The organism is Streptomonospora wellingtoniae, assembly GCF_031845375.1.
In the GTDB taxonomy this organism is placed as follows: Bacteria; Actinomycetota; Actinomycetes; order Streptosporangiales; family Streptosporangiaceae; genus Streptomonospora; species Streptomonospora wellingtoniae.
This window is the reverse complement of record NZ_JAVREK010000008.1, coordinates 57672-115342: the sequence shown is the minus strand read 5'-3', so window position 1 is coordinate 115342 and position 57671 is coordinate 57672. Positions and strand designations below refer to the sequence as shown.

The 57671-nt window shown below is 72.3% G+C and carries 43 protein-coding genes and 3 tRNA genes (2 of these 46 cut by a window edge); 9 read left to right on the top strand and 37 right to left on the bottom strand.

Going from position 1 to position 57671, the window contains the following annotated elements; translation table 11 throughout:
* The 3 genes from RM446_RS09960 to RM446_RS09950 all read left to right on the top strand — a co-directional run.
* Positions 1–822, top strand: partial view of a hypothetical protein gene (locus RM446_RS09960; RefSeq protein ID WP_311544916.1) — the 3' end only. It extends 900 nt beyond the left edge of the window; the window shows 822 of its 1722 coding nt (coding positions 901–1722); the start codon falls outside the window, past its left edge; its stop codon occupies positions 820–822.
* 42 nt (positions 823–864) lie between these two features.
* Complete coding sequence (locus RM446_RS09955; RefSeq protein WP_311544915.1) at positions 865–1659, top strand: EI24 domain-containing protein; 795 nt, start codon at positions 865–867, stop codon at positions 1657–1659.
* Between the two features lie 352 nt (positions 1660–2011).
* On the top strand, positions 2012–3319 hold the full coding sequence (locus RM446_RS09950; protein ID WP_311544914.1) for a lytic polysaccharide monooxygenase: 1308 nt from the start codon (positions 2012–2014) through the stop codon (positions 3317–3319).
* Between the two features lie 231 nt (positions 3320–3550).
* On the opposite strand, the gene RM446_RS09945 is transcribed toward RM446_RS09950, so the two are convergent.
* The 4 genes from RM446_RS09945 to RM446_RS09930 form a co-directional block, all read right to left on the bottom strand.
* Positions 3551–4663, bottom strand: a complete 1113-nt coding sequence (locus tag RM446_RS09945; RefSeq protein ID WP_311544913.1) for a D-alanine--D-alanine ligase family protein — start codon at positions 4661–4663, stop codon at positions 3551–3553.
* Between the two features lie 125 nt (positions 4664–4788).
* Positions 4789–5997: a trans-sulfuration enzyme family protein gene (locus tag RM446_RS09940; protein ID WP_311544912.1), complete on the bottom strand. Its 1209-nt coding sequence runs from the start codon at positions 5995–5997 to the stop codon at positions 4789–4791.
* A gap of 80 nt (positions 5998–6077) precedes the next feature.
* A complete protein-coding gene (locus tag RM446_RS09935) occupies positions 6078–7088 on the bottom strand; it encodes an NAD(P)H-dependent glycerol-3-phosphate dehydrogenase (protein ID WP_311544911.1) in 1011 nt (336 codons plus the stop codon).
* A 31-nt stretch (positions 7089–7119) separates the two neighbouring features.
* On the bottom strand, positions 7120–8025 hold the full coding sequence (locus RM446_RS09930; RefSeq protein ID WP_311544910.1) for a lysophospholipid acyltransferase family protein: 906 nt from the start codon (positions 8023–8025) through the stop codon (positions 7120–7122).
* Between the two features lie 300 nt (positions 8026–8325).
* Here RM446_RS09930 and cofC point away from each other — a divergent pair, with 300 nt between their 5' ends.
* Positions 8326–8973 (top strand): 2-phospho-L-lactate guanylyltransferase, encoded by a 648-nt coding sequence (gene cofC, locus RM446_RS09925; RefSeq protein WP_311544909.1) that lies wholly within the window; start codon positions 8326–8328, stop codon positions 8971–8973.
* Positions 8974–9100: 127 nt separating this feature from the next.
* On the opposite strand, the gene RM446_RS09920 is transcribed toward cofC, so the two are convergent.
* The 4 genes from RM446_RS09920 to leuC all read right to left on the bottom strand — a co-directional run bounded on the left by RM446_RS09920 (position 9101) and on the right by leuC (position 11703).
* Positions 9101–9379: an HU family DNA-binding protein gene (locus RM446_RS09920; protein WP_311544908.1), complete on the bottom strand. Its 279-nt coding sequence runs from the start codon at positions 9377–9379 to the stop codon at positions 9101–9103.
* Positions 9380–9514: 135 nt separating this feature from the next.
* Positions 9515–9697, bottom strand: coding sequence for an SCO5555 family protein (locus RM446_RS24905; RefSeq protein ID WP_449657177.1), 183 nt, complete (start codon positions 9695–9697; stop codon positions 9515–9517).
* The gene (leuD, locus tag RM446_RS09915; protein WP_311544907.1) at positions 9676–10266 is read right to left on the bottom strand and encodes a 3-isopropylmalate dehydratase small subunit; all 591 of its coding nucleotides are present in this window, start codon (positions 10264–10266) and stop codon (positions 9676–9678) included. The genes RM446_RS24905 and leuD overlap by 22 nt, the downstream gene beginning before the upstream one ends.
* A gap of 39 nt (positions 10267–10305) precedes the next feature.
* Positions 10306–11703 (bottom strand): 3-isopropylmalate dehydratase large subunit, encoded by a 1398-nt coding sequence (gene leuC / locus RM446_RS09910; protein ID WP_311544906.1) that lies wholly within the window; start codon positions 11701–11703, stop codon positions 10306–10308.
* A 216-nt stretch (positions 11704–11919) separates the two neighbouring features.
* Here leuC and RM446_RS09905 point away from each other — a divergent pair, with 216 nt between their 5' ends.
* A complete protein-coding gene (locus RM446_RS09905; RefSeq protein ID WP_311544979.1) occupies positions 11920–12609 on the top strand; it encodes an IclR family transcriptional regulator in 690 nt (229 codons plus the stop codon).
* 59 nt (positions 12610–12668) lie between these two features.
* On the opposite strand, the gene RM446_RS09900 is transcribed toward RM446_RS09905, so the two are convergent.
* The 3 genes from RM446_RS09900 to RM446_RS09890 all read right to left on the bottom strand — a co-directional run bounded on the left by RM446_RS09900 (position 12669) and on the right by RM446_RS09890 (position 15698).
* A complete protein-coding gene (locus tag RM446_RS09900; RefSeq protein WP_311544905.1) occupies positions 12669–13871 on the bottom strand; it encodes a PQQ-dependent sugar dehydrogenase in 1203 nt (400 codons plus the stop codon).
* Between the two features lie 183 nt (positions 13872–14054).
* Entirely contained in the window at positions 14055–14633 is a 579-nt protein-coding gene (locus RM446_RS09895; RefSeq protein ID WP_311544904.1) for a DUF4188 domain-containing protein, read from the bottom strand.
* 3 nt (positions 14634–14636) lie between these two features.
* Positions 14637–15698 (bottom strand): TlpA disulfide reductase family protein, encoded by a 1062-nt coding sequence (locus RM446_RS09890; RefSeq protein ID WP_311544903.1) that lies wholly within the window; start codon positions 15696–15698, stop codon positions 14637–14639.
* 111 nt (positions 15699–15809) lie between these two features.
* On the opposite strand from RM446_RS09890, the gene RM446_RS09885 reads away from it, so the two are divergent.
* Positions 15810–16436: a MerR family transcriptional regulator gene (locus tag RM446_RS09885; protein ID WP_311544902.1), complete on the top strand. Its 627-nt coding sequence runs from the start codon at positions 15810–15812 to the stop codon at positions 16434–16436.
* Between the two features lie 110 nt (positions 16437–16546).
* On the opposite strand, the gene RM446_RS09880 is transcribed toward RM446_RS09885, so the two are convergent.
* The 6 genes from RM446_RS09880 to RM446_RS09855 all read right to left on the bottom strand — a co-directional run bounded on the left by RM446_RS09880 (position 16547) and on the right by RM446_RS09855 (position 20516).
* A tRNA-Glu gene (locus tag RM446_RS09880) sits at positions 16547–16619 on the bottom strand.
* A 92-nt stretch (positions 16620–16711) separates the two neighbouring features.
* Positions 16712–16784 (bottom strand) — tRNA-Glu (locus tag RM446_RS09875).
* 65 nt (positions 16785–16849) lie between these two features.
* Positions 16850–16924, bottom strand: a tRNA-Gln gene (locus RM446_RS09870).
* 235 nt (positions 16925–17159) lie between these two features.
* Positions 17160–18659 carry a glutamate--tRNA ligase gene (gene gltX / locus RM446_RS09865; RefSeq protein WP_311544901.1) on the bottom strand — a complete coding sequence of 500 codons (1500 nt, stop codon included), beginning with the start codon at positions 18657–18659 and terminating at the stop codon, positions 17160–17162.
* A 144-nt stretch (positions 18660–18803) separates the two neighbouring features.
* Positions 18804–19178 (bottom strand): hypothetical protein, encoded by a 375-nt coding sequence (locus RM446_RS09860; protein ID WP_311544900.1) that lies wholly within the window; start codon positions 19176–19178, stop codon positions 18804–18806.
* Positions 19179–19715: 537 nt separating this feature from the next.
* Entirely contained in the window at positions 19716–20516 is an 801-nt protein-coding gene (locus tag RM446_RS09855) for a fumarylacetoacetate hydrolase family protein (RefSeq protein WP_311544899.1), read from the bottom strand.
* Between the two features lie 264 nt (positions 20517–20780).
* Between RM446_RS09855 and RM446_RS09850 the strand changes: the two genes are divergently transcribed.
* A complete protein-coding gene (locus tag RM446_RS09850; RefSeq protein ID WP_311544898.1) occupies positions 20781–21695 on the top strand; it encodes a DUF3152 domain-containing protein in 915 nt (304 codons plus the stop codon).
* Between the two features lie 79 nt (positions 21696–21774).
* Here the strand turns inward: RM446_RS09850 and cimA are convergent, their stop codons facing one another.
* The 9 genes from cimA to gatB all read right to left on the bottom strand — a co-directional run bounded on the left by cimA (position 21775) and on the right by gatB (position 37927).
* Entirely contained in the window at positions 21775–23385 is a 1611-nt protein-coding gene (gene cimA / locus RM446_RS09845) for a citramalate synthase (protein ID WP_311544897.1), read from the bottom strand.
* Between the two features lie 290 nt (positions 23386–23675).
* A complete protein-coding gene (locus RM446_RS09840) occupies positions 23676–24794 on the bottom strand; it encodes a branched-chain amino acid aminotransferase (protein WP_311544896.1) in 1119 nt (372 codons plus the stop codon).
* Positions 24795–25071: 277 nt separating this feature from the next.
* On the bottom strand, positions 25072–26139 hold the full coding sequence (locus RM446_RS09835) for a 3-isopropylmalate dehydrogenase (RefSeq protein ID WP_311544895.1): 1068 nt from the start codon (positions 26137–26139) through the stop codon (positions 25072–25074).
* Between the two features lie 693 nt (positions 26140–26832).
* Positions 26833–28422 carry a phosphoglycerate dehydrogenase gene (gene serA / locus RM446_RS09830; protein ID WP_311544894.1) on the bottom strand — a complete coding sequence of 530 codons (1590 nt, stop codon included), beginning with the start codon at positions 28420–28422 and terminating at the stop codon, positions 26833–26835.
* A gap of 359 nt (positions 28423–28781) precedes the next feature.
* The gene (ilvC, locus tag RM446_RS09825; protein ID WP_311544893.1) at positions 28782–29777 is read right to left on the bottom strand and encodes a ketol-acid reductoisomerase; all 996 of its coding nucleotides are present in this window, start codon (positions 29775–29777) and stop codon (positions 28782–28784) included.
* 131 nt (positions 29778–29908) lie between these two features.
* Positions 29909–30433 carry an acetolactate synthase small subunit gene (gene ilvN / locus RM446_RS09820; RefSeq protein WP_311544892.1) on the bottom strand — a complete coding sequence of 175 codons (525 nt, stop codon included), beginning with the start codon at positions 30431–30433 and terminating at the stop codon, positions 29909–29911.
* A 41-nt stretch (positions 30434–30474) separates the two neighbouring features.
* Positions 30475–32325, bottom strand: a complete 1851-nt coding sequence (locus tag RM446_RS09815; RefSeq protein WP_311544978.1) for an acetolactate synthase large subunit — start codon at positions 32323–32325, stop codon at positions 30475–30477.
* Positions 32326–32718: 393 nt separating this feature from the next.
* Complete coding sequence (locus RM446_RS09810) at positions 32719–35421, bottom strand: putative bifunctional diguanylate cyclase/phosphodiesterase (protein ID WP_311544891.1); 2703 nt, start codon at positions 35419–35421, stop codon at positions 32719–32721.
* Between the two features lie 955 nt (positions 35422–36376).
* Positions 36377–37927 carry an Asp-tRNA(Asn)/Glu-tRNA(Gln) amidotransferase subunit GatB gene (gene gatB, locus RM446_RS09805; protein ID WP_311544890.1) on the bottom strand — a complete coding sequence of 517 codons (1551 nt, stop codon included), beginning with the start codon at positions 37925–37927 and terminating at the stop codon, positions 36377–36379.
* Positions 37928–38351: 424 nt separating this feature from the next.
* On the opposite strand from gatB, the gene RM446_RS09800 reads away from it, so the two are divergent.
* Both RM446_RS09800 and RM446_RS09795 read left to right on the top strand, forming a co-directional pair.
* A complete protein-coding gene (locus RM446_RS09800) occupies positions 38352–39560 on the top strand; it encodes a thioester domain-containing protein (RefSeq protein WP_311544889.1) in 1209 nt (402 codons plus the stop codon).
* A 485-nt stretch (positions 39561–40045) separates the two neighbouring features.
* Entirely contained in the window at positions 40046–41266 is a 1221-nt protein-coding gene (locus tag RM446_RS09795) for a thioester domain-containing protein (RefSeq protein ID WP_311544888.1), read from the top strand.
* A gap of 271 nt (positions 41267–41537) precedes the next feature.
* Here RM446_RS09795 and gatA read toward each other — a convergent pair whose 3' ends face one another.
* From gatA to mnmA, 11 genes are all read right to left on the bottom strand, one after another.
* Positions 41538–43040 carry an Asp-tRNA(Asn)/Glu-tRNA(Gln) amidotransferase subunit GatA gene (gatA, locus tag RM446_RS09790; RefSeq protein WP_311544887.1) on the bottom strand — a complete coding sequence of 501 codons (1503 nt, stop codon included), beginning with the start codon at positions 43038–43040 and terminating at the stop codon, positions 41538–41540.
* On the bottom strand, positions 43037–43336 hold the full coding sequence (gene gatC / locus RM446_RS09785; protein WP_311544886.1) for an Asp-tRNA(Asn)/Glu-tRNA(Gln) amidotransferase subunit GatC: 300 nt from the start codon (positions 43334–43336) through the stop codon (positions 43037–43039). The genes gatA and gatC overlap by 4 nt, the downstream gene beginning before the upstream one ends.
* 99 nt (positions 43337–43435) lie before the next feature.
* Positions 43436–45517, bottom strand: coding sequence for a putative bifunctional diguanylate cyclase/phosphodiesterase (locus RM446_RS09780; protein ID WP_311544885.1), 2082 nt, complete (start codon positions 45515–45517; stop codon positions 43436–43438).
* Positions 45518–45875: 358 nt separating this feature from the next.
* On the bottom strand, positions 45876–48056 hold the full coding sequence (ligA, locus tag RM446_RS09775; protein ID WP_311544884.1) for an NAD-dependent DNA ligase LigA: 2181 nt from the start codon (positions 48054–48056) through the stop codon (positions 45876–45878).
* 21 nt (positions 48057–48077) lie between these two features.
* Complete coding sequence (locus tag RM446_RS09770; RefSeq protein WP_311544883.1) at positions 48078–49100, bottom strand: methionine synthase; 1023 nt, start codon at positions 49098–49100, stop codon at positions 48078–48080.
* A 91-nt stretch (positions 49101–49191) separates the two neighbouring features.
* Positions 49192–51423, bottom strand: coding sequence for an MMPL family transporter (locus RM446_RS09765; RefSeq protein ID WP_311544882.1), 2232 nt, complete (start codon positions 51421–51423; stop codon positions 49192–49194).
* 29 nt (positions 51424–51452) lie between these two features.
* Positions 51453–52628, bottom strand: coding sequence for an alpha/beta hydrolase (locus tag RM446_RS09760; protein ID WP_311544881.1), 1176 nt, complete (start codon positions 52626–52628; stop codon positions 51453–51455).
* Positions 52629–52669: 41 nt separating this feature from the next.
* Positions 52670–53836, bottom strand: coding sequence for an alpha/beta hydrolase (locus RM446_RS09755; RefSeq protein WP_311544880.1), 1167 nt, complete (start codon positions 53834–53836; stop codon positions 52670–52672).
* A 65-nt stretch (positions 53837–53901) separates the two neighbouring features.
* Positions 53902–56217: an MMPL family transporter gene (locus RM446_RS09750; protein ID WP_311544879.1), complete on the bottom strand. Its 2316-nt coding sequence runs from the start codon at positions 56215–56217 to the stop codon at positions 53902–53904.
* Between the two features lie 256 nt (positions 56218–56473).
* On the bottom strand, positions 56474–57019 hold the full coding sequence (locus tag RM446_RS09745) for a DedA family protein (protein WP_311544878.1): 546 nt from the start codon (positions 57017–57019) through the stop codon (positions 56474–56476).
* A 171-nt stretch (positions 57020–57190) separates the two neighbouring features.
* Positions 57191–57671, bottom strand: the 3' portion of a protein-coding gene (mnmA, locus tag RM446_RS09740) for a tRNA 2-thiouridine(34) synthase MnmA (protein WP_311544877.1). It continues 605 nt past the right edge of the window; only the last 481 of its 1086 coding nucleotides appear in the window; the start codon falls outside the window, past its right edge — the gene reads right to left on this strand; it ends in the stop codon at positions 57191–57193.

The window sequence follows — 57671 nt, the reverse complement described above, 5'->3', positions numbered from 1 at the left end:
CGCGACAGCACGCCGGAGGCGGCCGGCCCCGCCGGCGCGGCCGCGGCCGCCGAACCGCTCCTGGCCGAGCTGGAGCACCTGGGCGCCGTCGCACACGGGGTTTCCGACGCCGGCGGGGTCGGAGGGACGACCGCCGCCCGCCACACGAGCACCGTGCCGACCCCGCTGGGCCGGTGGCTGTGGTTCGCCCTGCTCGCGTGGCACGGGGTGCGGCCGCTCACATGCGGCGAGCTGATGGCCGAGGATGCCGAGGTGCTGATCGACCGGGCCTCCTCCGGCGATCCCTTCACCGAGCGGGAGCTGCGGGAGTGGATCACCGCGCGCGGCCCGGCGAGGGCGCTGCCCGAACTGGTCGAGGTCTACCGGCGCAGCGACGACTGCGTGCACCGCTCCCTGGCGAACCGCATGACGTCGGCGTACGCGCTGCAGGCGCGCAGCTGCTACGAGCGCCTCCGCTCGGACCCCGACTTCGGCGGCCGAGCGCGCTGCTGGCTGTTCGACGCCGGGTTCGCCAAGCTCGAGTCCCTGGAGCCGCACGACCACCTCGGTCCGCTGCTCGACGGACTCGCGGCGAGCCTGCGCACCGGAACCTACGGACACGAGGACGGCGCGGGCGGCAACGGAGCCTTCCCGGGCGTCGGCGGCCCCGAACTGCCGACCGTCTTCGACACCGCGGCCGCATCCGGCCATCCCGAGGCGCGCTTCGTGCTGCGCTGGTTCGCCCGCCATCACCCCGATCCACGCGTCCGAGCGGCGGCGGGGACGTCCCTCGCCCGCACCGACCGGGCTCCCGCCAGGGGGCCGGGGGGACCGCACGGCTAGCGGAGGTGCGGGGAAGGGAAGGACGCACTATCGTCGTCCGGCGTGAGCACTCCCCTGCGCGATCTCTTCTCCGGTGTCGGCGTCCTGTTGAAGGGCGCGGGCATGGTCATCCGCAATCCCCGGCTGTTCGTGCTGGGCATGATCCCGCCGTTGGTCACGTCGCTGCTGTTCGTGGCCGCCTTTGCGGCGCTGCTGCTCAACATCGACGACCTGACGGCCTGGCTGACCCCCTTCGCCGACGGCTGGTCGTCGGGGATGCAGACGACGCTGCGCGTCGCCGCGGGCGTGATGCTGGTGGCCGGCGCCGTACTGATCATGGTCGTCGCCTTCACCGGTCTGACACTCGCACTGGGCTTCCCGCTCTACGACACGATCGCCGAGATGGTCGACGACGAGTTGGGCGACGCCCCACCGGACTCCGACGAGCCGGTGGTGCGGTCGGTGGTCCGGGCCCTCCGGCAGTCGCTGGGCCTGATCACCGTCTCGGCGCTGGTCGCGATCCCCCTGTTCGCGGGCGGGTTCATCCCGGTGGTCGGCCAGACGGTGATCCCGGTCGTATCCGCCATCTTCGGCGGGTGGATGCTCACCATCGAACTGCTCGGCGCGGCCTTCGACCGGCGCGGCCGGCGCCGCATCAAGGACCGCCGCGATGCGATGAAGCAGCGGCGGATGCTCGTGCTCGGCTTCGGCATCCCCAGCTACCTGCTGCTGGCCGTCCCGTTCGTGGCCGTCCTGGTCTTTCCCGCCGCCACAGCGGGCGGCACCATCCTCGCGCGCCGCCTGCTGCCCGCCGCTCCACTGCAGACCGTTGACGCCACACCACCGCCGATCTTGTAGCTATCGTCAAGGAAAACGATTTCCATTTGCGAATGGCTACAAGATCGGCGAGGTTCTGTTGGCGGAAGCGGACTTCCGCCACCTGCGACGCAGCCGCCTCCGATGTGGCTTCGGGGTTACGTCTTTATTACCCATGGTTGCGGAATTCTGTGATGCGGGACACGCTAGGAACGCCTCTGGGGTAGTTCGGCACCATGTGGGAGCGCTCCCAAAGCGGGAGCGCTCCCTGCTGCCGTGCTCCGCCGAGGTGCCTTCCCACTACGAACCCGTCCCCGCTCCATCCTCGAATCCCCCATCCATCTCCCGCTGACAGCGCCCAGGTCGCGGGAGTGCGACCCAGAGGAGTGCAACGGTGAACCTTGCACGCAGAATCACCCTCCTCGGAGGCGCAGCGGTGCTCGCCTCCGGATTCGCCGTGGCCCTGCCCGCCGAGCCGGCGGCCGCCCACGGCGGCTTCACCTTCCCCGCCACGCGCACCTACGCCTGCTACCAGGACGGCCTCGAAGGGGGCAGCGGCGGCGGCCTGAACCCGCAGAACCCGATGTGCCAAGAGGCCCTCGAATACAGCTCCTACCCCTTCTGGAACTGGTTCGGGAACCTGATCAGCGACGCCGGTGACCGGCATCGCGAGATCATCCCCAACGGCAAGCTCTGCGGTCCCACCGAGCAATTCGACGCCTTCAACCGGCCGGGCGACTGGCCCGCCACCGAGGTCCAGTCCGGCGACACGGTCACCTTCGAGCACAACGCGTGGGCGCGCCACCCCGGCACCTTCACGCAGTACATCACCAAGGACGGCTGGGACCCGAGCCAGCCGCTGGGCTGGGACGACCTGGAACCCGCACCCTTCGACGAGGTCACCGACCCGCCGCTGCGCGACGGCGGTGTCGAGGGCTCGGAGTACTACTGGCAGGCCACACTGCCCGAGAAGAGCGGCCGCCACGTCATCTACTCGATCTGGGAGCGCTCGGACAGCCCCGAGGCCTTCTACAACTGCTCCGACGTCGTCTTCGGCGGCGACACCGGCGGCGGCGAGGACGACACCCAGGCGCCCACCGCGCCCGGCGCGCCGAGCGCCGGAGCCGTCACGGGCGGCTCCGCCGAGCTGAGCTGGAGCGCCGCATCCGACAACGTGGGCGTGACCGGCTACGAGGTCCACGACGCCGCGACCGGCGAGGTGGTGGCCACCGCCTCCGGAGGCACCTCGGCGACGGTGACCGGCCTGCAGGCCGAGACCTCCTACAGCTTCTACGTGGTCGCTCTGGACGCCGCGGGCAACGCGTCCTCGCCCTCGCCCGAGGCGTCGGTGACCACCGGCAGCGGCGGCGGAGGCGGCCCGGCCGAGTGCACCGTGGACTACAGCATCGCCAACGCGTGGTCCGGCGGCTACACCGCCGACGTCTCGGTGACCAACGAGGGCGACACGGCGCTGGACGACTGGTCGGTCGCCTGGGACTTCGCCGACGGCTCGACCGTGACCAACGGCTGGTCGGCGGAGTTCGCGCAGGAGGGCACACGGGTCACCGCCTCCAACACCGACTGGAACGGCGACGTCGCGGCCGGGTCCTCGGTGTCCTTCGGATTCAACTCCGAGACCAGCGGAACGGCCGCGGAGCCGACCGAATTCGAGGTCAACGGCGAGACCTGCACGGCGTCCTGAAGGGCCGCCGGCGGATAGACCAACCCCGATAACCCCGCGGCCGGGGGCGGCAGGGCCCGGCCGCGGGGTTCCCGAGGGCGGGAGGCGGAATGCGTCGGGGCACCGCCTCCCGCCCTCCACACGCGTGCGGCCCCGAACTCCGTTGATCTTGTAGCTATCGTGAAGTAAAACGATTTCCAGTGACGATGGCTACAAGATCAACGGCGGTGTGCCGAAGCGCCGATCGACGCTCTAACGCAGACCGGGCGCGCGGCGCAGGGCCGTCTGGATCATCCGGTCGACGAGGGACGTGTAGTCCAGGCCGGACTCCGCCCACATCTGCGGGAAGGCCGAGGACGGCGTGAACCCGGGCATCGTGTTGATCTCGTTGACGTAGACGCGCCCGTCGTCGCCGTAGAAGAAGTCCACCCGCGCCAGCCCTTCGCAGCCCAGCGCCTCGAAGGTGCGGGCGGCCTCGCGGCGGATCTCGGCGACGACCTCGGCGGGCAGCTCCGCCGGGATGGTCAGGCCGCTCGTGGACAGGTACTTGGCCTCGAAGTCGTAGAAGTCGAAGCCGTCGGCCACGTGGATCTCGGCGGGCTGGGAGACGTCCGGCGCACCGCCGTCGAGCGACTCCAGCACACCGCACTCGACCTCGCGGCCGGACACGGCCGCCTCGACGATGACCTTGGGGTCGTGCCGGCGCGCCGCTTCGACGGCCGCGGTGACCGCGTCGGCGTCGGAGGCGTCGGGCACCTTGCTGATGCCGACGCTGCTGCCGCCGCGCGCAGGCTTGACGAACACCGTCCCGCCCAGCTCGGCGATGTCGTCCAGGACACGCTTGCGCTCGCCCCGCCAGATCCGGTCGGGCACCGCGACGTAGTCGCCGGTCGGGATGCCGTGCCCGGTGAACAGGGCCTTCATGAAGACCTTGTCCATCGACGCGGCGCTGGCGAACACGCCCGCGCCCGCATAGCGGGCGTCCATCATCTCGAACAGGCCCTGGATGGTGCCGTCCTCGCCCAGCGGGCCGTGCAGCAGCGGCAGCACCGCGTCGAACCCGCCCAGCCGGCGCGAGGTGTCGCCGTCGAGGACGATCAGGTCGGATGCGCCCCTGAAGGGCACTGCCAGCTCGGGCCCGGACGTGTCGACCTCGGGCAGCCGGCCGTCGACGATCGCCAGCTGCGCGGGGTCGGCCGAATACAGCACCCAGGAGCCGTCGCGGCCGATGCCGATGGGCACCACTTCGTAGCGGTCGGTGTCGATCGCCGAGATCACGCCGCCCGCGGTGACGCAGGAGATCTCGTGCTCGGGACTGCGTCCGCCGAAGACCACGGCGACCCGGATTCTACGCTGCTCGGCCATGCTGCCTGACTCTATCCTCCGCTCGGCGGGCTCCGGAACCGATCCGCCCCGTTGCGCCCGTTCGTTCTTCTGCCGTGCCCCCGCGGGCCGTTCCGCCGAACCGGCGCCGGTCGCGGGCGCGCCGGTCACCGCCCGCCGCAGGCCGCGTCCAGGGCGGCCAGGGCGTCGGCCACGAGGTCCTCCGCGTCCTCCAGCCCGATGGAGAACCGTACCGCCGCGGGCCCGATCCCGGCCTCGCGCAGCGCCGCGTCGCCCATCTGGCGGTGCGTGGTCGAGCCGACGTGGCCCGCCAAGGTGTGGGTTCCGCCCAGCGATGCCGCGACGGTGGCCGTACGCAGCGCGTCGGCGAAGGCCATGCCCGCTTCGCGGCCGCCGTGCGGTGTCACCGTGACCACGGCGCCCCGGCGGTCGGAGTCGAACAGCCGGTCGGCGAGCCCGTGTCCGGGATGGCCGGGCAAGCCGGGGTAGTCGACCCGCTCGACGGCGGGATGCTCGGCCACCGCGGCGGCGAAGGCGTCGGCGCTGCCGCACTGGCGGGCGACGCGCAGCGGCAGCGTCTCCAGGCCGCGGTGCAGCAGGAACGCCTCGTCGGGGGCCAGGCAGGGGCCGAGGTCGATGCGGGCCGCGCGCACCTTCGCCATGGGTTCGGCGCCGCCGACCGCCACGCCCCCGGTGGCGTCGCTGTGCCCGCCGATGTACTTGGTCGCCGAGTGGAGGACCACGCCGGCGCCGTACTCCAGCGGGCGGCACACGGCGGGCGTGGCGAAGGTGGAGTCGACGACCAGGACGGCCCCGGCCTCCTCGGCGATCCCGGCCAGCGCGGGCAAATCGGAGACGGTCATGGTCGGGTTGGACAGGGTCTCGGTGAAGACGACCGCGGTCTCGGGCCGTACCGCGGCGCGCACGGCTGAGGTATCGGTGATGTCGACGAAGTCGGTGTGGACGCCGAACCTGCGCAGCAGTCCGTCGAGCAGCGAGTAGGTGTTGCCGTAGATGGACCGGGAGGCCACGACGTGCGCGCCGGCGCCGGTGAGTGCGAGCAGTGTGCTGCTCACCGCACCCATCCCCGAGGAGAAGGCCTCGCCGCGCACCTCCCCTTCGCAGCCGGCGCCCTCCATCGCGGCCACGGCCGCGGCGAAGGCGGTCGCGGTCGGGGTGTCGATGCGCGCGTAGGAGTAGCCGGGCGCCTCACCGGCCAAGACCTCGGCGTACTCCCGGGAGGAGGCGAACGCGTAGGTGGTGCTGCGGTGGACCGGGGCGCGCAGCGGGCGCTGAGGCGGGGAGGGCGCTGGTGGCAGTCCGAGGGCGCGGGTGTTCTCCCCCTGCTGGTGCATGGTGCGGCGGCTCTTTCGTTGCTCGGTGGTCGTGGCGGTCCGGGCGGTGCCGAGCGGCCACTGCTTGCTGTGCCGGCGGGTCAGAACCCGTAGCGCTCCGGCTTGGACCTGCGCGACATGAACGCCGCGAGCGCCTCGGCGGGCGAGAGGTCGTGGTGCATCATCGCCACGACCGCCTCGGTGATGGGCATCTCGGCGCCTGTGCGGCGGGCCAGCTCCAGCACCGACTCCGAGGACTTCACGCCCTCGGCGGTCTGCGAGGTCTCGGCGACGACCTCCTCCAGCGTCATGCCGGAGCCGAGCTTCTCGCCGAAGGTCCGGTTGCGCGACAGCGGCGACCCGCAGGTGGCGACGAGATCGCCGAGCCCGGCCAGCCCGGCCAGCGTGTGCTCGTCGGCGCCCAGCGAGACCGCCAGGCGCACGGTCTCGGCCAGGCCGCGGGTGATCAGCGAGGCCTGGGCGTTGTCGCCGAAGCCCATCCCCACAGCGACGCCGACGGCCAGGGCGATGACGTTCTTGACGGCCCCGCCCAGCTCCACTCCGACCACGTCGGTGGCGGTGTAGGGCCGGAAGTACGCCGACTTGCAGATGTCCTGCAGCCGCACGGCGGTGGGCTCGTGGCGGCAGGCCATCACGGCGGTGGCGGGCTGGCGCTCGGCGATCTCCCGGGCCAGGTTGGGGCCCGATACGACCGCGACCCGGTCCGCGGGCACGCCCGACACCTCGGTGGCGACCTCGCTCATCCGGCGGCAGGTGCCCAGTTCGACGCCCTTCATCAGGCTGACGAGGACGGCCTCGCCGCTGATGTGCTCGCGCCATGCGGCGAGGTTGTCGCGCAGGGTCTGCGAGGGCACGGCGAGTACGACGAAGTCCGCCTCGGCAAGGGCCTTGGCCGCGTCGGCGGTGGCGGTCAAGGCGGGGTTCAGTGCCATGCCCGGGAAGTAGGCGGGGTTCTCGTGGCGCTGGTTGATCGCGTCGACGACCGCGGAGCGCCGCCCGTACACGACCACCTCGGCGGCGCCCGCGTCGGCGATCACGTTGGCGAACGCGGTCCCCCAGGAACCGCTGCCCATCACCGCGACCTTCGTCATGTGCTCCTCCCCCGTCGTCGTGCCCCGCCGCTCACCCGCGGGGCTTCCCCTCGCCGTCGGAGCCCTGCTCGCCGGCGCCGTCGGCGGCGGTCTGGGCCCGGTCTGCGTCGGCGTCGGCGTCGGCGGCCGGCGGAGCGTCGGCGGCGCCCGCCGCGCCGACCTCGGGGACGCCGGCGGAGGCTCCGGCGGCGTCCGGCGCTTCGGAGTCGCCGGAGGAGGCCTGGCGGACCTTCTTCATGTCGTAGGGCTCGGCGGGCGGAACCTCGCCGCGCACCTCCGCCTGCAGCTCGGTGATGCGCCGCATGATCTCGGCCGTGGCGTCGCGGAGCACAGTGGCCGTCATCGGCTTACCGCGGTAGGCCGAGAGGTCCACCGGCGGCCCGGCGACCATCTGCACACGCTTGCGCGGGAAGGGGCGCAGCTTGGCGGTGCCGTAGCGCAGCAGGTGCTGCTCACCCCAGTGCGCCAGCGGGACGACGGGCACACCGGTGCTCAGCGCGAGCCGGGCGACGCCGGTGCGCGCGGCCATCGGCCACAGGTCGGGGTCGCGGGTGCAGGTGCCCTCGGGATAGAAGATCACCGACGAGCCGTCGCGGGTGAGGGCGGTCTCGGCCTCCTGCAGCGCCTTGACGGCGTCGGTGCTGCCGCGCTTGACCGCGATCTGGCCGGTGCTGCGCGCCACCGCGCCGACCACGGGGATGCGGAAGACGCCCTCCTTGGCGGTGAAGGTGGGCCAGCGGCGCCCGCCGACGTAGAGGTAGTGCGAGATGGTCAGTGGATCGGCCATCGACAGGTGGTTGGCCGCGATGATCACGCCGCCCTCGCGCGGGACGTTCTCCTGCCCCTGCCACTCCGCCCTGGTGACGGCTCCCAGGATCGGGCGGACGATGGCGGCCACGACCGCCTTGACCCACCGCGATTCGCGTTGCTGTGCCACGGATCCTCCGATTCGACCTGCCTCGCCGCTTGCGCGCCGGCCCTTCCGCGTCGGCGACCCCGGCGGTGGCCGGCGGGCCGCCTGCGGCCGATCCAGTCTAGGCCGCCGGGAAGATCCCCCATGTCGCACCCGTTGCAACCGGCGAGCGGACAGGGCGCGGAACGGCCGCGCCCCGGCTCGGCGGGGCGGTGACCACGGCGCCGCGGCACCCGGGGCGCGGCCGAACGGGCGCCGTAGCCTTCTTCCGCGGCCCGGATAACCAGGGGCGCGGTGCGCCGATCAGCGAGTCGAGGAGGGACGATGCCGCCGCACGATCAGGACCGGCCCTGGTCGCTGGTGGTCCCGGTGAAGCGGCTGGAGCGCGCCAAGTCCCGGCTGTCGGGAGCAGAGGGACTGCCGCGCGCCGAGTTCGCGCTGGCGGTGGCCTGCGACACGGTGATGGCGGCCGTCGCCGCGGAGCGGGTGGGCGCGGTGTTCGCGGTCACCGAGGACGGGCGGGCCGCCGCGGCGCTGGAGGCGCTGGGGGCCCGCGTCGTGGGCGGCGAGCCGGGAACCGGCCTCAACCCCGCACTGGAGCACGGCGCCGCCGAAGCCGCGCGCGCACACCCGATGTGGGGCCGCTGCGCGCTGTCGGCAGACCTCCCGGCGCTGCGTCCGGGCGAACTGGACGACGTGCTCGCGCGGGCGCGGGACCACGGGCGCTCGTTCCTGGCCGACACGCCGGGGGTCGGCACCACGCTGTACGCCGCACGCGGGGGCGCCCGCTTCGCCCCGGCGTTCGAGGGCGGCTCGCGGCGCCGGCACCTGGCCGGCGGGGCCGCGGAACTGGACGGCTCGCACGCCCCGAGCGTGCGGCGCGACGTGGATACGGCGGCCGACCTGCGCGAGGCGGCCCGGCTGGGTCTGGGGCCGCATACGGCCAAGCTGCTGGCGCGCTTCGAGTGGTGAGGCGCGCTGCCGACCGTGTCGGCGGTGCGTGCGCGGGAGCGCGCCGCACGGGTAGGCGCGCATGAAGTACGCCCGGGCCCTCTCGGGGGACCCGGGCGCGCACTTCAGCCCTCGGCTTCGCCGGGGGTCACTTCTCGCCGTTCACCAGGGCCTTGAAGTCGGAGCCCGGGCGGAACTTCGGCACGTAGCTCGCCGGGACGTTGATAGTCGCCCCGGTAGCAGGGTTTCGGGCCTCACGAGCGGCCCGTTCGCCCCTCTCGAAGACGCCGAAGCCGGTCACGGCGACCTTTTCGCCAGAAGCGACGGCCGACTGGATGGTCTCCAGTACCGCGTTGACGGCTTCGGTGGCGGTCTTCTTGTCGCCCATACGGTCAGAGATCGCGTCGATCAGGTCACGCTTGTTCATTGGTTCCTCCGGTTCCCCCTTGCTCGCACGAAATTAGGGGACAGCATGCCCTGGACACAAACACAAACGCCCGTGAATTCAGCGTGTCGGAGGGTCTTCGACCTGCGGAGGGAGCTCACAGAGCGCCGAGTCGGTCTACTCGGAGGCCCGAGCGGGATCCCTTTTGACCCCTTCCGTGATGCCCAAAAGCCTACGTACGGCGGGAATCCGGGCATCCGGCGGCAGTGCGTCGGCGCGGCGATGCGCCTCCCGCAGCCGCCGCGCCAAATCAAGGTAAAATTCCAGGGATTCGCCGACTACCGGGTGACCGGAAGCCATGCGTGGCGCTGCTTCTCGAACGCGTCCACATCATCGGTGTGACGGAGAGTGAGTGCGATGTCGTCCAGGCCCTCCATCAGCCGCCAGCGGGTGTAGTCGTCGAGCTCGAACGGCTGGACGATGTCGGCCGCCCGCACCTCGCGCGCTTGGAGGTCGACCGTCACCTGCGTGGCGGGGTCGGCCTCCACGGCCGCCCACAGCCGCTCGATGGCGTCGTAGGGCAGCACGACCGCCAGCAGCCCGCCCTTGAGCGCGTTGCCGCGGAAGATGTCGCCGAAGCGCGGCGCCAGCACCGCCTTGAACCCGTAGTCCTGCAGCGCCCAGACCGCGTGCTCGCGTGAGGAGCCGGTGCCGAAGTCGGTGCCGGAGACGAGGACGCTGCCGTCCGCGTACTCGGGCTTGTTCAGCACGAACTCGGGGTCGTTGGCGCGCCATGCGGCGAACAGGCCGTCCTCGAATCCGGTGCGGGCGACCCGCTTGAGGTAGACGGCGGGGATGATCTGATCGGTGTCCACGTTGCTGTAGCGCAGCGGCACGGCGCTGCCGGTGTGAACGGTGAACTTCTCCATGTCGGTGTCAGCTCTTTCGTGCCTGTCGTGGGCGGTCGGCTACAGGTCGGCGGGTGAGGAGAGGGTGCCCCGCACCGCGGTCGCGGCGGCGACCAGCGGCGAGACAAGGTGGGTGCGGCCGCCCTTGCCCTGGCGCCCTTCGAAGTTGCGGTTGGACGTGGAGGCGCTGCGCTCGCCCGGCTTGAGCTGGTCGGGATTCATGCCCAGGCACATCGAGCAGCCGGCCTCGCGCCACTCGGCGCCCGCGGCGGTGAAGACCTCGCCGAGGCCCTCGGCGTTGGCCTGCTCCTTGACCCGCATGGATCCCGGTACGACCAGCATCCGCACGCCGTCGGCCACCCTGCGGCCCTTGATGATCTCCGCGGCGGCGCGCAGGTCCTCGATGCGCCCGTTGGTGCAGGAGCCCAGGAAGACGGTGTCGACCCGGACGTCGCGCAGCGGTGTGCCCGCGGCGAGGTCCATGTAGTCCAGGGCCTTCTCGGCGGCGGCGCGCTCGGCGGGGTCCTCGTAGCCCTCGGGGTCGGGCACCGCTCCGTCCAGCGGCGCGCCCTGGCCAGGGTTGGTCCCCCAGGTGACGAAGGGGCTGAGCTTCGCGGCGTCGAGGACGACCTCGCGGTCGAAGGAAGCTCCGTCGTCGGTGCGCAGGCTCCGCCAGTGCTCCACGGCGGCGTCCCAGTCGGCGCCCTGCGGTGCGTGCGGGCGGCCCTGGACGTAGTCGAAGGTCGTCTCGTCGGGGGCGATCATCCCCGCGCGGGCGCCCGCCTCGATGGACATGTTGCAGATCGTCATCCGGGCCTCCATGGACAGCTCCCGGATGGCCTGGCCGCGGTACTCGATGACGTAGCCCTGGCCGCCGCCGGTGCCGATCTCGGCGATGACGGTGAGGATGATGTCCTTGGCGGTGACGCCGGGGGGCAGCGAGCCCTCGACGGTGACGGCCATGGTCTTGAACGGCGCCATCGGCAGGGTCTGGGTGGCCAGCACGTGCTCGACCTGGCTGGTACCGATACCGAAGGCCAGCGCGCCGAAGGCGCCGTGGGTGCTGGTGTGGCTGTCGCCGCAGACCACGGTCATGCCCGGCTGGGTCAGGCCCAACTGCGGACCGACGACGTGCACGATCCCCTGGTCGAGGTCGCCCATCGGGAACAGGCGGACCCCGAAGTCCGACGCGTTCTTGCGCAGCGTGTCGATCTGGGTGCGCGACACCTTGTCGGCGATGGGACCGAGGATGTTCTCGGTCGGCACGTTGTGGTCCTCGGTCGCGATGGTCAGGTCCGGGCGGCGCACGGGACGGCCGGCCAGCCGGAGCCCTTCGAACGCCTGCGGGCTGGTGACCTCGTGCACGAGGTGCAGGTCGATGTAGAGCAGGTCGGGTTCTCCGTCGGCACGCCTGACGACGTGCTCCTCCCAGACCTTCTCGGCCATCGTGCGAGCCATGTGCGACGCCTCCTCGCGTCTCGTCACTTTCCGGACTTTCCAGGAGAGGTTTCTCTCGCCGCCGCGGCGGCCTCAGCGGAGCCGGCGGCCGCGTGCACCGCGCCGAGCGGCGGAACGCAGCACGTCGAGTGATTTGCATTCCAAATGGCGAGACGTCAATATCAAGCCATGGACAACTCTAGCTCATCCAGCGGCGTCGGTGTGCTCGACAAGACGATGTCGGTGCTCGACGCGCTGGAATCGGGGCCGGCGTCCCTGGCCCAGCTCGTGCGGATCACCGGCCTCGCCCGACCCACCGCCCACCGGCTGGCCGTCGCGCTGGAGCGCCACCGCATGGTCACCCGCGACAGCCAGGGCAGGTTCGTGCTGGGGCCGCGGCTGGGCGAGCTGTCCATCGCCACCGGCGAGGACCGGCTGCTGGCCGTCGCCTCGCCCGTGCTGGTGCAGCTGCGCGACCTCACCGGCGAGAGCGCCCAGCTCTACCGGCGCCAGGGGGACGTGCGCGTGTGCGTGGCCGCCGCCGAGCGCACCAGCGGCCTGCGCGACACCGTGCCGGTGGGCAGCGAACTGCCGATGGGAGCGGGGTCGGCCGCCCAGGTCCTGCTGGCCTGGGAGGACGGCGAGCGCATCCGCCGCGTCCTCGTCAACGCCAAGTTCACCGGCAACAGCCTGGCCCAAGTGCGCCGTCGGCGCTGGGCCCAGAGCGTAGGCGAGCGCGAGCAGGGCGTGGCCTCGGTGTCGGCGCCCGTCTCCGGGCCCGGTGGGCGCGTCATCGCCGCCGTGTCGGTCTCGGGGCCGCTGGAGCGCCTCACTCGCGCACCCGGGCGCCTGCACGCCCAGGCGGTCACCTCGGCCGCGGAGAAGATCAACGAGGCGCTGCACGGCCAGGACGCGCCGGGTCACTGAAGCGGGCGTCTCGCACGCGCAGCGCAATGCGGGCCGGGGCGGCCCTGATGCGCGGGCGCTCAGCCCCCAAGCGGGATCCGCAGGATGCGGTCGTCCTGCTCGGCGGGGGCACCGCGGGAGTCGCGGTTGCTGGTGGCGACCAGCAGGTCGCCGCCGCCGGGGACCGCGGTGACCGTGCGCAGCCTGCCGTATTCGCCCGCGAACAGGGCCTCCGGCTCGCCGACCGGGTCGTCGTCCCGCCCGGTCAGCGGCACCCGCCAGATCCGCTCGCCGCGCAGCGCGGCGACCCACAGGGAGTTGCCGGCGATCGCCGCGCCGCTGGGGGAGGCTTCGCCGGTGGTCCAGGTGACGACGGGGTCGGTGTAGTCGCCGGAGGCGTCCTCGCCGCCGGTGCCCTCGACCTCCGGCCACCCGTAGTTGCCGCCCGCCTCGATGACGTTGACCTCGTCGAAGCGGTCCTGGCCGAACTCCGTCGCGAAGAGGGTGCCGTCGGCGTCCCAGGCCAGGCCCTGGACGTTGCGGTGGCCGTAGCTGAAGACGAGGTTGCCGAAGGGGTTGCCGTCGGCGGGCTCGCCCTCGGCCGTCATGCGCAGGATCTTGCCGCCGAGGCTGTCGGTGTCCTGCGAGCGCGAGCCGTCGCCCGCGTCGCCGGTGGCGGCGTAGAGCAGGCCGTCGGGCCCGAACGCGATCCTGCCGCCGTTGTGGAATGCGGCGCTGGGGATGCCCTCGACCAGCACCTGGGAGTCGCCGAGGGAGGGCGGTCCGCCGCCGGAGCGGTCCAGGTCGAAGCGCGCGATGCGGTTGCCGGAGGCGGTGGTGAAGTAGGCGAAGAGCTCGTTCGGGCGCGGCTCGTCCGGCCGTACGGCGATGCCCAGCAGCCCTCCCTCGCCCTGCGCCCGCGCCGGCTCGACGGTGCCGACCTCGCTGATGCGCCCTTCGGGGCCCATCCGCACGATGCGGCCGGAGTCGCGCTCGGAGACCAGCGCTCCGCCGCCGGGCAGCGCCGCGACTCCCCAGGGGACCTCCAGGCCGGTCGCCACGACCTCGGGATCACCGGGCGGCACCAGCCGCGTGGCCGTTGCGGAGTCCGCCGCCCCGGGTGTCGGCGACCGCCCGGAGCCGCCGGCGTCGCCGCCCGGTCCGTCGTCGTCCGCGCCGCCGTCGGCACAGGCGCCGACGGCGAGCACGGCGGCGGCGACGCCGGCCCCGACGCGGCAGAGCCGCAGACGCACTCGGCTCGGGTCCTGGCGCGCATGCTCCATGCTCCCGTTACTGCCCGCTGCGCGCCGGGGCCGAACGTGGCGCGGCGGACGCGGAGGCGGGAGCACCCCGGAGCCGGTGGCCCCCGGACGCGGCGGGAGGTGCCCGCCCGCCCGCGCCGTCCCCTGAGGACCGTGCGGCGCCTCCGCCCGCACCGGGGCGGGCGGCCTCGGCGGCCGCCCCGGTCATCCGGCGCGGGACTCGGACCCGGCGGTGCCGGAGGGGTCGTCCGCCCGGACACGGGCGCGTGCGCGCCGCAGCGAGAGGCGGTCGAGGGCCCGCCGGGTATCGCGGTCGACGGGCCGGGTACCCAGTGCCCCGCCCAGTCCCGTGGTGGGGACGTTGACGTAGATCGCCTCGTAGCCGCGCGGGGGCTCCTCGCAGTCGCCCTCGGCGTCCGTGCCGCCGCTCTGCGGCAATCCGACCTCGTAAGTCTCGTGCCACAGACCCGCGGCGTCGCCGCCCTGGCGGTAGTAGCGGCGCCAGGCGGCACTGTGGGTTGCGTCGTGGGCGTAGCGCAGCAGCGCCTCGGTGGACTCCCAGTACTGGATGACGGTGACCCCGCGCACGCTCGGCAGCGTGCGCGAGTACAGCAGGCCGCGGCCGGGGTCGTCCGCGAGTTCGGCGTCCATCCGGCGGAACGCGCGGGCCACCCAGACCCAGCGGCGCGGCCGGAGCAGCGCGTTGACGCGGGCTCCCAGCAGGAAGACGGTCAGGCTGTCGCGGGGCTCGGCAGTGATGCGGACCGGCTTCTTCTCGGACATTCCTCACACCTTCGCTTCGGCAGCCGTGTCGGGCTCAAGGGGGCGGTAGATCGGGATTCCCGCGGCGTCGAGCTCCTCGCGCAGCGCGAAGTAGGCGTCCCCGAAGGGGTCCTCTCCGCGCAGGCCCATCAGGCCGCGGCGGACCGTGACGTCGTGCGGCGCGAGGTCTGCGGCGCGGCTGTAGTGGCGGTCGGCGGCGGCGGTCTCTCCGCGCCGGTGCAGTTCGACGGCGATGCGCGCGTGGGCGCGGGCGCGCCTGCCCTCGGCGGTGGGCTCCCGGAACCCGGGGGCGCGGCCGCCGCCGGCAAGGCCCGCGTCCCCCTCGTGCACCCAGCGGCGCAGTGCGCGCAGGGACGCCTCGGAGCTGAGGCCGTTCATCGACCGGAACAGGTCGGTGGCGACCTGGGTGTCCTGCGGTCGCGCGATGTCGCCGCGCTCGTCGATCCACACCGCGGTGGGGACGTTGACGACGTCGTACAGGGCGGCCACCTCGCCCTCGGTGTCGATCAGGGCGGAGTGGGAGGGCGCGGCCTCGGCGATCCAGGGAAGGGCGTCCTCGGCGCTGCGGTCCATCGCGACGCTGACGACGGTCAGGCCGTGCGGGGACAGCTCGCGGTGCCGCTCCTCCCAGGCGGGCAGGTCGTAGCGGCAGCCGCACCAGGACGCCCACATCACCAGGGCCACCTTGCGGCCCCGGAGGTCGCTGAGGCGGTGGAGCGCCCCGTCGGCGCCGCGCAGCTCGAAGTCGGGAGCCGCGCCGCCGCGCGGACCGGTGCCGGGGACCGCGGCCAGCAGCGCATGCTCGTGGTCGGCGACCGCGAGGCCGCCCTGAAGCTCGGCGAACGCGCCGACGTCGATCCGCCCGGCGTGCTCGATACCGGCGACGGCCGAGGCGGGGATGCAGGCGTCGCCGCGGCACCAGCCGTAGGAGCGGCGCTCCCAGCCGAGCACGGGCGCATCCAGGGGCGCGAGCAGGCGGCGCTCGCCGGCTGCGGGCGGGCCCGCCGACTCGGGATCGGCGTCCAGCACGCCCGCGCCCTGCTCGGTAAGGACCGTGTATCGCATACCGCCTCCTGTCCGTTCGCAGCATATTGGATAGTGTGACTCTCTAATATTGGAGAGTAGTACTATCCAATCGAGCAGGCAAGCGGGAGCGGGGACCAGGAGGGGGAGCGGATGCGGATCTCGGAGCTGAGCAGGCGCAGCGGTGTACCCGTGGCGACGATCAAGTACTACCTGCGGGAGAACCTGCTACCCAGGGGCGAGGCGGTTTCGGCGACCCAGTCGGACTACACCGGGGACCACCTCGCGCGACTGCGGCTGGTGCGCGCGCTGGTGGAGGTGGCCGAGGTCCCGCTGAGCCGGATCCACGCCGTACTGGCCGCGGTCGACGACCCCGGACGGGAGCTGCACACGCTCCTCGGCGCCGCCCAGTACGCCGTGACACCGCAGTTCGAGACTCCGGCCGACGACCCGGTGTGGCAGCGCGCCGAACACCGCACCGATGAACTGCTGGCGGAGCTGGACTGGAGGGTCGACGCGGCCTCCCCCGCGCGCGGCGGCCTCGTCCGCGCGGTGGCGACCCTGGACCGGCTGGGCTCGTGCCCGGCACCGGAGATGCTGCACGGCTACGCCCAGGCCGCGCACCGGGCGGCAGAATGGGACGTCTCCCGCATCGACCCCGACGCCGGGCGCGCGGACACCGTGCAGGCGGTTGTGGTGACGTCGGCGCTGATGGGCCAAGTCCTGACGGCGCTGCGCCTGCTGGCCCAGGAGGACGAGTCGGCCCGCAGGTTCGGCTAGAGCGGCCGAGGCCACAACCCCGTTGATCTTGTAGCCATCGCAAACGGAAATCGCTTTCCTTCACGATGGCTACAAGATCAACGGGTTCGGCCCGAGTGGGAGGACGGTTGTACCCCTGAGCGGATTCGAACCGCCGTTACCGCCTTGAGAGGGCGGCGTCCTAGGCCACTAGACGACAGGGGCGCCAGCGCGGGACGAAGCCCCGCGGATGCGGACGAATCGTCCGCCGTTCGCAGTAAAAAAGCCCCCGCAAAGCGGGAGCTCCTCCCTCTGCGTACCCCCGAGCGGATTCGAACCGCCGTTACCGCCTTGAGAGGGCGGCGTCCTAGGCCACTAGACGACGGGGGCCTGGATCGCGTTCTACAAGAGGACCGAACCTCGGTCCGTCACGACTTCCGCATTCGCGGACGCCATGGCTGGGGTACCAGGACTCGAACCTAGACTAACTGAACCAGAATCAGTCGTGCTGCCGATTACACCATACCCCAGTGCTTTCGGCGGGCGGGTCCGTTCACCGGCCCCGCTCCCCCTCGGCGCAGGCAATACTCTAGCGGACTTCGGGAGTGCTCGCGAACCGGTTGCAGAGCGGGCCTCGGACGCGATCGGACTCGCCGGGGAGACCGGCGGCGGTCCGGACCCGCGCCGGATCCGGTGCGGGCCCCGCGGACCTGCGCCGCGCACCGCGCGGGCCCGTGCGACCGGCCGCCCCGACCGGGCCGCGGCCTACTCGACCGCCGCGGTGCCCTCGGCGGTGCTGGCGGGCGCGGCGTCGGCGCCCGCCGGCGCCGCGCCCGCCTCCTCCGCCCGCAGACGCTCCTGCGCCGCCTCGATGCGCAGCAGCGTGCGCTCGCGACCGAGCAGCTCCAGCGACTCGAACAGGGGAAGGCCCACAGTGCGCCCGGTGACCGCGACCCGCACGGGAGCCTGCGCCTTGCCGAGCTTGAGGCCCAGGCCCTCTCCGGCCGCCTCCAGTTCGGCGCGCAGCGCCTCGGGCTCCCAGGAGAGCGCGGGATCGGCCAGCCGCTCGCGCGCCGCGGCCAGCATGGGCCCGCCGGTCTCCGGCTTCATCGCCTTGGACCAGCTCTTGGGGTCGTCGACGGGCTCGTCGAGGAACAGGAAGTCGACGTTGGCCACGATCTCGCTGAGCACCGCCACCCGGCTCTGCGCCAGCGGCGCAACCGCGCGGAAGACGTCGTCGTCGTAGTTCTCCTCCGGCCACGGCGCGACCTCAGGCGACAACCACGGGCGACAGCGCTCCACGAAGTCGTCGGCCTCCAGCGCGCGGATGTACTCGCCGTTGAAGGCGCGCAGCTTCTTCTCGTCGAAGAACGCGCTGGAGCTGTTCACATCGGAGATGCGGAACAACGGCGCCATCTCTGACCACGGCATGATCTCCCGATCGCCGCCGGGCGCCCAGCCCAGCAGCATCAGGTAGTTGACCATGGCTTCGGGCAGGAAGCCCTCCTCCTGGTAGGTCTCCAGAGCGACCTTGTCGCGCCGCTTGGACAGCTTCTGCCGCTTCTCGTTCACGATCACCGGCAGGTGCGCCCAGCTCGGCGGCGCCTGGCCCAGCGCCTCCCACAGCAACTGCTGCTTGGGGGTGTTGGACAGGTGCTCCTCGCCGCGGATCACCGTATTGACGCCCATCTCGACGTCGTCGACGACGTTGGCCAGCACGAACAGCGGCGAGCCGTCGGCGCGGGCGACGACGAAGTCCTCGATGGAGGTGTGCTCGAACTCCACTCGGCCGCGGATCCGGTCCTCCACCACGGTCGGCCCGCCCTCGGGCACCCGGAACCGCAGCGCCCTTCCCGGACCGGGCTCCAGACCGCGGTCGCGGCAGAAGCCGTCGTAGCCGAGGTTGGGGTTGTCGCGCCGCTCCTGCACCTGCTCCCGCGTGCAGTCGCAGTAGTAGGCGCGACCCTCGTCGTAGAGGCGCTCGGCGGTCTCGCGGTGCTTCTCGGCGTAGTCCGACTGGAAGTAGGGGCCTTCGAAGTGCGGGTCGGACTCGCCGATGCCCAGCCAGGCCAGCGCCTGGATGATTCCCTCGGTCCACTCCGGCTTGTTGCGCGCGGCATCGGTGTCCTCGATGCGCAGCACGAACCTGCCCTCGTCCTGCTGCCGGGCCAGCGCCCAGTTGTACAGCGCAGAGCGCGCGCCGCCGACATGGAACATGCCGGTCGGCGACGGCGCGAAGCGCACGCGAATCGGATTCTCAGTCACGCGGTCAAGCCTATCGGCGAGGCGGGGGGCGGCTCGCGCGGCGCAGCGGGCCCCGGCGGCCGCCGAACGGGGCGGGCGACCGTGTCGGCGGCGGTGAAGCGGCCCGCGGCGCCTGCGCGCTCGCCGCCGCGCCCTTCACGGGCATCAGAGGAACGCGACGTCGAAGCGCTCGCCCGGCCAGTCCGCGTCGATCAGCGGGCGGCAGGAGATTTCCCGCGTCAGCAATTTGTAGATGAATTCGTCGGGTTCCATCCGGTACACGAAGTACTCGAGGTAGTCGGTGACCACGATCCGCGTATCCGGTTCGGCGTTCTCCCAGAAGATGCGCCACCCGGAATCACAGGCCGCCTCGGCCCACAACTGCATGCGGTCGTGGTCGACGTGCTCGTCGCCCCTTCTTTCGCCGAGTTTCATGGCGTAGCCGGCGTCGATGTCGACGCGCTTGTCCGTCCCGGCGAGACGCGCGTCGCGGCTGCGCTCGTAGTGCAACACACCCTCGGGAGGCAGGACGGTCAGCACTCCGTCGACGGCGAATCCACCGAGTTCCCCGACCAGCGCGCTGTACCCCGCGGGGTACCCGCCAACGGGCGGCGTGCGCGGCTCGCGGTCCCGGACGGGGGCGCCCCTCCCTTCTACATCCAGAAGGGAGACGATCCCTTTGACATAATCCACCGATCCACCCAAATCCGTTTCGTGAAGTGAGCGCCCTTGAGGACCCCGCCCACCCCTGGCGCGAATGCCGCGCGTGTGGACGGCTCGCGAATCCGCGGCGCCGGTCGTCGGGGGATTCGGGGAAGCTACCCCGGGCGCGCCTACCTGAACAAACCCACAAATCAGACAAAGAGGCGGAAACCACACGGAGCTTCGGAGTCGCGTCACACCTCGCGCGGCTGTGTGCTCGGCGGATTCCGGTGGTGCGCATTCTGCGGGACGGCGGCCGGCGGCCCGGCGGGTGTGCGGGGCCCGGGCGAGTCTGGGCGCCGGCTGAGAGCCCGTGTGCCGACCGGCCGTCCCGGGAGGCCTCGGCGGCGCCGGAGACCTCCGGTGGCCCAACGGTCAGTCGCGGGTGATGACGCGGTTGGTCAGCTCGCCGATGCGTTCGACCGCGACCGTCATCTCGGAACCGACCTCGACCGGCCCGACCCCCGCCGGGGTTCCGGTCAGCAGGACGTCGCCGGGCAGCAGCGTCATGAAGGAGCTGACGTAGGAGATCACGGCGGGGATGTCGTGGATGAACTGCGAGGTGCGCCCGTCCTGGCGGACCTCGCCGTCGACGGTGGTGGTCACCCGCAGGTCGGAGGCCTCCTCGACGGTCAGGCCCGTCTCGATCCAGGGGCCGATCGGGCAGAAGGAGTCGAATCCCTTGCCGCGCGTCCACTGCTTGTCGGACTTCTGCAGGTCGCGCGCCGTCACGTCGTTGGCGACGGTGTAGCCGAAGACGACCTCCTTGGCGCGTTCGCGCGGGACCTCGCGGCAGGGGCGGGAGACGACCACGGCGAGCTCGCCCTCGAAGTCCACGCGCTGGGAGATCGGGGGGTGGAACACGGGGTCGCCGGGGCCGGTGACCGCGGTCGAGGGCTTGAGGAAGACCACCGGCTCCTCGGTGCTCTCGCCGGTGATGTCGCTCATCTCGGCGACGTGGTCGGCGTAGTTCTTCCCGATGCACACGACCTTGCTGGGCAGCACCGGCGACAGCAGCCGCACGTCCTCGATCTTGGCGCGCTCGCCGGTGAGCTGGATCTGACCCATCAGCGGGTGCCCGCTGATCCGCGACACGTACTCCTGGCCGCCGTCCTCGTCGGTGTCGATCAAGCCGTACCCGACATCGTCTCCCACGGAGAATCTCGCGATGCGCACGTCTGCTGCCTGCCTGTTCTCGCCGGTTGAAGCGTCTCGTCGTCCGAGCACCAGCCTACCCAGGCCCGGTGCCGCGGAGCGGCGGCCCGCAGACCGGTGAATTGCGGGCGGCACGCGCTTTTCGGACACAACGGACGAGGCGTGAATTCCCCGCCGTTTCTGCGATGCTGGGACCGATCCCGGAGGCGTTTCGCGCCTGCGGTCGTCCCGCACGGGCCCAGGCACCGCCTCGGCCCCGACGTCGAGCCGCAGAAAGGCCGCCGCTTGTCGCATCCCTCGCCGCGCCCGTACCGCCGCGGCCCGCACCGCCGGCGGCGCTACGGCCTCGAACTCCTGCTGGGACTGATCGTCCTCGCCGCCGGCACCGGCCTGCTCGTCCTCGACCAGCGCGCCCCGGAGCTGACCGGAGAGGAGGCCGGCGGGGTCGGCACCGCCGGACCGGGACGCGACGGCGGCTCCGCCTCGGCCTCCGCCGAGGCGCCGCAGGCAGACGGGAGCCCCGGCACCGGCGGCGGTGGCCGGGGAGACGGCGGCACCCCTGGGGACGGGCGGCGGAACCGGCCCTCCGGCGAGCCGTCGGCGGACTCGGCTCCGCCGACGCCCCAAGGCGAGGGCTCTGCCGAGCTGCCCGCGGTGATGGAGTCGGTCGAGGACGAGGTCAAAAAGGCCGACGGAGAGCTGGAGGTCGTCCCCGGCAAGAGCGAGCCTGCGGGCGAAGGGCCGCGCATGCGCTACATCGTCGAGTTCGAGAAGGGCCTGCCGGGCGAGGCGGCCGACTTCGCCACCGCCGTCGAGCAGATCCTCGCCGACGGACGCAGCTGGCGTGGCGAGGACGGCGTGTCCATGCAGCGCGTGGACGGGGGCGACGCGGACTTCCGGGTGGCCCTCGCCGCGCCGCAGACCGTCGACCGGATGTGCGCGCCGCTACAGACGATGGGCCGCGTGTCCTGCACCAACGGCGGCAGAGCCATCATCAACCAGAACCGGTGGGTCTCGGGCGTCGAACACTTCGACGGCGATCTGCGCACCTACAGGATCTACGTGATCAACCACGAGGTCGGCCACGCGCTGGGCCGCGGGCACGTCTCCTGCCCGGGTAAGGGGGAGCCCGCGCCGGTCATGCAGCAGCAGACGTTCGGCCTGCAGGGCTGCGAGCCCAACGGGTGGGTGCAGGACTGATCACGCCAGGACGGACCGGGCCCCTGCGCGCGGAGGGTGCAGACGCCCCCTTCCCCCGCACGGATCCCGCGTCCGGACTTCAGGCCGCGGAGGCCGGCTCCTGCGGGTAGCCCTGGCGCAGCAGGCCGTAGGCCATCGCGTCCTTCAGGGCGATCCAGGAGGCGTCGATGACGTTCTCGCCCACGCCGACGGTCGTCCACTCGCCGCGGCCGTCGCCGAACGTCACCAGGATGCGCGTGACGGCGCCCGTGCCGGAGTTGCCCTCCAGGATGCGCACCTTGTAGTCGGTCAGCTCCAGGCCCGCCAGGGCCGTATAGACGCCCTCCATCGCGCTGCGCAGCGCACGGTCGAGCGCGTTGACCGGGCCGTTGCCCTCGGCGGTGGCGATCACCCGCTCGCCCTTGACCTGGAGCTTGACGGTGGCCTCGCTGGCCGCCGCACCCGGGCTCCCTCCCGCGCCGCGCCGCTCGGCGATCACGCGCCAGGACTCGGTGTCGAAGTAGCGCACCGGGCTGCCCAGCTCTTCACGCACCAGCAGCTCCAGCGACGCGTCGGCCGCCTCGAAGCTGTAGCCGCTCAGTTCCAGGTCCTTGACCCGGTCGACGAGGCGGCCCAGCAGCTCGCGGTCGCCGGACAGGTCGAAGCCCAACTCCTTGGCCTTCAGCTCGATGGAGGCGCGCCCGGCCATGTCCGAGACCAGCATCCGCATGTCGTTGCCCACGAGCACCGGGTCGATGTGCTGGTAGAGGTCGGGGTCGACCTTGATCGCCGAGGCGTGCAGCCCGGCCTTGTGCGCGAACGCGGAGACCCCCACGTAGGGCTGGTGGGTGGCGGGCGAGATGTTCACGATCTCGGCGACCGCCTGGGAGACGCGGGTCATTCGGGGCAGGCAGCCTTCGGGGAGCACGTCGCGGCCCTGCTTGAGCGCGAGCGCGCCCACCACCGTGAACAGGTTGGCGTTGCCCACCCGCTCGCCGTAGCCGTTGGCGGTGCACTGCACGTGGGTGGCGCCGGCGTCGACGGCGGCCAGCGTGTTGGCGACGGCGCAGCCGGTGTCGTCCTGAGCGTGGATGCCCAGTCGCGCGCCGGTGGCGGCGGCGACCTCGCCGACGATGCGGGTGACGTCGGCGGGCAGCATGCCCCCGTTGGTGTCGCAGAGCACGACGACGTCGGCGCCGGCGTCGGCGGCGGCGCGCACGACGCCGAGCGCGTATCCGGGGTCGTGGACGTAGCCGTCGAAAAAGTGCTCGCAGTCGAGGAAGACGCGCCGGCCGTGCTCGTGCAGGTGGGCGACGGTGTCCGCGATCATCGCGAGGTTCTCCTCGCCGGTGGTGCGCAGGGCGCGCTCGACGTGGCGGACGTCGCTCTTGGCCACCAGGGTGACGACCGGGGCACCCGAGTCGCGCAGCGCGGCGACCTGCGGGTCGTCGGCCGCCCGCACACCCGCCCGGCGGGTCGCGCCGAAGGCGCTGAGCTGCGCGTGCTCCAGCGTGAGCTCCCGCGCGGCGCGCTGGAAGAACTCGGTGTCCTTGGGGCTCGCCCCCGGCCAGCCGCCCTCGATGAAGCGCACGCCGAACTCGTCGAGGAGCTTGGCGACGGAGAGCTTGTCGGCCACGGTCAGGTTGACGCCCTCGCGCTGCGCCCCGTCGCGCAGTGTCGTGTCGAAGACGTGGAAACTGTCGTCAGGCATGGGTGCGGACTCCCGGATGTGAGCTGTCGTTGTCGCGGCCCCGCCGGCAACAAAAAAGACCCCTCGTGGACACGAGAGGTCAGCGCGCTGGCGAGGTCCGTTTTCAGCCAGCGCGCCTCACGATAATGATCACCTGAGACGGCACGTACATCAGTGTGCCACACGAGCGCGCCGCGGTCCGAATAATCGACCTTCCATCTCGGATGCCGAGACGCGCCGCGTCGCGGCACTCCCGCGGCTGCCGCGGTGAATCCGGTGCGAAACCGCGGCAGCCGCAGGCTCGGCGGTGCTCAGTCGAAGGTGCGCACCCAGCCGTGGGAGTCGGAGCGGGTGCCGTACTGCAGAGCGACCAGCTCCTCGCGCAGCCCCATGGTGACGGGTCCGGCACCGCCGTCGCCGATGAGGAACTCGCCGTCCGCGCCCTTGACGTGGCCGACCGGGGTGATCACCGCCGCCGTGCCGCACGCGAAGACCTCGGTGAGCTCGCCGCTCTGGGCGGCCCGGCGCCACTCGCCGGTGGAGATGGCGCCCTCCTCCGTGGGGAAGCCGAGCTCGGGTGCCAGGGTCAGCAGCGAGTCGCGGGTGATGCCGGGCAGCAGGGTGCCGGTCAGTGCGGGGGTGAGCAACCGGGCTTCGTCGCCCGACCCGAAGACGAAGAACAGGTTCATCCCGCCCATCTCCTCGACCCAGCGGTGCTCCTTGGCGTCGAGCCAGACGACCTGGTCGCACCCCTGCCGCACCGCCTGGGACTGGGCGACGAAGCTGGAGGCGTAGTTGCCCGCGAACTTCGCCTCGCCGGTGCCGCCCGGCGCCGCCCGGGTGTAGTCCTCGCTCAGCCACACGGTGACCGGCTTGATCCCGCCGGAGAAGTAGGGACCTGACGGCGAGGCGATGAGCACGAACCGGTAGCTGCGCGAGGGGTGGTTGACCCCCAGTCCGACGTCGGTGGCGAACATGAAGGGACGCAGGTACAGGCTGCTGTTGGGCTGGGTCGGGATCCACTCGGAATCGTGGCGCAACAGGGTCTCGATGGCGCCGAGGAACAGCTCCTCGGGAAGCTCGGGCATGGCCATGCGCCGCGCGCTGCGATTGAGCCGCGCGGCGTTGGCCTCGGGCCGGAAGCAGGCGACCTCGCCCTCCGGGTGGCGGTAGGCCTTCAGGCCCTCGAATATCTCCTGGGCGTAGTGCAGGGCCGCCGTCGCCGGGTCGAGCGTCAGCGGACCGTAGGGCTGCAGGCGGGGCTCGTACCAGCCCTTGCCCTCCGTGTAGTCGATGGTGACCATGTGATCGGTGAACACGGTCCCGAACCCCGGATCGTCCAGCAGCTGCGCGCGCTCCTGCGGGGTCTTCCGCTGAGCCGAGAGCTGGACGTCGAACGTCAACCCGCTTGTGGTGGTGCTGGTGTTCATGGGTGTCAGGTCCTCTCCGTACATCGGGGCGGCAGCACTGCCGCCCCTTCGGTTCCAGTGTGACGGAAACGACGCACCCGCGGCCATAGGCCTCCACAGGCCGCGGACCAGCCGCGTCCGGCGCCGGCGGGCGCGGACGGGGAGGCCGGGGACAGCGGCGGGAACAGCGCAACGGGCGCGCCGACTGATCGGCACGCCCGTTGCAGGCGGTTCCTCGGGGCCTCCGGGGCCCCGGCCGTGCCGATCGACGAATCAGCAGGGCCGGGGCGCGGCGCGCTCAGCCCTGCCCGGCTACTCGCTTGGCGATCTCGTCGCCGATGGCGGAGGTGGTGCGCTCGCCGGCGCCGAACTCGGCGCGCGCACGCAGGTCCGCGGACACGGCCCGCTCGACCCTGCTCGCGGCGGCGTCCAGGCCGAGGTGGTCGAGCATGATCGCCGTCGACAGCAGGGTGGCGGTGGGGTCGGCCTTGCCCTGGCCGGCGATGTCGGGAGCCGACCCGTGCACGGGTTCGAACATGCTCGGGAAGTCGTTCTCGGGATTGATGTTGCCGCTGGCGGCCAACCCGATCCCGCCGGCGACGGCGGCGCCGAGGTCGGTGATGATGTCGCCGAACAGGTTGTCGGTGACCACGACGTCGAAGCGCTGCGGCTGGGACACGAAGAACATGGCGGCGGCGTCGACGTGCGAGTAGTCGACCGAGACCTCGGGGAACTCCGCGCCGACCTCGCGCACGACCCGCTGCCACAGTTCGCCGGCGAAGGTCAGCACGTTGTCCTTGTGCACCAGGGTGAGCTGCTTGCGCGGGCGCTGGGCGGCCTTGGCGAAGGCGTAGCGCACCACGCGCTCCACTCCCAGGCGGGTGTTCACGCTGTCCTGGGTGGCGATCTCGCCGGGCGTGCCCTTGCGCAGGACGCCGCCCATGCCGGCGTAGGGGCCCTCGGTGCCCTCGCGCACGACGAGGATGTCCATGTCCTCGGGGCGCACTCCCGCCAGGGGGGTGCCCACACCGGGGTAGAGGCGGACCGGGCGCAGGTTGACGTAGTGCGAGAACGCGAAGCGCAGCCGCAGCAGCAGGCCGCGCTCAAGCACGCCGCTGGGCACGCCGGGGTCCCCCACGGCCCCCAGCAGGATGGCGTCGTGGCCGCGCAGCTCCTGCTCGACCGAGTCCGGGAGCGTCTCGCCGGTCGCGTGCCACCGGCGCGCGCCGAGCTCGTACTCGGTGGTCTGGAAGGAGATGTCGTGCTCGGAAGCGGCGGCGTCGAGGACCTTGAGTCCCTCGGCCACCACCTCGGGGCCGATCCCGTCTCCGGGGATGACGGCCAACTTCACGGTCCGCGCAGCCATTAGCAGCCCAGCCTCTACTCAGCTATCGGTGTTTCGCATCCGGTCTCGGCGCGGGCGCCCGTCGTCCGCGCGGACCGGCGCCGCTCACATGCTGAGACCGGGAAAACGGTCAGTGAGACAAGACTAGCGCCCCACGGCGCCTCCGTTGTCGCGGCGGTCCAGCGCGACCTGGACTGCTTCGGTCGCCTCGTCGGTCTCGGCGGGTGCGGAGGTGGTGTCGTACACGGCGGTCCTTCCGATTCCGGCGCAGCCCGTGCGGGCGGCGCGGCGGTTCCTGGATGCGGCGTGGGACCGGGCGGGTTCGCGTGCGCCGCCGGTCAAGGCGGGGCCCGCGGTGCGGCGGGGTCGCTGGAATCGGGTGGAGCGGCGCCGGCCCGGACCGGTGACCGGCCGCGCCTGCGAGGGCGCGGGCGGCGGGCGCGCATGTCCCAGGCGAGGATGGTGCCGGGCGGCCGCGGACCCCGGTGTATCGGGCGGGCCGTGCGCGAGGCGTGGCAGCGCCGCCAGTGGGCGCCACCGTCCGCCGATCTTCTTGGACGACAGACTATCGGACGTCCGAATAAACCACCAGTCCCGGCCTCTCTGGAGCAGCCGGTGCCGAACACGCTGAGGGCCGTCCGCGGCGTGCGCGGACGGCCCTCAGGGCATGTGCGGCACCCGGGACGGGCGCCGCGGAGGCTGCCGGTGCTCCGGCTAGTCCTCCAGGTCGACCTGGCGGGTCTGGGAGGCGGCGATCTCGGCGGAGATCTCCTCCAGAGTGGGGTCGGGGATCGCGGAGTCGACGGTCAGCGTGATCAGCGCCGTGCCGCCCTCGGTGTCCCGGCTGACCTGCATGCCGGCGATATTGATCCCGGCCTCGCCCAGCAGCGCGCCGACCTTGCCCACGATGCCGGGGCGGTCGTGGTAGGAGAGGAACGCCATGTGCGCGCTGACGGCGATCTCCATGCTGTAGCCGTTGATCTCCACCAGCTTCTCGTGGTGGCGAGGGCCCGACAGGGTGCCCGAGACCGACACGCGCTGGCCGTCGGGCAGCATGCCGCGCACGGTGATCAGGTTGCGCCAGTCGGAGTGGTCGTCGCTGGTGACCAGATTCACCTCGACGCCGCGCTCCTTGGCGAGCAGCGGCGCGTTGACGAAGGTCACCGCCTCCTCGACGACGTCGCCGAAGACGCCCTTGAGCGCCGCCAGTTCCAGCACCTTGACGTCGTAGGCGGCGATCTCGCCCCGCACCTCGATGTCGATCCGGTCGGCCACGCCCCGGGCCAGCGCGGTGAAGATCCGGCCGAGCTTCTCGGTCAGCGGCAGCCCCGGCTTGACGTCCTCGGCGACCGCGCCGCCCTGCACGTTGACCGCGTCGGGTACGAACTCGCCGGACAGGGCCAGCTTGACCGAGCGAGCGACCTGCGTGCCGGCCTTCTCCTGGGCCTCCTCGGTGCTGGCGCCCAGGTGGGGGGCCACGACGACGCTCTCGAACTCGAACAGAGGGCTGTCGGTGCAGGGCTCGGAGGCCCACACGTCGATGCCCGCTCCGGCGACGCGCCCTTCCTTGAGGGCGCGGTAGAGCGCGGCCTCGTCGAGGATGCCGCCGCGTGCTGCGTTGATGACGCGTACGCTCGGCTTCACCTTGGACAGCGCGTCGTCGCCGATGAGGCCGAGGGTGTCCTTGTTCTTGGGCAGGTGGATGCTGATGTAGTCGCTGCGCCGCAGCAGCTCGTCGAGGCTCACCATCTCGACGCCGATCTGGGCGGCGCGCGCGGGCTGCACGTACGGGTCGTAGGCGATGATCTGGGTGCCGAAGGCCGCGAGCCGCTGGGCGACGAGCTGGCCGATGCGCCCCAGTCCGACGATGCCCACGGTCTTGTCGTAGAGCTCGACCCCGGTGTACTTGGAGCGCTTCCACTCGCCGTTGATCAGCGCATTGTGGGCGGGCGCGGTGTTGCGGGAGGTGGCCAGCAGCAGGTTGATGGCCTGCTCGGCGGCGCTGATGATATTGGATGTGGGGGCGTTGACGACGAGGACGCCTGCCTTGGTCGCCGCGTCGACGTCGACGTTGTCCAGCCCCACCCCGGCGCGCGCCACGACCTTGAGCCGGGGGGCGGCGGCCAGCGCCTCGGCGTCGACCTTGGTCGCGCTGCGGACGATCAGGGCGTCGACGTCGGCGAGGGCGGGCAGCAGCTCGGAGCGGTCCGCGCCGTTGGCATGGCGTACCTCGAAGTCGCCTTCCAGCAGTGCGAGACCGGCAGGGGAGAGTTCTTCCGCGACGAGAACGGAGGGCTTAGGCACAGCTTGCTTCCTTATTCGGGTTGCGGCGTGGCCGCGTGTTCGCGGCTGGTCCTTTCCCACATCGGTGGGGCTCGTTCGGTTGTGACGGCCACGAAAAGTCTAGTGCGCAGGTGGGTTTCGCTCGGGGCTGGGGGGCCCACAACACCGAGCGGCAACGCTGTGGCCAGGGAATACGCACCCCTCCCCCGCTCGGTTGGAGGCCCGCAGCGCTCGCGGAGCGCCCGGACCGGGCCACCCGGATCCGCGCCGCGAAGGCCCGACCCACCGGACGCACGCCGGCCGCCCCGCGCCGGGCCCGCCCGTGCAGGGCGGGGGCGCGGGGCGGCCGGTGAAGCCGTCGCGCTACGGAGCGCCGGACCTCAGCCCTGCAGCCAGCTCATCAGCGGGCGCAGCTCGGCCCCCACCTTCTCGATCGGCTCGCCCTGCTCGGCCTCGCGGCGCTTGAGGAAGTTGGGCCGGCCGGCGTCGAACTCGGCGACCATCTCGCGGGCGTAGGTGCCGTCCTGGATCTCCGAGAGCACGCGGCGCATCTCCTCGCGGGTCTGCTCGGTGACGATGCGCGGGCCGCGGGTGTAGCCGCCGTACTCGGCGTTGTCGGAGACCGACCAGTTCATCTTGGAGATGCCGCCCTCGTACATGAGGTCGACGATCAGCTTGACCTCGTGCAGGCACTCGAAGTAGGCGACCTCGGGCTGGTAGCCGGCCTCGGTCAGCGTGGAGAACCCGGCCTTGATCAGCTCGGACAGGCCGCCGCAGAGCACGGTCTGCTCGCCGAAGAGGTCGGTCTCGGTCTCCTCGGTGAAGGTGGTCTTCAGCGCGCCCGCGCGGGTGCCGCCGATGCCCTTGGCGTAGGACAGGGCGAGCTCCCAGGCCGAGCCGGAGGCGTCCTGCTCCACCGCCACCAGCACCGGCACGCCGCGCCCCTCCTCGAACTGGCGGCGGACCAGGTGGCCCGGCCCCTTGGGAGCGATCATCGCGACGTCGACGTCGGCCGGGGGCTGGACCAGGCCGTAGCGGATGCTGAAGCCGTGGCCGAAGACCAGGGTGTCGCCGCTGTCGAGGTTGGGCGCGATCTCCTCGTTGTAGAGGTCGCGGTGGATGTGGTCGGGCACCAGCACCACGATGAGGTCGGCCTCCCGGGCGGCCTCGGCGGGGGTGGTCACGCGCAGCCCGGCCTCCTCGGCCTTCTGCCGGCTCTTGGAGCCCTCGGCCAGGCCGATGCGCACGTCCACACCGGAGTCCCGCAGCGACAGCGCGTGCGCGTGCCCCTGGCTGCCGTAACCGATCACGGCGACGGTGCGCCCCTGGACGATGCTGAGGTCAGCGGCGTCGTCGTAGTACATCTCTGCTGCCACTTCGGCCTACTCCTTGCGTGTGTGAAAAGCGTGTCGTTGCGGATCGGGCTGGCCGCCGCGCCAAGGGCCGCGCGGCGTGGCGGAACGTCCTTCCGGCCGGCCGCGCCTTGTGGGCGCGGACCGGCCGGGGCTCACGCGCTGCGCTCTACCGCGCGCAGTGAGCGGTCGGTGATGGACCGGGGGCCGCGGCCCAGCGCGACCAGGCCCGACTTCACCAGTTCCTTGATGCCGAATGGTTCGAGGTTGCGCACCAGCGCGTCGAGCTTCTCGGGCTTTCCGGTCGCCTCGACCACCACGACGTCGGGTCCGACGTCGACGATGTTGGCGCGGAACAGCTCGGCCGTCTGGATGACGGCGGCGCGACTGCCGGTGTCGGCCTTGACCTTGGCCAGCAGGAGCTCCCTGCGGACCGAGGCGTCGTTGTCCATCTCGACGATCTTGATGACGTTGACCAGCTTGTTGAGCTGCTTGGTCACCTGCTCCAAGGGGTGGCGGTCGCAGTTGACCACGATCGTCATGCGGGACAGGCCCTCGTATTCGGTGGTGCTGACGCTGAGCGAGTGGATGTTGAACCCGCGCCGCGAGAACAGAGCCGACGTCCGGGCGAGGATGCCGGGGGTGTCTTCCACGAGGACGGAAAGGGTGTGCTGGCTCATTGTGACGTCGTCGCCTCTTTCGTGAACCCGGTGGTGGTCCTCTAGTCCTCGTCGTCCCAGTCGGGCGCCATGTCACGCGCGTACTGGATGTTGTCGTTGCTGATGCCGGGCCCGACCATCGGCCAGACCATGGCGTCGTGGTTGACGGAGAAGTCCACGACCACCGGCGCGTCGTCGATCGCCATCGCCTTCTCGATGGTGGCGTCGATGTCCTCATCGCGTTCGCAGCGCAGCCCGACACAACCGTACGCCTCCGCCAGGCGCGGGAAGTCGGGCACGCGGACCTTGGCGTCGCGCGGTGCGGTCTGCAGGTCGGTGTTGGAGTAGCGCCCCTCGTAGAAGAGGGTCTGCCACTGGCGGACCATGCCGAGGTTGCCGTTGTTGACGACCGCGACCTTGATCGGGATACCTTCGATCGCGGCGGTGGCCAGCTCCTGGTTGGTCATCTGGAAGCAGCCGTCGCCGTCGACGGCCCACACCGTGCGGGAGGGGTCGCCCACCTTGGCGCCGAGCGCGGCGGGCACGGAGAAGCCCATGGTGCCCAGGCCGCCGGAGTTGATGAAGGTCCCCGGCTTCTCGTAGCCGATGAACTGCGCGGCCCACATCTGGTGCTGGCCGACGCCGGCGACGTAGGCGGCTTCGGGTCCGACGATCTCGCCCAGACGCTGGATGACCTTCTGCGGCGCCAGGGTGCCGTCGTCGGCGTCCTCGTAGCCGGTCGGGTAGACGTCGCGGAGCCGGTCCAGCTGGGCCCACCAGGCGGCGTAGTCGCCCTGGCGGCCGGCCGCCTGGTCGTTGCGCACCGCCACGACGAGGTCGGCGATGACCTCGCGGCAGTCGCCGACGATCGGCACGTCGGCGTGGCGGTTCTTGGAGATCTCGGCCGGGTCGATGTCGGCGTGGACGATCTTCGCGTCGGGGGCGAAACTGTCGAGGCGCCCGGTGACGCGGTCGTCGAAGCGGGCGCCCAGCGCCACGATCAGGTCGGCCTTCTGCAGCGACCCGACCGCCGCGACCGTGCCGTGCATGCCGGGCATGCCCAGGTTCTGCCGGTGGCTGTCGGGGAAGACGCCGCGGGCCATGAGCGTGGTGGTCACCGGGACCCCGGTCAGCTCGGCAAGGACGCGCAGCTCCTGGTGGGCGCCCGAGCGCAGCACGCCGCCGCCGACGTAGAAGACGGGCCGGCGCGCCTCGGCGATCATCCGGGCGGCCTCGCGGACCTGTTTGCCGTGCGGCTTGGTGACGGGCCGGTAGCCGGGCATGTCCAGGCGCTGGGGCCACGCGAACTCGGTGGCGGCCTGCAGCGCGTCCTTGGCGATGTCGACGAGGACGGGGCCGGGGCGCCCGGAGGAGGCGATGTGGAAGGCCTCGGCGATGGTGCGTGGGATGTCCTCGGCGTTCTTGACGAGGTAGTTGTGCTTGGTGATGGGCATGGTGATGCCGCAGATGTCGGCTTCCTGGAAACCGTCGGTGCCGATCAGCGGGGTGGCCACCTGCCCGGTGATGGCGACCATGGGCACCGAGTCCATGTGGGCGTCGGTGAGGGGGGTCACGAGGTTGGTCGCGCCGGGGCCGCTGGTGGCCATGCAGACACCGGGGCGGCCGGTGGCGTAGGCGTAGCCCTCGGCGGCGTGGCCCGCTCCCTGCTCATGGCGCATCAGGATGTGCCGCACGTTCGCCGAGTCGTAGAGGGGATCGTACGCGGGGAGGATCGCCCCGCCGGGGATCCCGAAAACCACGTCGACACCGGCATGCTCCAGTGACCTGATGAGCGATTGCGCTCCGGTCATCTGCTCGGTCATCACAAGATCCTTCGGAGAGGGCTCGTCGTCGGGAGGTGCTTGAGCAACAAAAAACCCCCCACCGCAGGTGCGGTTGGAGGGAGCGCGCAGCGAGAGACCCGGTCAGCTGGCTGCGCGCCGACCAAGTACGAGAATGAGGAAGTTGCTCTGCACGGTGACAACAATGGCCGAGCGGGCGCGAGCCCGTCAACTGGAACGCGCATTTGTCTCATTGACTGAGACGCGAGGATCAGAATCCGAGTGCGACGCAGGTCACAGTACCGGCCGTGCGAAGCCGAAATCCAGCGGGAATCCCATGAAACGACTCGATATGCGCCGACTTCGGGCTTTCCTCATCGTTCCTCGGCGGTTCGGCACGCAGCGCCGCCGTTTGCGGCGGCGCGGGCGCACAGGAGGGGCGGGCCGGCGCGCCCGCCCGGCCCCGCACGGGGGCGGGCGGGCCGAGCGCGGGAGCCCCCCGTGCGCGGCCCGGCCGCCCCGCGTCTACAGCGGTATCCCGGCTTCGCCGCCTACGAGCGCTTCCACGCCCGCGGCCACCATGGGCCGGGCCACCAGGAAGCCCTGGCCGTACCCGCAACCCATCGAGCGCAGCTGCTCCAGCTGCTCGCTGCGCTCGATGCCCTCGGCCACCACCTGCACGCCCAGGTCCTGACCGAGCCGGATGATGGTGTGGGTCAGCAGGGTCACGGTGCCGTCCGTGCCCAGGTCGCGGATGAACGACGGGTCGATCTTGATGGTGTCCACCCGCAGTTCGCGCAGGTGTGCCAGCGACGCGTAGCCCATGCCGAAGTCGTCGATGGCCAGGCGCACGCCCAGCCGCCGCAGCTGGGCCAGCCGCTCCACCGCCTCGCCCTGGTTCTCCAGCAGGACGTCCTCGTCGACCTCCATGGTCAGCACTTCGGCGGACAGCCCGCTGTCCGCCAGCACGCCGGCCACCGTCTCGACGAACCGGGGCGCCAGGATCTGCTTGACCGACAGGTTCACCGACAGCGCGATGTCCCAATCCGAGGCGCGCCAGATCGCGACCTTCTCGCAGGCCTCGCGAAGGATCCACTCCCCCAGCGGGATGATCAGCCCCGACTCCTCGGCCGGACCGATGAATCCCTCCGGCAGCACCCGTTCGTCGCCGTGCTGCCAGCGCACCAGGGCCTCGACCGCGGTGACCTGGGAGCTCTCCAGGTCGACGACCGGCTGGTACTCCAGCACGAACTCGCCGTTGGCCAGCGCCTGGCGGAGCTCGGTCTGCAGCTCCAGCCGGCCGACCACCTTGGCGTGCATGTGTGCAGCGTAGATCTCCAGCCTGCCGCCGCCGCCCATCTCTTTCGCGCGCGCCATAGCCATGTCGGCGTTGCGCAGCAGCTCGCCGCTCTCCATGCCCGTCTCGGCGAAGGCCAGCCCGGCGCTGGCCGAGAGCACGACCTCGCGGTCGGCCACCTGGAACGGCACGGCGCTGATGGCCCGCACGAGCCGCTCGGCCAGGTCGACCACCTGCTGGGCGTTCGCGCTCTGCTCGATCAGCACGGCGAACTCGTCGCCGCCCCAGCGCGCCAGCGTGAACCCGGAGTCGGTGGTGCCGCGCAGCCGCCGCCCGGCCTGCGCGAGGAGGTAGTCGCCGAAGGTGTGCCCGGCGGAGTCGTTGACCGCGGTGAAGCCGTCCAGGTCCAGGAAGATCGCGGCGATCTCGCCGCTCGCCTGGCCGCGCTCCCGGCGCACCAGCACCTCGCGCGCGCGCTCCTCCAGGTAGGCGCGGTTGGGCAGGCCGGTGATCCCGTCGTGGAACGTCAGGTGGTTGACCTGCTCCTCAAGGGCCACCTGGGCGCTGACGTCGCGGGCGGTGACCAGCAGCCGGTCGGGCTCGCCCGGCTGCTCGTACAGCGAGGCGGTGGACTCGGTGTGGCGCCAGGTGCCGTCGGCGGCGCGCACACGCAGCCGCAGGTGGATGCCCTCGCCGCCGCTGCGGTCGAACCGCGCCATCGCCTGTCGGACCCGCAGCATGTCCTCGGGGTGCACGATCGCGGTGACGGGTTCGGTGAGCAGGTCGTCGAGCCGGTAGCCGAACGCTTCGGCCGCCCCCGGGCTCACGTAGAAGATGCGCGCGTCGAAGTCGAGGATGAGGATGACGTCGCCGCTGTTCTTGGCGAGTTCGTGGAAGTGCTGCTCGCGGGTGTGGACCATCCGCGACAGCGTCGCGTTCTCCTCCAGCAGCCCGCTCATCCGCACCAGCAGCACGATCACCGCCGAGCCGGCCGCCAGCGGCAGTACCGGCGCGACGCCCTCGACCCGCAGCCCGGCGAGGGTGAGCACCACCGCGGCGACGAACAGCGCGCCGCAGGCGGCGATCTCGGGGGCGAAGCGGTAGAGCCCGCGGCCGGTGATCCTGCGAGGGCGGGTGCCCGCCCGGTCGCGGATCAGCCACGGCAGGCTGCCCAGCAGGGCGAATCCCAGAAAGCGCACCGGGTACTCGATCCCGCCCGCGGGCAGCGCCCCGGTCAGCCGGGTGACCGCGCCGATGAGGTCGGCACCGCAGATGATCACGAACGCCCCGATGGCCAGCAGTACACCGCGGCGCGTGCTGTGCGGCGAGGTGAACACCAGCGGGGCCAGCAGGCACAGCACGACGATGTCGGCGACCGGGTAGACCAGCGCGAACGCGAGGAACCCGCCGTCTTCGCCCAGCGCGCGGTAGAGGGGCGCGAACAGCACCAGCCACACCATGGAGAACAGGGCCGCCGCACACACGTAGCTGTCGGTCACGTGCCGCATGACCGGCCGGAACCCCCGCGGCAGCGGGGCGAAGCGGGTGAACCCGAGCACCAGCAGCGGCAGCGCCACCAGTGAGAACAGGTCGCCGAAGCTCAGTGAGACCGCGGCGTTGGTGCTGATCAGGCCGGTCACGGCGTAGACCAGGGCGCCGGCGCTCCAGGCGAGCGCGGCGAAACCGAGCAGGCGCAGCGCCCCGGCGCCGTCGGCGCCCTCGGCGTTGGCCTCGCCGTCCGCGGCGGTGGCGGCGCGGCGGCGGGAGGCGTAGAGCAGTGACGCCGCGGCGGCCGCCGCGGCGACGGCGGGCGGCCACGACCCCAGCGTCGCGGTCAGGGTGGTCTCGCCGACACCGACGAGCGAGCCCAGCGCGTAGACGAGCGCGAGGGCGACGATGGCTCCGAGCCAGATGCGCGAATCGGCCTTCATCGCGACGCTTCCGAACGTGCGCCGAAGGCCGGGTGGGCGAAGGTTCCCACCGAGGCGACCGTGATCATCACTGGTAGGGCGCGTCCTCTGCGGCCTCCGAGCCGCAGCGAAGGCACCCGCCTCCTTCCGGAATGCGTGCCCCGTACGGATCGTGCGGGCCGGTGCGGCCCTGCGGGGCGGTTCTGGGGGATGGCCGGGAGCTGTGCGCCGCGGGCTGCGGCACGCTCGCCCCGGTCCGGGGCCGCGCACCGCGCGAAGCCGCAGCGCGTGCCCCCGCTGTCTGCCGCCGGCCCCCCGGTCCGCGCACGGCCGGCCCCGGGGCTCCGCGGGCCGGGTGAGCCGGGTTCCCGATCGCCGGTGCGGCGGGCGAAGCGGTCAACGAAGGGGTCCTCCTCCCGCACGACCGGCGCGCGGCGGTCGGGTCGCCCCTGAGGGGCGCGGCCGCGGCGTCGGGACCGCGCCCCGGCTGTTCCGGGGCGTCGACGGCGGGCACCGGCTCTGCGGCCGGTCACCCGCGGCACCTGCTCCGCACGGTGGAGCGGTTCGGGGGCGCCGCCGGGCAGCCGGATCGCGTGGACGCTTGGCACCGGTTCCCGCCTGATCAGGCTAGTCACCCAAGGTCACGCTGAGATAGAGATGCAGCAGAGACACGGCGACGGAGTGGTCACCCTGGGTGATATCGCCACGGCGGCGCCTTCCGTACCGCGTACCGCAATGAGACTCCCCCTGTGCAACGACTCCCCCGTTCCCCGCCGCGGCCGCCCAAGGCCGGGCGGCGCCCCCGCGCCGCGTGTACCGACCCGCACGGCGCGGCTCAGCCTGCTCTACACCGGGCGCGCCGCTGCGGTCTCGTCGCGCCGGACGCTATCGCGCCCCCGATGCGGACGCGACTCGGGCGCGGCGGAGTCCGGCACTCCGGCCGGACGGCCCCCGGCCGTCCGGCCCCCGCGCGGGCTCACTGGGAGCCGAGGCGCTCCAGGATCAGCTCCCGCGCCCGGCCGGCGTCGGCCTGACCGCGGGTGGCTTTCATCACCGCGCCGACGAGGGCGCCGGCGGCGGCCACCTTCCCTCCGCGGACCTTGTCGGCGGCGTCGGGGTTGTCGGCGATGGCCTGGTCGACGGCCGCACCGAGCGCGGAGTCGTCGCTGACGACCTTCAGACCGCGCTCCTCGACCACCTCGTCGGGGCCTCCCTCGCCGGCCAGCACACCATCGACGACCTGGCGGGCCAGCTTGTTGGTGAGCGTGCCCTCCGAGACCAGCGCGATCACGCGGGCCACCTGCTCGGGGGTGACCGCCAGCGCGGCCAGCTCCACTTCGGACTCGGTGGCGCGGCGCGACAGCTCGTTGAGCCACCACTTGCGGGCGTCGTCGGGGGCGGAGCCGGCCTCGACCGTGGCGGCGACGAGGTCGATCGCCTCGGCGTTGACGAGGTCGCGCAGCTCCTCGTCGGAGAGGCTCCATTCGGCCTTGATGCGGGCGCGCATGGCGGCGGGCAGCTCGGGCAGGCCGGCGCGCAGCCGCTCGACCCACTCGGCGCCGGGTGCGACGGGGACGAGATCGGGGTCGGGGAAGTAGCGGTAGTCCTGGGCCTCCTCCTTGCTGCGGCCCGAGACGGAGCTGCCGGTGTTCTCCTGGAAGTGCCGGGTCTCCTGGACGACGCGCCCTCCGGCTCCGAGCACGCCGGCCTGCCGCTCGATCTCCGAGCGCACCGCGCGCTCCACCGAGCGCAGGGAATTGACGTTCTTGGTCTCGCTGCGGGTGCCCCACTCGTCGGCACCGCGCGGCATCAGCGAGACGTTGACGTCGCAGCGCAGGGATCCCTCCTCCATGCGCACGTCGGAGATTGCCAGGGAGCGCACCAGGTCGCGCAGCTCGGTGACGTAGGCGCGGGCCGCCTGCGGCGCGAGGTCGCCGGTGTGCTCGATCGGCTTGGTCACGATCTCCAGCAGCGGGATTCCGGCGCGGTTGTAGTCGACGATGGAGTACTCAGCGCCGTGGATGCGTCCGGTGGCGCCGCCGACGTGGGCGGTCTTTCCGGTGTCCTCCTCCATGTGCACCCGCTCGATCTCCACCCGGATCTCGCGCGGCCCCTCGGGCGTGTCGACGGTGACGTCAAGGTAGCCGTCGGTGCACAGCGGCTCGTCGTACTGGGAGATCTGGTAGTTCTTCGGCATGTCGGGGTAGTAGTAATTCTTCCGCGCGAAGCGGCACCACGACGCCACCGAGCAGTTCAGCGCCAGGCCCAGCCGGATCGCGCTCTCCACGGCGGTCTCGTTGACCACGGGCAGCGAGCCGGGCAGCGCCAGGCACACCGGGCAGACCTGGGTGTTGGGGTCGGCGCCGAAGGCCGTGGCGCAGGAGCAGAACATCTTCGAGTCCGTGCCCAGTTCGACGTGGGTCTCCAGCCCGAGCACCGGCTCATAGGAGCGCATGGCGTCGTCGAATGCCACGGGGGCCGGACCGGCACCGCTCGTGGCAGGGCTACTCGTTACCGCGCCAACCATCGCCGCAACCCGTTTCCTTATCCGAAGTCCGTATCCGAAGCGCCCCCGCTCCCCGCTGCGCGGCCTGCGGCGGGGCCGTCCTGCAACCCGCCGTCGCGGCCCCGAGGGGCGGAACCGGCGAGGTGGGCCGCGCCCCGCTGGTCAGCGTGGGTCGCGGGCCGCCCATCGCAGCCTACCGATGCCCGGCCCGAGGCGGGGACGGCGCCTGCGGCCTTCGGCCGGGGCGGCTACTCGGCAGACCCGGTATGTCACAGCATGCACACGATTCGACGTCACCTCGTCGCGGACGAGCCTCCGGTGGCGACCGCGAGGTTAACCTGATGCTCCTGAGCAGGAGCGTCGCGCTTTCCAGCGCACTCCGCCCGCCCGCGCCCGCCCTCGGTCCAGCACCGGCCCGCCCGCACCTCGGGGAGGCAAGCGACCCATGCCCGGACTCATGCGGCGATGGCTCGCGGCGGCCGCCGCGGCGCTCGCCTTCGCCGGGGGCTCGGCCGTCCCGGCCTCGGCCGAGAACCTCTCGCGCGTCGCTCCCGAGGCGGAGCAGGGCGCCACGATCCGGCTGGCGGGCGGCGGCGCCGCCGAGACCGCGCTGTACCGGATGATGACGGGCGACGACGCCGGATTCGCGGCGTACTGCGCCGACATCAGCACCAGCGTCGACCCGCAGGCGGCCTACGCCGAAGCCGGGTGGGGGGCCGGCGCCGCGCCGAAGGCCGCCCCCACCGCACCCGGCGCCGTGAGCTGGATCACCGCGCACTCCTACCCGAACGTCGGGCTGGAGCGGCTGCGGGAGGCCAGCGGTGTACCCGAGGCGAGCCGGGCGCAGGCGATCGCCGCCACCCAGGCGGCGGTCTGGCACCACACCAACGGCGTGGCGCTGGAGCGGGAGCGGCGCGGGGATTCCGGGCGGCTTCCCCCGACGGTGCGGCTCTACGACTACCTGGTGGAGGGTGCCCGCCGGGAGGGCGGCTCCGGTCCGGGGGCGACGCTGGAGCTGACCCCCGACCGCGTGGAAGGCGCTGACCCGGACGAGGCGATCGGCCCGCTGACCGTCCACACCAGCTCCCCGGGCCCGGTGCGGGTCTGGGTGAGCGGAACGCGGGAGGGGCGGCTCACCGGTGCCGACGGCGAGCCGGTGGAGCAGGTCGCCGACGGCGACGAGTTCTTCCTGCAGCTGCCCCCGGAGACGCCGACGGGGGTGGCGACCGTCTACGCCGAGGTGACCGACGCACGGGTGCGTCCCGGTCGGCTGTTCATGGGCAAGGACGGGGTGCAGACACAGCCACTTGTGGTGGCCGAAACGGCCGTGACCGGCGCGACCGCGGCGGTGAAGGTCGACTGGACGGGCGGGGCCCCGCCCCCCGGGGCCCCGCTGCCGCCCGCGCCCTCGGCGCCCGGATCAGCCGGTGCGGAGGCCGGCGCCGCGGCGGCTCCGTCGCCGTCCTCTCCGGCCCTCCCGACGGCGGCACCGAGCGCGACCTACGGAGAGGTCGTCGTCGCCGAGGACCGCCGCCCCGACGACGATCTGGCGCGCACCGGCACTTGGCTGGGCGGCCTCCTCGCCCTCGGGCTGTCGCTCGCGGCCATCGGCGGCGCCGTGCTGTACCTGACCCGGCACCGCCGCTCGATGTGATGCGTGTCGTCGTTTCAGGAGTGACTCCAGTTGACACAGTGGCCGCTTGCGGCCAGATGTTCTGCTGTCGAGAGTGACCGGATCCCCATGATCCGGCGGTTTCCCGGAGTACCGGGCATCCGCAGCGGGGGACGAACACACAGCTCGGGTGCGGTTTGCACCCGCATGAGGAACCTATCCACCCCCAAGGTTCCGGATAACGGACAGCACAGAACAGAACCCATAAATTCAGTGAAGACGGTTGGAAGCCCGGAACCGGGTCGCTAGGATCTGGCGGTGCGGTAGACGAGAAATCGCCGTCGCGGCCCCCCGCTACCGTCCTCGGCGATCCGAGCCCACGCCCGCGGGGCGTCTGATCCACCTCGGCCGAACACCGCACCAGCAGCCGGCGTTCCCACACGCCCCTGGTCGGCCGAATTGCCGTTCGCACCCGAAACAGCGAACACTGCACTGTCCGGTTTCCCCTATTCTCACCGGGACACGATTTGAGCGTAACGAGTCACCCCCTGCCCGCCACGCGCCGCAGCCGCGCGGTCACCAAGGTCGCCGCCACCGCTGCGGCCGCCACCCTGGCCCTCGGCCTCGCTGCCGCCCCAGCCGCCGCCGAAGGCGCGACGGGCGAGTACGTCGGCAACGCCGAGACGGGCCACAAGGTCCACACGACCGACGGCAAGACGGTCGGCACCACGCTGTTCAACCTCAAGCTCGACGACGGCACGGTCCTGCGGACCTACTGCATCGACTTCGAGACCAACATCCGCGGCGGCGCCGCCTACGAAGAGGACGCCTGGGAGAACTACCCGGGCAAGGGCGACTTCTCCTCTCCCGCCAAGGTCCACTGGGTGCTGCAGCACAGCTACCCGAAGGTCGACGTGGCCGCGCTGGCCGAGGCCAGCGGCGCCGCCGGGCTGGACCGGAAGGACGCCCTGAGCGGGACCCAGGCCGCCATCTGGCACTTCAGCAACGGCATCAAGCTCGGCGGCAACAACGACGCCGAGACCAAGAAGCTCTACGACTACCTGGTCGACAACGCCGTCGAGGAGCCGCAGAGCCAGGAGCCCGACACCTCGCTGAGCATCACCCCGGCCTCGGCCGAGGGCAAGGCCGGCGAGACCATCGGCGAGTTCCTGCTGGAGACCAGCGCCGACAGTGTGCCCGTGAAGCTCTCCGGCCCCGAGGGTGCGAAGCTGGTCGACCTCGGCAGCGGCGAGGAGATCGGCGGCGACGTCGCCAACGGCACGAAGTTCGGCGTGGCGATCCCCGAGGACGCCGCCGCCGGCGAAGCCGGTGTCTCCGCCTCCATCTCCACCCAGCTGCACATGGGCCGCCTGTTCAAGGGCGTCGACAAGGACAAGCCGACCCAGACGCTGATCGCCGCGGAGTCCCAGGAGATCTCCACCGATGCCGGCGCCAAGGTCAGCTGGACCGAGGGCACCGCGCCCTCGCCGAGCCCGACGCCCAGCGACACGCCCAGCGAGACCCCGGGTGAAACCCCGAGCCCCTCGCCGAGCGAGACGCCGGACACCAAGCCCACCCCGAGCGAGAGCCCGGAGGCTCCGGCCGAGGACGATGACGACGAAGGCGGTCTTCCGGTCACCGGTGCCGCTCTGGGCGGCCTGGTCGCCGCCGCCGTCGCCGCTCTGGGTGCCGGTGCCGCGGTCATGTACCTGAGCCGCAAGCGCCGCAGCAGCTCGTCCATCAGCTAGCACCGCTAGCACCGGCGAGCACCGGACAGCGGGAGCGCCCGTCGCCGCGATCGAGCGGTGGCGGGCGCTTTCGCGCGCACGGGCCCTCCGCACCGCCGCCCGGGCAGGGTCAAGGGCGCGAAGCCGCCGTGCGGCGCCGCACCGGCCGGTCCCGCGCGAAGCCGCCGTACGGCGTCGCACCGGCCGGGAGTGCGCCCTGCCCCGCACGCAGCGAAGGGCGCCCGGATCCCGTCGGGACCGGGCGCCCTTCGCGCTGCGGTTCGCGTGAGCGCTAGACCGCGTAGGCGTTCTCCGACAGGAGCGGGCCGCCTCGGCGTTCGGCGAGCGCGGCCTCGACCGCCGCGCCCACCCGGTAGGTGCGGTCGTCGGCCAGCGCCGGCGCCATGATCTGCAGGCCCACCGGCAGACCGTCCTCCGGTGCCAGGCCGCACGGCACCGACAGCGCCGCGTTGCCCGCCAGGTTCGACGGGATGGTGCACAGGTCGGCCAGGTACATCGACATCGGGTCGCCGGTGCGCTCGCCGATGGGGAAGGCCGTGGTCGGCGTCGTGGGCGAGACCAGCACGTCGACGTTCTCGAAGGCGGCGTCGAAATCCCGCTTGATCAGCGTCCGCACCTGCTGCGCCGAGCCGTAGTAGGCGTCGTAGTAGCCGCTGGAGAGCGCGTAGGTACCCAGGATGATGCGCCGCTTGACCTCGGGGCCGAATCCCTCGGCGCGGGTCAGCGACATGACCTCCTCGGCGCTGCGGCTGCCGTCGTCGCCCACGCGCAGCCCGTAGCGCATGGCGTCGAAGCGGGCCAGGTTCGACGAGCACTCGCTGGGCGCGATCAGATAGTAGGCGGCCAGCGCAGCGTCGAAGCTCGGGCAGGAGACCTCGACCACCTTGGCGCCCAGGGACTCCAGCAGCTCCACGGATTCCTGGAAGCGCTGCTGCACGCCCGCCTGGTAGCCCTCGCCGCCGAGTTCGCGGACTACGCCGACACGCAGGCCGGCCACGTCGGCGCGGCGCGCCGCCTCGACCACCGGCGGCACCGGCGCGTCCACCGAGGTGGAGTCGCGCGGGTCGTGGCCGGAGAACGCCTCGTGCAGCAGCGCGGCGTCGAGCACGTTGCGCGCGATGGGGCCCGGGGTGTCCAGGGAGGAGGCGAAGGCGATCAGCCCGTAGCGGGACGAGCCGCCGTAGGTGGGCTTGGCGCCGACCAGGCCGCACACCGCCGCCGGCTGGCGGATGGAGCCGCCGGTGTCGGTGCCGGTGGCCAGCGGCGCCTCGAACGCGGCCACGGCCGCCGAGGAGCCGCCCGAAGAACCTCCGGGGATGCGGTCGAGGTCCCAGGGGTTGCGGGTTGCGCCGAAGGCGGAGTTCTCCGTCGAGGAGCCCATGGCGAACTCGTCCATGTTGGTCTTGCCCAGGATCACCGTGCCCGCCCGGCGCAGCCGCGCGGTGACCGTGGCGTCGTAGGGCGGCCGCCAGTCGGCGAGGATCTTGGACGCGGCGGTGGTGGGCATGTCCTCGGTGGTGAAGACGTCCTTGTGGGCCACCGGGACGCCGGCCAGCGGTCCGGGGTCCTCGCCGGCCGCGATGCGCTCGTCGACGGCGCGGGCCTGGGCCAGCGCGGTCTCGCGGTCGAGGTGCAGGTAGGCGTGGACGTCGCCCTCGACCTCGGCGATGCGGTCCAGGTAGGCGCCCGCGGCCTCGACCGAGGTGGTCTCCTTGGCGCGGACCTTCTCGCCCAGCTCCGCGGCGCTGAGCCGCAGCAGGTCCGTGGCGCTCACTGTTCCTCCCCCAGGATCTGCGGGACGCGGAAGCGCTGGTCCTCCACCGCGGGCGCGCCCGCCAGCGCCTGGTCGGGCGTCAGCCCGGGGACGGACTCGTCGGGGCGGTAGACGTTGGTCAGCGGCAGGGCGTGCGAGGTCGGCGGGATGTCGCCGCGGGCGACCTCCTGCACCTTGGCCACAGCCGAGATGATCTCGTCGAGCTGGGCGGCGAGCTGGTCCAGCTCGTCCTCGTGCAGCGCCAGCCGCGACAACCGGGCGAGGTGAGCGACCTCATCGCGGGTGATGGCGGACATGTAGGCAACCGTTTCTTCTGCGGAATCGGACAGCTCAATCCTATTGCCGCACAAGCGGGGGCGGGCGCGCTCGTCCACAGGGCGGCGCCGGGCGGCGGGTCAGGCGGAGCGGCTGTGCTCCTCGCTGGCGCCGCGGCCCCTGTAGCCGGCCGGCGGCTGCTGGCCGCCGTACTCGACCAGCCAGGGGACGACGTCCGCGGCCTGCAGCGGGGCGGCGAAGTAGCGGCCCTGGGCGGCGTAGCAGCCCATCGAGCGCATGTCGGCGGCCACGCCCTCGGACTCGACGCCTTCGGCCACGGCGCGCATGCCCAGCGTGCCAACCAGGTCCACCGCCGACTGCACGATCAGGTGGCCGTCGGGATCGGCGAGGCTTCGCCGGACGAAGGACTCGTCGATCTTGATCTCCTCCACGGGCAGGCCGTTGAGCCGCGCGAGGGTGAAGTAGCCGGTACCGAAGTCGTCCAGGGCCAGCGAGACCCCCAGGTCGGCCAGCGCCAGCATGGTGGGCGTGATCGCGTCGGCCTCGGCGACCATGACCCGCTCGCTGATCTCCAGACGCAGGGCTTGGGGGACGACGCCGTGCCGGCGCAGCGCCGCGGCGAGGATGTCGGGCAGAGTGGGGTCGAGCAGCTCGCGCGCGGAGAGGTTGACCGCCACGGGCAGCCGGACGCCCGCATCCCACCAGCGGGCGATCTGGGGGAGGGTTCGCTCGAGGACCTCGTGGGTGAAGCTGCGCATCAGGTAGGACTGCTCGACCAGCGGGACGAAGTCCTCGGGCGGCAGCACGCCGCGCTGGGGGTGGCGCCAGCGCACCAGCGCCTCGAGCCCGACGGCGCGGTGGTCGGCCAGGCCGACCTTCGGCTGGTAGTACATCAGCAGCTCGTCGTCGACCAGGGCGCGGCGCAGCTCGCCGAAGAGGCTGAGGCGGGCGGTGGAGTTGCGGTCCTTGTCGGGCTCGTAGAGCTCCACACCGGTCCGGCGCTCCTTGGCCACGTACATCGCGACGTCGGCGCGCTGCATGAGCAGCTCGAAGTCGGGGGCGTGGTTGGGGTAGAGCGCGATGCCCACGCTGGCCTCCAGGTCGAAGTCCATGCCGTCCAGGCGCGTGGGCTCGGCCAGGGAGACGCGCAGCCGGGCGGCGACCTCGCGCGCTGAGGCGGCGTCGCGCACCTGCGGCAGCAGCACCGCGAACTCGTCGCCGCCCAGGCGGGCGACCAGGTCGCCGGGGCGCACGCTGTGGGTCAGCCGCCGAGCCACGGTCTGCAGCAGGCGGTCGCCGGTCGGGTGTCCCAGCGTGTCGTTGACCTCCTTGAAGCGGTCGAGGTCGAGCAGCAGCAGGCCCACGCGGCTCTTGCGCTGCTGGGCCTCGGCCAGCGCCTCCTGGGTGCGCAGGATGAGCAGCTTGCGGTTGGCCAGCCCGGTCAGCTCGTCGTGGTTGGCCTGGTGCTCGCGCTTCACCGAAAGCGTGGCGCTGCTGTAGAGGGCGGCCAGCGGGAAGAAGAAGAGCGGCACGAGCCAGATCTCGTGGGTCATGGCCACCGAGACCAGCGGCGCGAGACTGAGCAGGACGCCGTGCACGAACAGGCGCTGGCCGATGTCCTTGCGCAGGGTCGCGACCAGCGGCGCGCGCTCGTGGATCGCGACGGCGGAGTCGACCAGCACCACGTTGCAGCCGAAGTAGACCGCGCCGGCGAGGGCGAGCACCGCGAGGTCGGGGCCCGCCACCGAGTGGGGAGGCGCGGAGGCGCGGTTCAGCAGCAGGGCAAGCACCAGGTCGGCGGCCCCGAAGCTGAGGATGTACTGGGCGATGTTGAAGACGACGCGGTGCGGGGAGTGCCCGCGGGCGATCCCGGCGATGACCGACGCCACGGCCTGCACGAGCCCGGCGACGGGCAGGCCGAGGGAGATCAGCAGCGCGAAGGAGAACGGGAGGGAGGTGGGGGCGCCCTGGTCGGGCGACGTCCGGGGCGAGGCGATGGGGCGCAGCTCACCGATGATCACCATGCACAGCATCAGCCAGACCAGCGGCATGGCGCCCAGCTGCTGCAGTCGTTCGAGCCCGTAGAAGTAGAGCGCGACGCCCAGCACCGCACCGCCCGCGACCGTGACGCCGGCGAGGTAGAGCCACAGCGGCGTCCCGGTCCGGGGGCCGATGTCCCGGGTGCTGGTGGGATCCAACATAGACGTCCTCAGGGGGATTCACGGTGCCCGGCGCCGAACGTGCTCCCCCCGCGGCGCCGGGGCTACGAAGCCTGTCACGTTTTCCCGTTCCAGTCCCCCCATGACCGGTCCGGTCCTTGCGTCTGCAATGAGCAGCTACATCCGATCAGTTCCGTTTTCAGCTTACGACCCTTCATAACCAGGTGTCGCCGACCGGGAACTTTCGGTGAATCGGGCGCAAGCTGGGATGATTGCCTGATTCGTCCTGAAATGCTGCGAGAGGTAGCCTAATGATCGCGCATCGTAGACGCCACTGCCAGCACGGACACCGTCGACCGGGACTAACGACCGAATCCGCTGGAAACCGCGCTGAACACGCTCAATCCGTATTCAGGCGGTACTCTATGGCCGCATCCGGCCCTTTTTCCAGCAGCACGCGGAACCCGTCCTCGTCGAGGATCGGAACGCCGGCCTGCACCGCTTTGTCGTACTTGGTCCCCGGGCTGTCGCCCACCACGACGAACCCGGTCTTCTTGGACACCGATCCGGTCACGCGACCGCCCCGGTCGGCGATGGCCTCCTTGGCCTCGTCGCGGCTGAAGCCGCTCAGCGACCCGGTGACGACCACGGTGGCACCGTCCAGAACACGGGGCCCGCCGGCGCCCTCCTCCTCCATGACCACGCCGGCCGCGCGCCACTTGCGGACGATCTCGCGGTGCCAGTCGACGTCGAACCACTCGCGCAACGAGGCCACGATCGTCGGACCGATCCCCTCGACGGCCGAGAGCTCCTCCTCGGAGGCCTCGGAGATCGCCTCGATCGAGCGGAAATGGCGGGCCAGGTCCTCGGCCGCGCGCGGGCCGACGTGGCGGATGGACAGTGCGACGAGCACCCGCCACAGGGGCCGCCGCTTGGCCTGCTCCAGCTCCTCGAAGAGCTTCTCGACGGTCTTCTTCGGCTCGCCCTTCTGGTTGGCGAAGAAGGTGACGACCTTGGGCTCGCCGGTCGCGGGGTCGCGCTTGGGCTCGGTGGTGTCGGGGTCGAGTACCAGCGACTTGATGGGCAGCAGGTCCTCGACGGTGAGGTCGAACAGGTCGCCCTCGTCGCGCAGCGGCGGGGTCGCAGGCTCCAGCGGCTGGGTGAGAGCGGTGGCCGCCACATAGCCCAGCGCCTCGATGTCAAGGGCCTTGCGGCTGGCGATGTAGGCCAGGCGCTCGCGCCGCTGGCCCGGGCAGTCGCGGGTGTTGGGGCAGCGGAGGTCGACGTCGCCCTCCTTCTGCCGGCCCAGCCGGGTGCCGCACTCAGGGCACTCCTCGGGCATGGCGAACGCGGTCTCGGAGCCGTCGCGGCGGTCGGTCACGGGGCCCACGATCTCGGGGATGACGTCGCCGGCCTTGCGCAGCACCACGGTGTCGCCGATGAGCACGCCCTTGCGCTCGACCTCCTGGGCGTTGTGCAGGGTGGCGAGCTCGACCTCGGAGCCGGCCACCCGCACCGGCTCCATCACTCCGTAGGGGGTCACGCGGCCGGTGCGTCCGACGTTGACCCGGATGTCCACGAGCCGGGTGGTGACCTCCTCCGGCGGGTATTTGTAGGCGATCGCCCAGCGGGGTGCGCGGCTGGTTGAGCCGAGCCGGCGCTGCAGCGAGACGTCGTCGACCTTGATGACCACGCCGTCGATCTCGTAGGCGGGCTCGTGGCGGTGCTCGGTGTAGTACTCGATGTAGTCGCGGACCGCCTCGCGGGTGGTCAGCACGCGGTAGCGGTCGCTGACCGGCAGCCCCCACTCGCGCAGCAGGTCGTAGACGTGGGACTGGTGGGTGAACTCCACACCGGTGTGGGCCCCGACGCCGTGCACGAGCATGTGCAGAGGGCGGGTGGCGGTCACACGGGGGTCCTTCTGGCGCAGCGAGCCGGCGGCGCCGTTGCGCGGGTTGGCGAAGGGGGTCTTGCCCTCGTCGGCGAGCCGGGAGTTGAGCTTCTCGAACTCCTCGCCGGGCAGGAACACCTCGCCCCGGACCTCCAGCAGCTCCGGCGCCGGGCGGGAGGAGCCGTCGAGCCGCTCGGGGACGTCGGCGACGGTGCGGACGTTGAGGGTGATGTCCTCGCCGACGCGGCCGTCGCCGCGCGTGGCCGCGCGCGCCAGGCGGCCGTTCTCGTAGACGAGGTCGACGGCCAGGCCGTCGATCTTGGGCTCGCACAGGTAGGCGTCGATGGGCGCTTCGGCCTCGACCCGGTGAACCCAGGCGTCGAACTCCTCACTGGAGAACGCGTTGTCGAGACTCTGCATGCGCTCCAGGTGCTCGACCGGGGAGAAGTCGACGCTGATCGGCGCGCCGACCTTCTGGGTGGGCGAGTCCTGGGTGACGAGCGGGGGGTGGCGCTCCTCGATCTCGCCGAGCTCGCGCATGAGCGTGTCGTACTCGGCGTCTGAGACGATCGGCCTGCCCATGTAGTAGCGGTAGCTGTGGTCGTCCAGCTCCTGGCACAGTCGGGCGTGGCGCTCGCGCACCTCGGCGGGGACCCTGTCGTCAGCAGCCGCAGGCTGTTGTGCGCTCACCCTCAGCCGTCCTTTCCGCAGTCACCGGCGCCGCGGATCCTCGCGCAGCACCCGGGCAGCCCGGCGGCAGGCGTCGAGCGCCGCGCGGGCGTGGTCGGGCGCGGCACGCCCCAGCCCGCACGTGGGCGTGACGACCACGGCGCGGGTCAGCTGTTCGGGGGCGAACCCGATGCGGCTCCACAGTTCACGTACAGGATCGACGGTAGCGGCCGGGTCTGACACAACGCCGCCCGCACTCGCCACGACACCGGTAAAAAGACCGACTCCGCCCTCGACCGCGGTGCCGACGTCCTCGTCCAGCGAGCGGCCGATGAGCGTGGCGTCGAGGCTGACCGCGCGGGCACCCGACCGCCGCAGCAGATCCAGCGGGACGTCGACGGCGCAGCAGTGGGCGGCCGGCACGGAGTCCGCGGCGGCCAGGGCGGCGAACAGCTCGCGCAGCCGGCCCTCCACGGCGACGGCGTCGGGGGCGGGCAGCCGCCCGTAGCCGCTGGCGGTGGGAACGGCCCCGTGCAGCACCGCGGGCAAGGAGGGCTCGTCCACCTGAACGAGCAGCTCGGCTCCCGGCACCCGCTTGCGCACCTCGGCGACGTGGGCGAGCACGCCCTCCAGGTGCGAGGCCGCCAGGTCGGCGACGGCGCCGTGGTCGGCCAGCAGCTTCTCGCCCGACCGCAGCTCGATGGCCGCGGCCAGCGTCCAGAGCCCGGCGACCTGGATCTTCAGTGTCCCGGAGAGGCCCTGGGAGTGCTCCTCCAGCGCGTCCAGGTCGCGGGAGAGGAAGCCGCGCGCCCGCTCGGCGTCGCGGCCGGGCCGCTGGACCACGCGCCACCCGGCGGGTTGCACCTCCACCGGCAGGTCCACCAGCATCCCGGCGGTGCGCCCGACGATGTCGGCGCCCGGGCCGCGTTCGGGCAGCTCCGGCAGGTGCGGCAGGTCGGGCAGTTCGCCGAGGACGGTGCGCACCGCTTCATCGGGGTCGGTGCCGGGAAAAGAGCCGACGCCGGTGGAACTCGCCTCCGGCCAGGGGTATCGCTGCTCTGTCACGGCACCAAGGCTAGTCCAGACCACAGCGCAGGGCTCCGCGGTCCGAGGCGCCGCCGCGGGCGCCCCGGACCGGTGCGGAAGCGGGCGGCGGTCAGACCTCGCTGATCCCCAACCGCCGGTGGATCCGGCGGAGCGGTCCCGGCGCCCACCAGTTGGCCCGACCCGCCAGGCGCATGAAGACCGGCACCAGCACCGCGCGGATGAGAGTGGCGTCGACCAGGATGACCAGCGCCATCCCCACGCCCAGCATGGTCAGGTACATGACCCCCGAGACCGTGTAGGTCGCGAACGACGCGGCGAGGATGACCGCGGCCGCGGTGATCAGCGGCCCGCTGCGCTGGAGCCCTGCCGCCACGGCCTCGGTGTTGTCGCCGGTGCGGTCGTACTCCTCCTTGATCCGCGACAGCATGAACACCTCGTAGTCCATCGACAGCCCGAAGGCGATGCAGAACATCAGCAGCGGGAAGGTGGGCTCCAGCGTGCCGATCGCGGTCACGCCCAGTGGGCCGGCGAGGTTGCCGTCCTGGAACACCCACACCAGGGCGCCGAACATGACCCCCATGCTCAGCACGTTGAGCACGATGGCCTTGAGGGGCAGCAGCAGGCTGCCGGTCATCAGGAACAGGATGACGAAGGTGACTACCAGGATCAGGCCGAACACCAGCGGGATCGCCTGAACCAGCTGGCTGCGGAAGTCGTTGAGCTCGGCCGGGTAGCCCCCGATGAGCACCTCGGAGGGCGCGTCGACGGCGCGGACGTCGGCGAGCAGCGTGTCGACCGAGCCCACTCCCTCCAGCGCCTCGTCGGAGGGCACGGCGGAGAACCACGTCGCGTCCTCGGCGGCGAACCGGTCGGAGGATTCCCCCGGCCCGCTCACCCGCTCGCCGTCGACGTAGGTGCCGGTCGCCGCGTCGACCTGGGCCATCCCGTCCACGCGCGACAGCTCGGCGGCGTAGGCGGCGACGTCGCCGGTCCGGCCGCCGTCTCCCGGCAGCTCCGGCGCGACGATCTGGACGGCGTCCATCTCCTCCTGAGCGAAGCCGTCGCGGATGTCCTGCTGGACCTCGCGGCTGGATGTGCCCGGGGGCAGGACCCGGTCGTCCGGGAGGCCGAAGTCGAGGTTGAGTGTCGGCGCGGCCAGCGCCAGCAGCACGAGCAGCGCCGGCACGCCGTAGAGCAGGGGCCGGCGCATCATCCGCACCGCGGTGCTGCGCCACCAGCCCGCCCCGCGGGCCGAGCCGCTCAGACTGCGCACCTCCACGCGGTGGCCCAGCCGCGCCAGGGCGGCCGGCATGATCACCAGGGCGGCCACGACCGATGTGAGGACCACGCCCGCTCCGGCGTAGGCGAACGACCGCAGGAACGGGAAAGGGAACAGCAGCATGCACAGGAGCGACACCGCGACCGTCAGGCCGCTGAAGGCGACGGTGCGCCCCGCGGTCGCCACAGACCACTCGACCGCCTCGGCGACCGACCGGCCGCCGCGCATCTCCTCGCGGAATCGGTTGATGATGAACAGGCTGTAGTCCACGCCCAGCCCCAGACCCATGACCAGCGTGAGGTTGGCGGCGAAGGTGGAGACCTCGGTGAGCGAGGCGACGCCGCGCAGCAGCGCCAGGGTGCCGACCACCGAGAACAGGCCCATGCCCAAGGTGAGCGCGGCGGCGGGCAGTCGGCGGTAGATGAACCAGAGCAGCACCAGCACCATCGGCAACACGATGATCTCGGCCGTGACGAAGTCGGACCGCGCCTGCTCGGCGGCCTGGCGGAACACCTCGTCGCCGCCGCCGACGGCGATGGAGACCGGGCCCTGGTCGCGGGTGTACTCGGGCGAGAGCTCGCCGAGGCGCTCCCGGGCCTCGGTGACGTCGCCTCCCATGCGGGCGATGATCAGCGCCTGGGTGCCGTCCTCCGACCGCAGGGCGGGCGACTCCCCGCGCGACCAGTAGGACGCGGCCTCGGCCACGCCGTCCTCTGCGGCCAACTCCTGTTCGACGGCCTCGCCGGCCGCGCGCACGCGGGCGTCGTCGACGGTGCCCTCGTCTGCGGTGACCAGCAGCAGGAAGTTCTGCGTTCCGGTGCCGAACTCCTCTTCGAGCACGTCCGCGGCGTGCAGGGACTCCGAGCCGGGGCTGACGAACCGGCTGAGCACCAGTCGGTCCAGTGTGCCGGCGGCCAGGAGCAGCGCAGCGAGTGCCACGACTCCCATGGCGACGAGCACGGCCCCGGACCGGCGGGCCGTGAAGCGGCCCAGGCGCCGCAGGACGGGTACGGGGGCCTCGGCCCCCGCGTCTTGGCGTTGGGGACTTCTGGTGATCGACACGTGCTGCCTTCCAGAGGTGGTGCGGGCTGTCATCCGTGGCGCCGCAGCCATCGGGCTGCGCCGTCGTAGAACCGGGGTGCGTTGGCGTCGACCGTGACGAAGTGTCCGGCTTCGGGCAGGGTCTGCTCCGTCACGTCCGAGCTGGCGGTGAACAGGTCGGCGTAGCCTTCGACGCCCTGGCGCAGCGCGTCGCGCTCGCCGTAGACGAGGCGGACCGGAACCTCGATGTCGCCGACGAGCTCCAGGTCGGCGAGGATGCCGGCGGGTTCGGAGATGAGCACGCCGCAGGGGCTGCGGGTGTAGTGCCTGCGCACCTCCTGCACCACGGCCGCCGGGGCGTCCTCGCCCAGGCCGCCGGCGAGGAAGTCCTCCTCCGTGGAGTCGAAGTGGACGTAGCCGGCGGGGTCGCCGGACCGCGCGTAGGGTTCGCCGCCGTCCAGGCAGGTCTCGTAGGCGGCGAGGAAGCGGCGGTTGGTCTCGCCGGTGATGCCGACGGCGGCCCAGCCGGACATGAGGAGGCCGTCGACGCTGTGGAAGGACGCCGCGACCGCTTCGGCGACGAGTCCTCCGCTGGAGTGGCCGCCGAGGAACACCGCGGAGAACTCCGCCGGCTCGGCCCCGCCGGTTTCGTAGTCGCCCGAGCGCAGGCGCGAGACGATCTGGTCGGCGATGTCGGCGTGGGCGCCGCTGCACGTGTCGAGCCCGTGGGGGTGGTCGCTGTCGCCGTAGCCGAGGCGGTCGACGGTGACCGACGCGTGTCCGCGGGCGGCCATCTCCTCGACGTAGTTGCGGCCGTCGACGTCCAGACGCCAGATCCACTCGCCGGTGTTGGTGCCGTGCAGGTACAGCGTCACCGCCGGATCCCGCTGTTCTAGGACGCGGGCGGGCGCGGTGAGGTGCCCTCGGACGGTGTAGCTCTCGCCGTCGGCCGAGCACCGGCTGCGCGTGCGGTTGCGGTTGCGCACCGTGAACTCCACCGGCACGTCGACGACGTCCTCCGGCGCGACGCTTTCCGCGGGCTCGCTCGGAAGGGCGGCCGCACGATGGACGGCGCCGCCCGCGCCCTGCTCCGGCTGCGGCGCGGCCTGTGCCGCCGGTGCGGGCTCGGGGGCGGGGGCGGGGCCGACCTGCGCGTCGGCCGCCGCGGCGGCGGCCAGGAGTAGGGCAGCGGCAGCGGCTGCGAGGACCGCCGTCGGTCGGCTCACCGGCCGTCTCCTCTCTGTGCGGGCACTGCGGGCTCGGGCGCTCATACCAGGGACTCCCGGTCCAGCCAGGCGGCCATGCGACGGTGGAGGCGGTCGGCGCCGCGCTCCAGGCCCATGTAGTGGCCGCTGCCGTCGAGCATGAGCAGTTCGGTGTCGTCGGTGCCGCCGAACAGGGCGCGGTGCGAACCGCCTCCCTGCACCTGCTCGTCCTGCGCGCCGTAGGCGAAGAACACGGGGACCTCGATCTCGCTGTAGTTGCGGGTCCCGTTGGCCACGGACTCCAACCGGTTGGCCAGGTCGCCGCACGGGTGACGGCTCTGCAGGCGCACGGCGGCCTCGACCACCGCGGGCTCGGCGTCGTGGAGGTTGGCGTCGGCGAACTCATCGGGACCGGTGTCGAAGAACGCGTAGCCGCCGGGGCCGGAGTCGCCGCCCGCGGGCACTCCGCCCTGCATGCAGGCCGCGAGCGCGCCGAAGAAGCGGGCGTTGTGGCGGTCGGTCAGGCCCCGGCCGCTCCAGCCCAGGACGACCAGCGCGTCGGCACCGCCGAACGAGTACGCCGCTATCTGGGCGATCTCGGCGCCGTTGCCGTGGCCCGCCAGCACCACCCGGTCGAACTCGGGTGTCAGGGCGTCCTCGCCGGAGCCCGCGGGCTCGGCGCCGGCGGCGGGCCCGGTCGCGGTGTAGTCGCCGTCCTTGAGCTGCTCGGTGATCTGGTGGGCGATGTCGGCCTGGCCGCCCAAGCACGTCTGCAGTCCCGGGGGTTTGCCGCTGTCGCCGTAGCCGAGCCGGTCGACGGTGACCGAGACGTGGCCGCGCCGCGCCATCTCCTCGGCGTGGTGGTATCCGGGTGCGTTCATGCGCCAGTACCACTCCCCCGACGAGAGGCCGTGCAGGTAGAGGGTGGCGGTTCCGCCCGCGAGGGCCTGCGCGGGCGCCGTGATGTGGCCGCGGATGCGGTAGCCGGCGCCGTCGGTGTTGCAGGCCGCCTCAGACCGGTTGGTGTTCTCGACCGCGAACTCCACGGGGACGTCGGCGATGCCGCCGCGGCGCATCCGCTCGGCGGTCAGCTGCGCGGCCCGCTCGGGCCCGGGCCGGGCCGGAGCCGCCTCTGCGGGCTGCTCGTCCGGGAACGCTGCTGCGGCGGCGACGCAGACCAGGGCCAGGATGGCGACGGCGGCCGCCGCGATGCCCGGGCGCATGCGCATGGGGCTCCTCTTTCGTCGTGGGTTCCGGGGGCCGGGGTCCGCGGCCCGGGAGGCGTGCGCGGCGCTCATGGCGGCCCCGCGGAGGAGGCCACGGGCTCGGCCGGCCCGCGGAGCGGGTCGCGGTCGGTGCCGCCGCCGTCGGTCCCGGCGCCCTCCGGCTCCGGCCCGCCGTGCTCGCGCAGACCGAACCTCTCGTGCAACCGGCGCAGCCGGGCGGGAGCCCACCAGGTGGCGCGCCCGGTCATCGCCATCACAGCGGGTACCAGCAGGCAGCGGACGACGGTCGCGTCGACGAGCACGGCGAGCCCGACGCCGAACCCGAGCACCATGGTGTTGGTGATGCGGGAGAACCCGATCGCGAACATCACCACGGCGAGGATGACGGCCGCGGCGGTGACGATGCCCCCGGTCCGGCGCACCCCCAGATCGATCGCCGCGCGGTGGTCGCCGGTGCGGTCGAACTCCTCTTTCATCCGCGACAGCAGGAACACCCCGTAGTCCATGGACAGCCCGAAGGCGACGCAGAACATGAGGACGGGAACGGAGGTGTCGATGAACCCGGTCGGGGTGAATCCGAGCAGTCCGCTGAGCCGCCCGTCCTGGAAGATCCACACGACCGCGCCGAACATGGCCGTGAGGCTGAGGGAGTTGAGCAGGACCGCCTGGAGGGGCGCGATCAGGCTCCCGGTGAGCAGGAACACCAGCACGAGCGTGCTCACGGCGATCAGCGCGAGCGCGTAGCCCAGCCGGTCGCCGATGGCGGCCTGAGTGTCGACGACGGTCGCGGCCTGCCCGGTGGCCCACGTGGGGAACGGGCTGTCCACCGCCCGGACGTCGCGCACGAGCCGCTGGCTCTCCGGCGAAACCGCCTCCACTCCTTCGGTGGGCACCACCTGCAGGCGGGCGAGACCGCCCGACTCGCGCACCGCGTCGACGGGGGTGCGCTGCCGTGTGAGCCGCCCGTCGGCGAGGACGCCCACGGGTGTGCGCACCTCGTCGACATTGTCGAGCTCGGAGAGCGCGGCGGCGTAGTCCTCCAGCTCGGCGCGGTCGGGACCGGTGCGCACGCCGTCGGCGACGACGTCGATCGCGGCCGCCGTGTTGCCGTCGAATCCCTCTCGCAGGACCTGCTGGACCTGGCGGGCCTCGGCCCCGGGGGGCAGCTGGCGGTCGTCGGCCATGCCGAACTCCACCCGCAGGAACGGCAGCCCGACCAGGACGAGCAGTGCCACCGAGCCGACGGCGAACAGCGGGGCCCGCCCGGTGACCGTGCGGGTCAGCCGCCGCCAGAACGCATCGCCGAAGCCCTCGGGGCGCGCCGCTCCGCTCCGGCGGGCCCGGGACGGCAGGAGGCGGCGCACGTTCAGCGCGTCGACCCGGTGTCCGAGCACCGCCAGCAGCGCGGGCAGCAGGACGAGCGCGGCCGCCGCGGCCAGCAGCACCACCGCGACCCCGGAGTAGGCGAAGGAGCGCAGGAAGTACAGCGGGAAGACGAGCAGCGAGGCCAGGGCGACCGCGATCGTCAGTGCGGAGAAGACCACGGTGCGCCCGGCCGTGTGCAGCGTGCGGACCACGGCCTCGGCGGTCCCGGCCCCGCGGTCGATCTCGTCGCGGTACCGGCGCACCATGAGCAGGGCGTAGTCCACGGCCAACCCGAGCCCGAGGGCGGTGGTGAGGTTCTGCGCGAAGACCGAGACGTCGGTGAAGCCCGCGATCGCCCACAGCACGGCGTTGGTGCCGATGATCGCGACGACGCCCACAGCGAGCGGCAGCAGCGCGGCAATTGCGCTGGAGAACACGAGGACCAGGACGGCCAGCGTCACCGGCAGGGCGATCATCTCGGAGGTGACCAGGTCTTCGGCGATGGTCCGCTCGACCTCGTCGAGCACGGCGGTGCTACCGCCGGCCCTGATCTCGACTCCCTCGCCTCGGTTTCCGGTGTACTCGGCGGCGAGCCGGCGGCCGATGGCTCCGGCGGTCTCCTCGTCGCCCTCGATGTGGGCGGCGATGAGCGCGTACTCGCCGTCGCGGGACTTCAGCTCGTCGGCACCGGTCCGCCAGTAGGAGACCACGCCGCCGACGGCGTCCTCGTAGGCCAGCCGATCGGCCGTGCGCAGCCCCACCGCGGCGGCCTCGCGATCGTCCACACCGGTGTCGCTGTGGACCAGCAGTATGAGGTTGGGGCGGCTGTCGGGGAAGTGCTCCTCCAGCAGCTCGTCGGCCCGCGCCGATTCGGAGTCGGGATCCACCGTGCCCTGGCCCGCGCGCAGCCGGTCAGCGGCGCCGCTCCCGACGACCGCGGCGACCGCGACGAGGAGCAGGGCACCCGCGAGGACCGCCCACGGATGGCGGGTGACCAGCCGGGATAGCGCGTTGATCAACGGAACACACCCTGTTCGCCGGGACTCGGCCCGCGCCCCTCCCCCGATGGAGGCGAGTGCGGCCGGTCGTTCGCTTACGCCAAATATTGTATATCCACCATACGATAATAGGTCAATATCGTATGGTGGATATATCGTATTCGGCCGCGCGCCGCGCAGTGCGGAAGTCACGAGAAGCCGCGCCGTCAGCGAGCGGGCGGGCGGGCGGCGGAGGCTCACCGGGAGCGGCGCGCGTGTGGCGGCGCGGGCGGCGGCGTCAGGAGGTGCGGCAGCCCTCGGCGCGCTCGGACTCGGCCGCGGAGTCGGACTCCGCGGCGGCCTCGACGGGGTGGTCGGCGCGCCCCCGCCGGCGGCGCAGCAGAACCACAGCGGTGGCGGCGGCCGCGGCGAGGGCGACGACCGCCGCGGCCAGGGCGGGCGAGCGCAGGAACAGGTCCCACCACACGGCGAGGACCGCGAGGCCGCCGAGGCTGTAGATGGCCGCCCAGCCGGCGCAGCCCGGCAGCATGGCGGCGAGATAGCGCCAGTAGGACATGCGCATGGCGCCGGCGGAGAGGTGGATCGCGGACTGGACACCCACGGTGGCGTAGGACACGGTGACGACGGGCGGACCGAAGCGGTTGATCAGGCGCTCCGCCCGGGCGAGGCGGTCGCCGATGCGCTCGGCCGGCCGGGAGCGGTGCAGTCCCGCTCCCACGCCGCGGCCGATCCAGTAGATGGCCTGCGTGCGTGCGAAGGCGATGGCGAAGAGAGCCGCGTAGACGATCCAGAAGGGCCGGCCGTCCAGGAACCCGTAGTCCATCGCACCCCCTCCGCACACGCCGCGCCGGAGCGGACCGGCGCACGAACTATGTTATGCCTAACCTAACCTCGCGGGACAAGGAGGCGGCACGGATGCGACCGCCACAACAGCCGTGGGCGACCGCGGCCACCCGCCGCGGGCCGGGTCCGCGGGCGCCCGGACCGGCGCGGCCTAGCCGGAGGCGACGGGATCGCCGCTGCGGGCGGTCGCGGCGATGGTGCCCGAACCCAGCACGGTGTCGCCGTCGTAGAGGACCGCCGCCTGCCCGGCGGCCACGCCCGCGGCGGGCTCGTCGAGGCGGATGAGCAGCTCGCCGTCGCGCTGCACCGCGGTGCAGGAGTACACCTCGCCGTGGGCGCGCAGCTGCACCGTGCAGGCCGTGGGCTCGGCGAAGGGGTCGCCGCCGCTCCACACCGGGCGCTCGGCGGTGATCTCGTCGACACGCAGCGCCTCGCGCGGCCCGACGGTGACGGTGTTCTCCACCGGCTCGATGGAGAGCACGTAGCGGCGCTCGGCCGCGCCGCCCAGGTTCAGCCCTTTGCGCTGGCCGACCGTGTAGGTGTGTGCGCCCTGGTGGGTTCCCAGGACCTCGCCGGACTCGTCCTTGATCGGACCGGGCTCGCCGCCCAGCCGTGTGTTCAGGAATCCGGCG

Excerpts from the sequence above, each read along its gene's own strand:
- RM446_RS09945 (WP_311544913.1), bottom strand. The coding sequence starts at position 4,663 with ATGGCCGAGCAGCGTAGAATCCGGGTCGCCGTGGTCTTCGGCGGACGC.
- RM446_RS09940 (WP_311544912.1), bottom strand. The coding sequence starts at position 5,997 with ATGCACCAGCAGGGGGAGAACACCCGCGCCCTCGGACTGCCACCAGCG.
- RM446_RS09935 (WP_311544911.1), bottom strand. The coding sequence starts at position 7,088 with ATGACGAAGGTCGCGGTGATGGGCAGCGGTTCCTGGGGGACCGCGTTC.
- cofC (WP_311544909.1), top strand. The coding sequence starts at position 8,326 with ATGCCGCCGCACGATCAGGACCGGCCCTGGTCGCTGGTGGTCCCGGTG.
- RM446_RS09920 (WP_311544908.1), bottom strand. The coding sequence starts at position 9,379 with ATGAACAAGCGTGACCTGATCGACGCGATCTCTGACCGTATGGGCGAC.
- RM446_RS24905 (WP_449657177.1), bottom strand. The coding sequence starts at position 9,697 with ATGGCTTCCGGTCACCCGGTAGTCGGCGAATCCCTGGAATTTTACCTT.
- leuD (WP_311544907.1), bottom strand. The coding sequence starts at position 10,266 with ATGGAGAAGTTCACCGTTCACACCGGCAGCGCCGTGCCGCTGCGCTAC.
- leuC (WP_311544906.1), bottom strand. The coding sequence starts at position 11,703 with ATGGCTCGCACGATGGCCGAGAAGGTCTGGGAGGAGCACGTCGTCAGG.
- RM446_RS09905 (WP_311544979.1), top strand. The coding sequence starts at position 11,920 with ATGTCGGTGCTCGACGCGCTGGAATCGGGGCCGGCGTCCCTGGCCCAG.
- RM446_RS09900 (WP_311544905.1), bottom strand. The coding sequence starts at position 13,871 with ATGGAGCATGCGCGCCAGGACCCGAGCCGAGTGCGTCTGCGGCTCTGC.
- RM446_RS09895 (WP_311544904.1), bottom strand. The coding sequence starts at position 14,633 with ATGTCCGAGAAGAAGCCGGTCCGCATCACTGCCGAGCCCCGCGACAGC.
- RM446_RS09890 (WP_311544903.1), bottom strand. The coding sequence starts at position 15,698 with ATGCGATACACGGTCCTTACCGAGCAGGGCGCGGGCGTGCTGGACGCC.
- RM446_RS09885 (WP_311544902.1), top strand. The coding sequence starts at position 15,810 with ATGCGGATCTCGGAGCTGAGCAGGCGCAGCGGTGTACCCGTGGCGACG.
- cimA (WP_311544897.1), bottom strand. The coding sequence starts at position 23,385 with ATGCCTGACGACAGTTTCCACGTCTTCGACACGACACTGCGCGACGGG.
- RM446_RS09840 (WP_311544896.1), bottom strand. The coding sequence starts at position 24,794 with ATGAACACCAGCACCACCACAAGCGGGTTGACGTTCGACGTCCAGCTC.
- RM446_RS09835 (WP_311544895.1), bottom strand. The coding sequence starts at position 26,139 with ATGGCTGCGCGGACCGTGAAGTTGGCCGTCATCCCCGGAGACGGGATC.
- ilvN (WP_311544892.1), bottom strand. The coding sequence starts at position 30,433 with ATGAGCCAGCACACCCTTTCCGTCCTCGTGGAAGACACCCCCGGCATC.
- RM446_RS09810 (WP_311544891.1), bottom strand. The coding sequence starts at position 35,421 with ATGAAGGCCGATTCGCGCATCTGGCTCGGAGCCATCGTCGCCCTCGCG.
- gatB (WP_311544890.1), bottom strand. The coding sequence starts at position 37,927 with ATGGTTGGCGCGGTAACGAGTAGCCCTGCCACGAGCGGTGCCGGTCCG.
- RM446_RS09800 (WP_311544889.1), top strand. The coding sequence starts at position 38,352 with ATGCCCGGACTCATGCGGCGATGGCTCGCGGCGGCCGCCGCGGCGCTC.
- gatC (WP_311544886.1), bottom strand. The coding sequence starts at position 43,336 with ATGTCCGCCATCACCCGCGATGAGGTCGCTCACCTCGCCCGGTTGTCG.
- RM446_RS09780 (WP_311544885.1), bottom strand. The coding sequence starts at position 45,517 with ATGTTGGATCCCACCAGCACCCGGGACATCGGCCCCCGGACCGGGACG.
- RM446_RS09755 (WP_311544880.1), bottom strand. The coding sequence starts at position 53,836 with ATGCGCATGCGCCCGGGCATCGCGGCGGCCGCCGTCGCCATCCTGGCC.
- RM446_RS09745 (WP_311544878.1), bottom strand. The coding sequence starts at position 57,019 with ATGGACTACGGGTTCCTGGACGGCCGGCCCTTCTGGATCGTCTACGCG.